The sequence below is a fragment of the Microcoleus sp. AT3-D2 genome (genome assembly GCF_036705715.1).
Classification (GTDB): domain Bacteria; phylum Cyanobacteriota; class Cyanobacteriia; order Cyanobacteriales; family Microcoleaceae; genus Microcoleus.
The window spans coordinates 57,672-115,342 of record NZ_JAUBVE010000013.1 but is presented as its reverse complement, the minus strand read 5'-3'; the positions used below and the strand labels follow the sequence as shown (position 1 = coordinate 115,342).

Genomic DNA, 57,671 nt, shown 5'->3' with positions numbered 1-57,671 from the left:
TGTTAAATCTGCAATCAAAAGTGCAGAAAGTTCCCCAGCCTTCAAGCCCGAAGCAGCAGCAAGAAGATGCTTTGCAAGATCGGTTTGTAAAGCTCAAAATTAACGATCGATTCTATAACGGTTACGTCAACCTTGTGGACGAGACTTTCTATGCCAAATACCCGGAATTGGGGGGACGATTGTTAAAAGAAGGCGAGGAAGATCGCCAGTGGCGCGAAAGGTGGCAGAAAATCGGCGACGAGTTGCTCGACAAGCTGGAAAATATCAGCAGCGGCGCTAGAGCGCGGTTGGGCACTTACGACACCACTGATATCGATCGCTGGAAAACTGAGGTTAACAAGCTAAATTTGAGCAGTCGGGCTTTGTACGATTTGGCTGATGCTAGGTTCTTTTATTGGTTTCCACAACAGCCGCGCGATCGCAATATCATCGGTTTGCCGATCGGACAAATTTGGCAAGCAATTACCGCCGACGAACTCGAAGCCTTACAAGCTGGAGCAACTGTCGAAAGCGTTGAATTTGACCGCCTATCGAAGAGCAAAAGCCTCACAGGCAATCTCAAACCCGGAGAAGGGAAAGCTTACATTGCCAGGTTGGCTCAAAATCAAACTTTGCGCGTGAATTTGCAAGCACCGCGCAAATCTACTCTACTGTCAATTTATACTCCGGGGGGGACAAAGGGCGCGCGAGCTTTGCTGGAAGATGCAGAGGGACTTAGTTGGTCAGGATTGCTGGATGATGCTGGTTTTTATGAATTCGTGGTAGTTTCTCAGGCATCCGAGCCGATCGCTTACGAGTTGAACCTGACGGCCGAATAACTGCTATTGACAATCAAGCATCCAGGATACAAGCCCCCGGATTCATCGATCCAGAAATAAAAAACCTGTATCCGATGAAACTTGCCCCCCGAATTTATCCGTGGGGTCGCCTCTAAAATCTAAAATCTAAAATCTAAAATCTAAAATCGATTGACGCTCTCTATCCACCCGCGTAATAATAAGGTAATACCGATCAGGTAAATTTTCCTGTTCAAACAAAGAATATGCTGAGATTCGCGATCGTAGCTTTAGTGACTTTTGGATTAGTATTGGTGACTGGACTAGGTTTACATCCTGCCAATGCGACAGTCAGCACTCCCGAATTTTATGCTTGGAACTTTGCCTCTGTAGGCAGTAGCGAGCTGGTTTGTAAAAAGACCCTGGTAGTTCCGCAGAACCTGATAATTCCGTCATCATCAATGCACGCTGTCAGTATTACTTCTGCAATTGTAGATAAAAAGTTTTGCGCGAATTCCACTAAGCCTGTGAATTAAGGCAGTGCATAATAGGATTTCCGGTTATAGAACCATAATTAAGTTCTCCGTTAGTCGATTTGAGATTTGAGATTTGAGATTTACTTCACAGATAAATCTGGCAGGTTGAACCTTAATCTAAAATTTTTATTTCTCCACGGCTGTTGTCTGAAAGCAAGTATCCTTTTTTCGATGAATCAGGACGCAGCGTCCTGATTCATCCCTTGAGAGAAAACTCTAGTTGTCAGTACAAACACGGACTAATTATGAACAATTAACCGGACATCCTATAAGTGATAGCCTGAGTAATTCCCGCCATCCGCGCACTGAAACAGTTGGCTGATTTTTTTTATGAAAAACGCCGGGATTTTTGTAATAAAAGTTTATCAAACGAGTCGGGCGCAGCAGTTTTCTGCTCTTGAAAGAGAGCGAAATCTTCCCAATTTAGGCAGTTCTTTGATTGTGACTTAAGAACCGAGGGAAAATATTCAGCCATTTGGCTAATCATTTATTGGCTAATTGGCCCAATTACTAATTCCCTAGTTTGAGTATGCTAGAGTTAGTCAGGTTCAGATATATAGTGCCATCTGTTATCTAAGTATCATGCTCAAAATTTTGGTGATTGAAGACGACGAATTAATCCGGGAAACTCTTCTGCAACTCCTGGAATCTCACAGCTACCGGGTCATTGCGGCTGAAAACGGTCGAGCTGGGGTGCAGATGGCACTTTCGGAGATACCGGATTTAATTTTGTGCGATGTGCAGATGCCGGAACTCGACGGTTATGACGTGTTGCGGACTCTGCGGCAAAACTCGCTAGCTGGAACAATTCCATTTATTTTCCTCACGGCTCAAAGTGACAAAACCGATTTTCGTCGGGGGATGGAATTGGGGGCAGACGATTACTTGACAAAGCCGTTTACCAAGGCTGAATTGCTGGGAGCCATTGCTTCTCGCGTCTTGAAACGGCAAACTATTACTCAACCGCTGACAGTCGCGCTTCACCAAGCAGAAGCCAGACTTAAAGATTTAGTTAACGACTCCACCAAGGTTACGACTCTCTCTCCTGAAAAGTTTGCTCTCGAAGCTTTGCTGCGCCACGCTTTGGAACAAGGTGAGTTTCAGGTATACTATCAGCCACAAGTGAATATTGCTACCGGGCAAGTTATCGGCGCCGAAGCTTTAGTGCGCTGGCAAAATCCCGATCGAGGTATAATTTCTCCCTGCGAATTTATTCCCTTAGCAGAAGAAACAGGTTTAATTATTCAGATTGGCGAGTGGGTACTGCTTTCAGCTTGCGCTCAAGCCGCTAGTTGGCTGGCGGCGGGGTTTTCGCCCTTTACAATATCAGTAAACTTGTCGGCCCGGCAGTTGTCTGACCCGGAACTCAAGGCGCGAATCGTCCAAATATTGGAAACTACAGGTTTAGAGCCTGCTAATTTAGAATTAGAAATGACCGAAAGCGCTTTGGTAGAAAATGCGACAGTAGCAGGCGCTACTTTAAACCAACTAAAAGCTCTAGGAATTCGGATTGCTATTGATGACTTCGGCACCGGTTACGCTACTTTAGGATATCTTAAGCAATTTGCTTTTGACAGTTTAAAGATCGATAGAATTTTCGTCCGTAATGCCAACGAAGATACTCAAAATGCTGCTATTACTACAGCAGTAATTTTACTGGGTCACAGTTTGAATATGACTGTAATTGCTGAGGGAGTGGAAACAGAAGCAGAACTAGATTTTTTGAAACAAAATCAGTGCGATATCATGCAGGGGTATCTGTTCAGTCGCCCCGAACCAGCAGCGATAATTGAAAGTATGTTGGTTGCCGACCCGAGTTTGTTCGCGCCGCCCCCAGCAGTAGCACCTGCTCGCGTTGTTCCTTTTGTACCTGTGTCCGAACCCGAAAAATCTAAAAACCTTTCAATGTCGGGTCTAGGAATAGTGTAAGTGTTACCAAAATTTCTGTTTTATAGGATAAAATTCTTTCTTTTACCTTCTATTTTCTGCAGAAAAGTTGACGCTTCCTCATAAAAAGTTGTAGCTTTTGATGATAGGCGAATCAAAGAAGGAGATTGTTCCCCATATTGCTCTACTGCTTCCCCTTTTATGCGCTAGGCGCCCCTAATTGGACTATTTGAGAAAGTGTGGCGTCTTGAAATTGCGAGCTTTTATCAAGTTGCAGGAGGTAAACTCAATTAAGTTCCTACTTTGGGACTGGCAGTTTCAAGAACTGTCCAACTGGAATTGGTGCAAGCCTGTCATGGAAAGAATATTAGTGGTGGACGACGAAGCAGACTGTCAAACAGTCTTAGCAATGTACCTGGAAAGTCAAGGATATCGGGTGGAATGCGCTAATTCAGGGGTTGAGGCGCTCTCGATTTTTGAAAATGCCCCCCCAGATTTGGTAATTTCAGATGTCATGATGCCGGAAATGGACGGGTTTGAGTTTTGTCGCCGTTTGCGAACTACCCGTTTGGGACAGTTAGTCCCCTTTATATTTTTGTCGGGTCAAGGCGAGTTGGAGTCAAAAGTTGAAGGTCATTCGATCGGCGGTGACGATTATCTGGTAAAACCTTTTCAGTCTGAAGAAATCTTAGCCAAGGTAAAGGCGCAGTTAGAGCGCTCTCACCGCATTCACGCCGAGATTGTCCGACTGCTGCAAACTTCTAGCGGTAGGGCGGTGGAACCACAATTTGTGGCAGTATTGCCAGCACCTGCACCTTTGCCTTTAACACCAGCCGAGGAAAGAGTTTTTTGGGAGGTTATCCAGGGTTATACTAACAAACAAATTAGCGATCGGCTGTTTATTAGCCCCCGGACTGTGCAAGCTCATTTAGGCAGCATTTTCAGCAAATTACAGTTAGAAAATCGTGCCCAGCTTGTGAGATTTGCCCTCGAAAGAGGATACAAACCACCTCAAACTTAGCTCGGAGTTCAACCTAGGGTGCGCCAGCCAGTGGATTTTAGATTTTAGATTTTAGATTTACTCCACAGATTCATCTGGGAGCTAAAACTTTAGTCTAAAAATTTGAGCTTTCCACTACTTAAGTCGTGGGATTATATCCGTTTTTGGGTCGGGTCAGTGGATTTTAGATTTTAGATTTTAGATTTTAGATTTACTCTACAGATTCATCTGGGAGTTAAAACTTTAGTCTAAAAATTTGAGCTTTCCACTACTTACAGCGGAAACCGCTGTAAGTCGCGGGATTCTATCCGTTTTTGGGCGGGATCAAAAACTCCCGTAGCTGCAAAAAAAATGGAGGCTGACGCACTCAGCAAGCAGATTATTCCACATTCAAAACACAATAAGGAAAATTAGTGATCACGCAAACCCCTGGCCCCAAATTCGTACCCCGTAAGTTTGCCCGTTCCAAATCAGCCTGCCGCACGTTATTAGCAGCATCAATATTTGTCCCGGTCAATAAAGCCCAAGGAAGCCTGGTATTTGACAAAATAGCAGCCTGCAAATTACTCTCGCGCACATCCGCGAAAGACAAATCTGCTCCGCTTAAATTCGCACGATTCAAATTCACTCTAAACACCAGCGAACGCCTCAAATCGGCATTCGACAAATTAGCTTCCAGCAGATAAGCTTCGGCCAGATTCGCATTAAAAAGTTTAGCACCGCGCAAATCAGCACTCGTCAGATTAGCTCGCCCCAAAAAAGCATTAGACAAATCCGCATTCCGCAGATTAGCACCATTCAATTCAGCCCCGTACATCTCGGCATTAACTAAGTTAGCATTTGCCAAATTAGCATCACTTAAATCCGCTTCTAGCAAATTAGCTTCATAGAGATTTGCTCCGCTTAAATCGGCTCCTCTTAAATTAGCTCTGTACAAGCTAGCCTTGAACAAATCAGCATTTCTCAAGTCACAGCCTTCGCACTCTTTAGTTTCCAGCAATTGCCTAACATGATCTGGATTTTGAGCTTTAACGGGAGCTGCCAGCCCAAACAAAGCTAAACTTGCCGTTACAGTTGCCAAGAGTTTAAGTTTCACAAACAAACCTCACTGCTACTTCAAAAAAATTATACTAGCAAACTATAGACTTTAAACCGATATCCTTCTCTCTTTTCTCTTGCTATGCCTTCTCTGCGCCCTCTGCGGTAAATCTTCAAAAAAATGATTTGCAGCCAAGGATTTAGACCTGCTTCCAGCAAGGCGGGCAAAGCCCGCCCTACTTAATTTAATTAAGCTTCATCTAAAGCAGCAACACCAGGCAATTCCTTACCTTCGAGCAGCTCCAAACTAGCACCGCCACCAGTAGAAATGTGGCTCATTTGTTCGCCTAAATTCAACTGTTCCACAGCCGCCACCGAGTCACCACCACCGATAATTGTGGTAGTACCAGTTTTAGTAAGTCCAGCCAAAGAATGAGCGATACCTTCAGTTCCCACAGCAAACTTCTCCATCTCAAACACGCCCATGGGCCCGTTCCAGATGACAGTTTTGCAATCGGCCAAAGCATCTTGGAAAGTTTTTACTGAATCCGGGCCGATATCCAAACCCATCCAACCGTCAGGGATGCTTTCAACAGGAACAGTTTGAGTGTTAGCATCAGCAGCAAACTTGTCAGCAACTACCACATCAGTAGGTAACAGAAAAGCAACTCCCCGTTCCTTCGCCTTAGCTTCCAAAGACTTAGCCAGTTCCAGCTTGTCATCTTCCACCAAAGACTTGCCCACGTTCAAGCCGCGAGCTTTGTAGAACGTGAAAACCATGCCACCGCCCAACAGCAGTTTGTCGCACTTTTCGAGCAGTTTTTCAATGACTCCAATCTTGCTGGAGACCTTAGAACCGCCGATTATAGCAGCTAAAGGACGCTGAGGATTGTCGATCGCACTGCCGAGATATTGCAGTTCTTTCTCCATCAAAAACCCAGCCACAGAAGGACTCAGATACTTAGTAACGCCCTCAGTAGAAGCGTGAGCCCGGTGAGCCGTACCAAAAGCATCATTGACATACAAATCGGCCACAGAAGCTAACTTCTTAGCAAATTCTGGGTCGTTTGCCTCCTCCTCTGGGTAGAAGCGGACATTTTCCAGCAAAACCACATCGCCATCAGCCATCGCGGCGACTGTAGCAGCGACTTCATCACCGATGCAGTCGTCAGTCTTTTTGACCTCTTTGCCCAACAATTCCGACAGGCGTTTCGCAACCGGCGTCAAGCGCAACTTCTCCGTCACACCCTTGGGACGGCCGAAGTGGCTGCACAAAATCACCTTAGCGCCCTTGGACGCTAAATCTTGAATTGTCGGCAGAGCCGCCCGGATGCGAGTATCATCGGTGATATTGCCGTTGTCGAGCGGCACGTTAAAGTCCGCCCGCACCAATACCCGTTTGCCCGATAAGTCCGATGCCGATAAATTTGCTACAGTTTTTTTTGTCACAGGATTAACCTCCTAATATGTGTGTTTTTGTCGAATTCCGTTGAAATGGCGGCACTGGTCACTTGCACTTGGGCCTCGGACGCATTCAACCGCGTCCGTACAAAAAACGGAAGATGAAACAAACGGCACTGATTGGCTCAACGTAAACATTTTATCGGAGTCCGCGTCCCGGAGATGCGCAGTATGTTCAAGACTGTCTTATTTCCTGTAGATCAAAGCCGAGAAGCCCGCGAAGCTGCCGAAAAGGTGGTCAATATCGTGAAAACCTACGCCTCTCGCTTAGTTATTCTCTCGGTAGTCGAGCCCCCAGCCGAGGAGGCCGACGCCCCCGCGCGAGAGGTTATGACTTCCCCCGAAGCAGTCGCCAAACTTCTTTCTGAGGCCCAATCGATGTTTTCCCAGCAGGGAATTGAAGCTGAAATCATCGAACGGGAAGGCAAACCTGCTTTCACGATTTGCGATGTGGCTGACGAAATTGGGGCCGATTTGATTGTGATGGGCTGTCGGGGGATGGGTTTAACCGATGAGGGGGCGTCTGACAGCGTTACCAATCGGGTGATCAATCTGTCTCCTTGTGCAGTTTTGATTGTGCCTTAGTCAGTTGACAGTTGTCAGTTGACAGTTGTCAGTTGACAGTTGTCAGTTGACAGTTGTCAGTTGACAGTTGTCAGTTGACAGTTGACAGTTGGCAGTTGACGGTTGTCATTAAATCACTGATTATTAACAACTGACAACTGACCACTAACCCATAACAACTAACCCATAACAACTAACCCATAACAACTAACCCATAACAACAGTCAACAGTCAACAGTCAACAGTCAACAGTCAACAGTCAACAGTCAACTAACTAATGAAAATTCAATGGTATCCCGGTCACATTGCCAAAGCTGAACGGGCATTAAAAGAACAGCTAAAACGGGTAGATGTGGTTCTCGAAGTCCGAGATGCCCGCATTCCATTGGCCACTTATCACCCCCAAATGCCGAATTGGGTGGGCGGCAAGGCACGAGTATTGGTCGTCAACCGCATGGACATGATTACGCCTCGATCGCGCGAGGCGTGGGAAACATGGTTTGAGTCCCAGGGGGAAACTGCATATTTTACTAATGCCGAGCACGGTCACGGAGTACATGATGTGGCGGATGCGGTGCAGAATGCTGGGGTGCAGCTAAATCAAAGAAGGTTCGATCGAGGTATGCTGCCACGTCCAGTCAGGGCAGTGGTAATGGGATTTCCCAATGTCGGAAAATCGGCTTTAATTAATCGGTTGTTAGGGAAGAGAGTGGTAGACAGTGCCCGCAGAGCTGGAGTAACTAAATCGCTGCGATGGATTCGCATTTCTGACGAAATTGAATTATTAGACGCCCCCGGAGTGATCCCAACCCGAATTAACAATCAAGAAAATGCCCTAAAATTAGCTATTTGCGAAGATATTGGCGAAGCAGCTTACGACAATCAAGTAGTAGCAGCAGCTATGGTAGATTTGCTCCAAGGGCTGGAGGCGACTGATGACACGTTGATATCACTATCAGGTTTCAAATCCAGGTATAAATTAGATGCAGCCTCTAGTAATGGTGAAGATTATTTGCACGAGGTAGCAAAAGACAGGTACAAAGGAGATGTCGAACGAACGGCGCGGCAGATGTTAAACGATTTTAGAACTGGTGTTTTAGGTCAACTTACTTTGGAGTTGCCGCCGGCCTGATCAGACTCGTAACCTACAACTAATCAGAAATGGTATTCAATAGAGAGTTGCTGACCCTGATAATGTGAACTTCGTCTCCTATGTGTAATATTTTTTCTGCTGATTGAGGTGCGAGTCGCGTGTTGACTATCAGCCGAGTAAAGTGATTTAAATGCCCTTTTTTTAGCAGGTCAGGCATAATTTCCTTCTGCTTTGCTGTTAGTATATTTTTAAAATTTAGATCGCTTGCTTGCGCCGCATAATTTCGCGTAGATAGGAGACATGGCTGACCTGGATTAATAGCTTCAAATATTACAGTCCCTATTTTAAACCTCACAATTTCATCGGCTTGTGGTAAAAGTTGGTCTTCCCAAAAAGCCGGGACATCTCCTATTTCAATATTAGCTCGCAAGCGATGGCGCATCTCGTTAACGCAAACTCTCGGAAACCAAGATGCAACTTCGGCAATTGTTTCGGTACTGATAATGCTTGGCCCTGGTGCAGCGGTATTGTCTGGAAAACCTGTCAGCAAGTTTTCAATTAACTTGACGGGGAAACCGAAGTAGCTGCTCAACCAAGATTCTATTCCCAAGCGTTCTCTATCTACATGAAAAAATATTTCTTGTTCAGTGCCTTGAATTTTCAGACCGGCAATTCTCTTTTTGATGTCAAAGGATAAGCGTAGAAAACGGACTCCGCTGTTGTGCTTAGTGTTAACCAATTCTCCTGCTGCATCGCAGATTGCAAAAGAACGATCGCCTTCTAGAGCTCCGCTGGTTAGAATATTTGCTTGACTGACTGCTATGCCGTCAAGGGACTTCACCGGATAGATATGAATGCTGGCGACGTAGGACATTTCGAGCCATTGATAAATAATAGTCGTTTTAGATACATTCTAGCATCCCTGTCCGCAGAAGGATGACTGCTGTTGACTTTACTAAATAAAATAGGAATGAAATAAAAATGGGCTACTTTTTTGAATTTTACATTGTGCCGGAGCAGCTTGTAAAGAAAAATCAAAGAAGTCTGACCGAAAGCATCCAGGATACAAGCCTCCGGATTCATTCCGAAAGCAGACTCAGGACCCAGAAATAAAAAACCTGTATCCGATGAAACTTGCGTCCCGAATTTATCCGTGGGGTCAATTCTAAAATCTAAAATCTAAAATCTAAAATCGATTGACTGAGCTTGTGGTATATATTATGCTAACAAATACAAACAATTGAACTGAGTTGCAAGCAATGACTAAAAGCGAAAGAGCAGGTATGATTTCGCGACGGAATTTAATGCTGAGGGCTGGTGCAGGGATGCTGGCGGCAAGCTTGGCACCTACGTTTTTACAAGCCGAAGCAGCAAAGGCAGAGGCAATCTCTGACATTACTCCTACTGACATTACTCCTAACAGTGCTCTTAAGAAATTGATGGAGGGGAATCAACGCTACATTGAGCAAAAACGGACATTTCCCGACCAAGCTCGATCGCGAGTTGTAGAAGTAGCACAGGGTCAACACCCGTTTGCAACCATCCTGGCTTGTTCTGATTCGCGCGTGGCTCCCGAAATTATTTTCGACCAAGGATTAGGGGACTTATTTGATATTCGAGTAGCTGGAAATTTTCTCGACGATGTGGTTCTCGGAAATATAGAATATGCGGCCTTAGAATTAGGCGTGCCACTATTAGTAATTCTGGGTCACGAACGCTGCGGTGCTGTCAAAGCAGCTTTAGATGGCAAAGCTGTGCCTGGTCACATTAGCACTTTGGTGGCGGCGATTAAACCCGCAGTTGATTCGACCAAAGGTCAAACAGGCGATGCGTGGGATAACGCAGTCAGAGCTAATGTGAAAATGAATGTAAATAAGTTACAATCCTCGTCGCCTATTTTAGCTGAAGCAGTCAAAGCGGGCAAGCTTAAAGTTGTTGGGGGCCGCTACGATTTGGATAGCGGCAAAGTAGAGATAATTGCTTGATTTGGCTGGTTGCATCTCATATCTTGCACCGCTGTCAATAAAAAATTCGAGCGCGGGGTGGGGGCGGGTTTTTTAGTCTTTGGGTATGCTTTAAAGCTATTGGTGAACCCGCCCTTACAGGTTTTTGACGGAGGATGCAAGATGTCATATCATGTCCGGTCGATCGACCGCGATTTTCGTAGGGGCGGGTTCACCAACAATACCTGCCAATAATTGACCATCTCAAAAACCCGCCCCGACCGGGATATTATGGTTAATCGATCGGACATAATCTCAGTTACATTAAACCCATTTCTTGTAGTCCCCGGCGCAGGCGTTCTGCTTCAAAAGGGCGGCGCTGTTCGTGAAGGGCGATCGCTCTTTTGAATTCTGCTAAACTTTCTGGCATTTTGCCAATTTTGAGCAAGGCTACTGCCAAGTTTTGATGAGCTTCCGCGTGTTCGGGATCGATTTTTATCGCTTGTCGGTAATAGGCGATCGCATCTGCTAAATTTCCGGCTGCCTTCAGCGTCAATCCCAAATTGTAGTGACCTACTCCAAAATTAGGGTCAATTTTTAAAGCTGCTTTGTAAGCTTTTTCAGCAGATTTCAAATCTCCTTCATCTTTGAGTAAATTGCCCAAATTATTGTAAGCACCCAACTTGAGTGGCGGGAACACATTGGTATTAATTGCCACTTGATAGTGTTCTTTGGCTTTTACAAATTGCTGCTGCTGGCGATATGCAATTCCCAAATGATAGTTTAGTTCGTAAAGAATAGAATCATTAATGCTCTCCGCAGTCAAGCCTTTGGTTAATAAATTAATTCCCCGCCCGATTTGCCCGCTTTCTACATACAAAGCGCCTAATTTGCTACAAGCATAAGCATCGTTTGGATAATAGGCGATATAGCGTTCCATTGCTGCTTGAGCTTTTTGGAATTTACTTTTTGCGGCGATCGCATCTTTTTGATAACCAGAGTGCCAAATCGCCACATCGGGGAGAGAAGCTATTTTCCAATTTGGTTCCCTCTGCAAAATCTCAGCCACGCTGTCGTCTACCATTGCGTGGTAAGGGCGAGAAAAGCGGATATCGAGGCGATTGCGAAACAAGCGCGACACTAGGGAATAGGGAGATTGAGAGGCACCGATTTCTTGGCGGATGAGATTGATTAGCAGCAGCCGATCGCTCTGAATGCCCTGCTTAATCTGAGGTACAATCTCCGGTACCAAAACCTCATCGGCATCCAACACCAAAATCCAGTCGCCCTGGGCGTGCTTCAGACACTCGTTGCGCGCCGCTGCGAAGTCGTCGCACCATTCAAAGTCATAGACCCTCGCCCCGAATTCTCGGGCAATTTCACGAGTGCGATCGCCCGAACCCGTATCCACCACCACCATTTCGTCAACAACACCCTTAACGCTGTCCAAAGTCCGCGACAGTGTTGCCTCTTCATTCTTCACAATCATGCACAGAGTCAGATTCATCGGGCGCAAACTTTCCTCATTTCACAGAAATATTGTAATTTTTTTAACCACCAAAACACAAACAGTCCCAGAAAAAATTCTCCTATTTCCTTGTGGTTTGAGCATAAGTACCTTTGTTCCCTAGAAAAAGCGGGTTAACTCTTTTGAGATATTAAAAAGCCTCAAACTCGGACGATTGATGAGAAATCCTACCACTTTCGGTTCCTCCCTACGGTAGAGGTAAAGGCTCGATAGCGGTTGTTATTCTAAGAACATAAGACAAGGCACTAAGAAAGTTAAGTATTCAGGAGAAAAAGACATGGGCGAAATTATTGCTTGGATCGTTTTAGGACTGATTGCCGGTGCGATCGCCAAAGCCATTTATCCGGGAACTCAAGGTGGCGGTTTTCTGGCCACAACAGGCTTAGGAATTGTGGGCGCCGTAGTGGGAGGTTATCTAGCTCAAGTCTTGCGGATAGGGGGAGCTACCGCCGCAGGAGGATTTAGTTTATGGAGCATAGCTTTAGCCGTCGTAGGTGCGCTCGTGGTACTTTTCATCTGGGGATTGTTAACTCAGCGTGCAGCATAATAAATATTGCCAATTCCCAGTCGAGCGACTTTTAGGGTATTCATAAACCCGGTTTTTTGAAGAAACCGGGTTTTTCAGTTGTTTGTAGGTGCGTCAGCCTACTTTTACCAAATCCGCGTTAAAAACCCCTATCAGACTCAGCGCTGGCAACAGTTCAAGAGCAAAACATTTGTCAGAGTCAAGTGGGACTGAAGAATAAATAGGTAAAAATCCCGGATTTGGTATCAATTAATCAATCCGCAAATTGAAAGGCAAGCGAACATAAACCCCCTGCGGGTCGTTCATCGACTTGATAACAGCCAATTCATCTTGCATTTTCTTAAATTCGGCCGTTAGCGGGTCAAGTTTGGCGGCGGGTTTCAAAACGTGAACGCCTGAAATTCTTTCCAAAATTCGCTCCTCCAAACTGCGGCGTTTGGGATATTCTTCCACCTTCCAATCGTCGCCGAGTTTAGCTTGCTTAGCAGCCTCTCTCACAGCATCTTCAAGCCCGCCAATTTCATCGACTAAACCCAACTGTTTCGCAGCCGTACCAGACCACACCCTGCCTTGAGCAATTTCTTGTACCTTGTTTTTCGGCAGTTTGCGGGAGGTGGCGACTTTAGTAATAAATCGATCGTAAATGCGATCGACTATCCTCTGAATATTCGCCAATTCTTGAGGATTTTTCGGGCGGGAAACCGTGTTAGTATCCGCAAAGCGGCCGGTTTTCACCACGTCCCAAGTTAGGCCGTTGTTAGCAGCCAACTTTTCGGCGTTGAACAGCATTCCAAAAACGCCGATCGAACCGGTAATCGTATTGGGTTCGGCAAAAATGCGGCTGGAACCCATCGAAATCCAATAGCCGCCGGAAGCTGCTAAATTTCCCATCGAAACGATCACTGGTTTCTTTTTGCCCGTCAACATAACTTCGCGTGCAATTACTTCGGCCGCCGTCGCACTGCCTCCGGGACTGTTGACGCGCAAAACTACCGCTTTTACGTCGTCATCTTCTCGGATTTTCCGCATTGCTTGAGCGATGCGATCGCCTCCTACTTCAGTCGGGCCCCCTTCGCCGTCTACAATCTCTCCTTCAGCGTAAAGTATAGCAATTTGGTTTTTATTGTTAGCGCTAGTTGAGTTTTTATTCTCAGCAATTTTCGCGTAGTTTTTCAAACTAATTTGCTTGAAAGATTTGTTTTCGCGATCGGTTCCTGTGAGTTTTTTGAGTTCGGTCGATATTTGGTCAAAGTATACAACTTTATCAACTAACTTGTTTTTGAGAGCTTCGTCAGCCATCAAAATTCCGCCATTATCTGCAAGCGCTTGCAGTTGCGGAACAGTCACTTTGCGACTCGGGGCGACAGTTTTCAGGTATTCTCCCCACATATCTCCGAGCAACTTTTGAGTTTGCTGGCGATTTTCGGAACTCATTTTTGTGAGCAAAAACGGCTCAACGGCTGACTTGTATTTGCCGACGCGAGTCACTTGCACCCCCACGCCGTATTTTTCCAAAGCACCAGTGAAAAACATTGCCTGACTGCTAAAACCGTTGATTTCCAAAGCGCCGTAAGGATTGACGGCAATTGTATTAGCAACGGAACCGAGGTAATAATCTCGCTCATTCCAGTCCATCTGGTAAGCAAAAATGGGTTTTTTGGCATCTCGGAAACGCTGCAAGGCCGATCGAACTTCTTTGAGATTGGCAAACCCGCTGCTGCTCGAGTTTGAGCTGCCTTCAAGATAAAGGCCAACGATTTTCGGGTCTTTTTTCGCATATTCGATCGTATCTAAAACAGTCCGCAGCGTCACAGCATCGCCGGAATCGTCCGAAAGCACATCTTGAATCGCTGCGCTAGTGCTGCGGATCGGTTTGCTGTCAGTGATATTTAAAGAAAGGTCTAATACCAATACAGACTTATCTTTAACTTGCGGGCCTGAATCTTTAGACGACGATGCAGCCATAGCAATTAGTAGTACCAGTCCCCCCAATCCGATGCTGCCCAGCAGCAACAGTCCTAGGAAGGTTCCCAGTAAACTTGCACAGGTATATTTTAGGAAATCTTTCATTAGATAATTGGTAATTAGTTATTAGTCAATAGTCAATAGTCATTAGTCATTAGTTAGAGCACATCCGGTGAGAGTGGAATCATACCGAGGTGAGCGGGACGATCGCACTGCAATCGGAATGATATTTTTCCGATGCCAGCGGAAACGATATTATGGGTAATTCCTGCAACTAGGATTTAGCAATTATCCTCTGTCGTAGTTATTAGTTAATGACTTTTGACTGCTGACTAATGACTTTTGACTGCTGACTCACTTTTATCTTAACCTTTCCAAAACCCCAGATTGTTTTAGCTCATCCAAATTACCGCAGCCCGTACAGAACATCACGGTGGCAATTTCTGCAATTAACACCTCAGCTAGAAGGGCTGCGGCTGATTCCGATTCCGCTGCAGCTTGTAGAAACGGCCGCGCCAGTCCCGCAATATCCGCGCCAAGAGCGATAGCCTTCGCTGCATCCAACCCATTTTGCAAGCCTCCAGAGGCAATCAGAGGAACATCCGGCGCTACGGCGCGGGTGTTGACAATGCACTCGGCTGTTGGTATTCCCCAGTCGGCAAAGGTTGCGCCCAGCCTGCGCTGCTTGCTATCTTTAGCTCGCTCTCCTTCTATTTTCGCCCAAGAAGTGCCTCCTGCCCCGGCAATGTCGATCGCACCTACCCCCGCAGCGAGCAATTTCTTTGCCATTTTTCCTGAAATACCGTTGCCGACTTCTTTAGCAATAACTGGTACTGGTAATTTAGCGCACAATTTGGCAATTTTATCTAGCAGTCCTTTAAAGTTAGTATCGCCTTCGGTTTGAACGCACTCTTGCAGCGGATTTAGGTGCAAAATTAGGGCATCTGCTTCGAGAAGATCGATAATTTTTTTGCACTCTTCCAAACCGTAATTGTAGTTTAATTGAACTGCTCCGATATTGGCAAATAACAGAATATCTGGAGCGCGGCGACGGACGGCAAATGTAGGAGCTAATTGAGGATTTTCTACAACAATTCGCTGGGAACCGACTCCCATTGCTAGTTTGTATTCTTGAGCGACATCGGCGAGGCGATAATTGATTGTCTGGGCTAATTCTGTGCCGCCGGTCATTGAGGAAATTAGCAGGGGAACTGCTAGTTTTTTGCCGAGAAATGTGGAGGTTAAATCGATTTCGGTGCGATCGAGTTCTGGCAAACAGCAGTGTTCAAAACGGTAGCGTTCGAGGCCGCTGGTAGTTTCGCGAAATTGTACGTCTTCTTCGAGGCAAATCCGCAGGTGGTCTGCTTTGCGGGTTTCGGTTTGCGAGGGCGGGGTTAACGGTAAGTTGACAGGCGAGTTCACAGTGGCTATTTGGGGAAAGAGTTTTGAGTTGGGAATATAGCAATTTTATTTCATTTTTGAATTTTTTTTAATGAACCGCAGAGAGCGCAGATGGCGCAGAGGAGAAGAAAAGAGAGGTGTTTGCAAATCCTGCAAGGGTTGCTATATTAAGCTGTGCCGCATAGAAGTTGTATTTTTCGGGCGGGCGCGACACCCACCCCACAAGAATTTCATCAAAATTGGCTATAAAATTTAGATGCGCCTCAGTTTATCCAGGAACACTCACCGGCATTCCGTTATCTGAAGGTTTCAACTTCAATAAAAAAGGAACTGCTTTTTGCACCCATGCTTTGGCTGATGTGTAATTTGCCGCATCTTCGCCGAAACAAATGTCCAGCATATCGGTGTGAATTATCCCCGGATTCAAAGGAACTGCTGCCATACCTGCGGGCAATTCTTGAGCGAGCGATCGCGTAAGTCCTTCTATTGCCCACTTGGAAGCGCAATAGGGAGCCACTTCCGGCGAAGTTGACCTTCCCCAACCAGAACTAAAGTTGACAATTATGCCACTTTTTCGAGCAATCATTGCCGGGACAAAGTGGCGAATTACATTAGCTGTACCTTTAATATTAACATCAATTACCTGCGAAAATTCTTCGTGGCTGATCTTCCAAAGAGGCGCGAGATGATTAGCTACGCCTGCATTATTAATTAACAAATCAGGCGGCTCTTTTTTGGCCAGCATTTCTGTTGCCCAAGCTTTTACTCGATCGTCGGTGGTGACATCCAAACAAGTAAAATGGTGGGGCGCACTATATTTTGTGTTGAGTTTTTCCACCGCTTCTGAAGAACGGGCGCATCCCAAAACTGTATGTCCCAATTCCATAAACTTTTCGGTCATGGCAAGACCAAGACCGCGACTGACTCCGGTAATTACAATTAATTTTGTCATAGATTTGCTGAATTTTGACATTAAGTAATACAATACATATTGACTGGTGAATTGACAAATAGATCGCAGGGAGAAAGCATGAAAGTAAAAGCAGCAGTTGCTCGCAGTGCCGGCCAACCTTTGAGCATTGAAACGGTTGACCTGGAAGGGCCGCGCGCTGGAGAGGTGTTGGTGGAAATTAAAGCCACCGGTGTTTGTCACACTGATGCTTACACTCTTTCCGGTGCCGATCCTGAAGGCTTGTTTCCTGCTATCTTAGGCCACGAGGGAGCCGGGATTGTCGCAGAAGTTGGGCCGGGAGTCACGAGTGTCAAAGTGGGCGATCGGGTAATTCCTCTCTACATTCCCGAATGCCGCAACTGCGAATATTGTTTGAGCCGCAAAACTAATCTCTGTCAAGCAATTCGCCTGACTCAAGGCCAGGGAGTGATGCCCGACGGCACGAGCAGGTTTTCCATAGATGGGCAGAAACTTTACCATTACATGGGAACTTCTACCTTCGCTAATTATACCGTATTGCCGGAAATTGCAGTAGCAAAAATTCGCGAAGATGCTCCTTTTGATAAAGTTTGTTTAATCGGCTGTGGCGTCACAACTGGCATCGGTGCTGTCATAAATACTGCGAAAGTAGAGCCTGGTTCTAATGTGGTAGTTTTTGGTTTGGGCGGCGTGGGTTTGAATGTAATTCAAGCCGCTCGCATGGTGGGAGCTAACATGATTGTCGGCGTAGACTTGAATCCCGACAAGCGAGAGATGGCGGAAAAATTTGGCATGACTCACTTTGTCAATCCTCGCGAAGTGGAAGGTGATTTAGTGCCTTATTTGGTAGATTTAACCAAAGGCGGAGCTGATTACAGTTTTGAATGTATCGGCAACATTAATGTGATGCGCCAAGCTTTAGAATGCTGCCACAAAGGTTGGGGCGTGAGCGTAATTGTCGGGGTAGCGGGAGCCGGTCAAGAAATTAGCACCCGCCCGTTTCAGCTAGTAACTGGCAGGGTTTGGAAAGGGACGGCTTTTGGGGGGGCTAAAGGCAGAACTGATGTTCCTAAGATTGTTGATTGGTACATGGACGGTAAAATTGATATTGACAGTCTGGTAACTCAGGTAATGCCGATCGACAAAATCAATGAAGCCTTTGATTTGATGCACAAAGGCGAAGTAATTCGCACAGTTTTGACATTTTGAACAAAAATCTTTCTCTCTTCTCTCTTCCTCTGCGCCCTCTGCGTCCTCTGCGGTTAAAAAAAATCTAATTCAAAAATGAAATAGAATTAACATGATATCAGACTCCCTAAAACTGCACAAAGAACAGAAAAGTTTCTGTGGCAAACTCGGCTTTTACAGCCATCAATCCTCAACCTGCAACAGCGAGATGAAATTCGCTGTTTATCAGCCGCCACAAGCTTTATCTCAACCCGTACCAGTTTTGTATTTTCTATCAGGTTTAGCCTGCACAGAAGAGAACTTTATGGCAAAAGCAGGGGCGCAACAATTTGCGGCAAAATACGGGTTAATGCTGGTTGCGCCCGACACAAGCCCGCGCAATACTGGCATTTCTGGGGAAGATGACGATTGGGATTTAGGAAGTGGTGCGGGTTTTTATGTGGATGCCACAGCCGCACCTTGGAATTCTCACTATCGAATGTACAGTTATGTGGTTGATGAATTGCCCAATTTAATCGCCGAAAATTTTCCAGCGATACCAGAAAAACAGGGAATTTTCGGTCATTCGATGGGCGGACACGGGGCGTTAATTTGCGCTTTGAAAAATGGATCTCGCTATCTTTCAGTTTCCGCTTTTGCGCCTATTTCCGCGCCAATGCGCTGCCCTTGGGGAGAAAAAGCTTTTGCAAACTACCTCGGCAACGACAAAGAGATTTGGAGGGCTTGGGATGCTAGCGAATTGGTAGTTGCAGCGCGATACAACCGTCCGATTCTGATTGACTGCGGCACGGCTGATTCGTATCTTGCTGATGGGCAGTTGTTGCCGGAAGTGTTCGCGGAGGCTTGTGCAAAAGCGGGACAGCCACTAACTTTAAGGATGCAGGAAGGTTACGATCATAGCTATTATTTTATAGCTAGTTTTATGGAGGATCATATTCAATTTCACGCGGCTGCTTTGTGTGAGTGAACTTTAGTTTGTAGTAAGGACTTTAGTCCTTAAACCTAATTTCATTGTGCAACGCACTCCAGGGGACTAAAAGCATATCAGCTATTTGCGATTGTCCTCTAGCCCTGTAGATATCCATAGCTTTCTCAAAATCTTCAATTCCCCCCTGTAAATCTCCTGTTCCACTTCGAGCAGTAGCACGAATCATGTAAGCTTCTACAAAGTCAGGATTGAGATTTATTGCTTGAGTAAAAGCTGCAACTGCTTCCTCGTACAGCCCCCTGCGACCGAGGTCGAATCCTTGTTCGTAAAATTCTCGAGCTTCCATCGCATTTCTTAATTATCGATATTATCGATCTAGTTAATTCTGGAGCGTTGATATAGAAGTTTTTAACCCGATGAAATACAGCAGACGGGTGTAAGGACACGGCAGTCCAGTTGATGATTTGTAGTGAGGAATTTAGTCCTTAAAAGAACGACTGAACTCCTCACTACAAACGGTTAATTTAGGTCGATGGGAAATACCCAGTCTTGGTAGTTACTATCGCGATTTTCGATAATCTCCGTCAGTTTGTGCAATAGTTTTTCTGTGATGGGTCGGTTTTTGGGCAAGTGATAGTTTTCTACTCGCTTAATTGGCGTAATCTTCGCGGCGGTTCCGCAGAGGAAAATCTCGTCTGCAATCAATAATTCTGATCTATCAACTGGTCTTTCTATGACTTCAATTCCTAAGTCTCTGGCGATTGTGATTACGCTGTCTCTGGTAATTCCTTCGAGAATATCTTGCTCGAAACCGGGAGTAACTAATTTACCGTTTCTGGCGACAAATATGTTCATTCCTGAAGCTTCGCTAACTTTTCCCTGAGTGTTCATCATAATTGCTTCGTCGAAGCCGGATTCTACTGCTTCGGTTTTGGCTAAAGCTGAGGTGATGTAGGCGCCGCTAATTTTACCTCTTAAGGGCAAACTGCGGTCTTCTTGGCGGTACCAAGAGCTAATTCTACAGTTGACTCCTTCTTTGGGCAAATAGTCTGAAAGTTCTAATCCGTAGACAAAAAAGTCTGTGTTTACGTTGTGCAGTCGGGGGGCAATTCCTAAACTGGATGTGTAGATAAAAGGGCGGATATAAAATGATTTTGTTGGTTGGTTTTTCTGGACAAAATCAATAATTATTTGTTGGATTTTGCTGGCTGGTAAATCGCAGTGCAGGAAGCTGGCACTTTGACTTAATCTTTGACAGTGGCGGTCTAATCTAAATAGCAAGATTCGATCGGCATTTTGGGGGTCGGGAATTCCCCGCAACCCGCCTAAAACTCCGGTTCCGTAGTGCAGTGCGTGGGTTGCTATGGAAATTTTGGCGTCGGTAAAGGGGAGAAATTGGTTTTGAAAGTAGGCAATTGGTAGAAAACTATCCATGATTCAAGCTGGCGATGAGTTTTGCAGTCCGCTAGGAAAGCTGAATTGGATAATATTACCATAAATTATACCATTTTAAGTTTAAGATTTTAGACTTTAGATTTACAATGACTGATTTGATATAAGTTTGGAGGTGGTATAAAGTTATCTTTTTTATTAAATGAGATGATTATTGTGTTATTTGATGGAGCGATAAAATAATATAAAATGCGGTCATTTGGGTTGATAATTGTTTGGGGAAAGAGTGCGATCCTCTTCGAGGGCTTCGCTAACGACTACAAACAAAAATCAACCAAAGGGCAACTATGGCACGTAAATGTTTCATCATTGAAATGGGGATGGGTATAGATCAGCACGGGCAGGAACCGACTGTAGCCTGTGCAAGGGCTGTACGAAATGCGATCGCCCATAATGCTCTCCTAGGCGTCTGGGAAGTGGCGGGTTTAACTGACCCGAATCAGATGATTGTTGAGGTAAAGGTGGCCGTTCCTTACCCGGAACAAGTGCGGGAACAGGAGGTGTTGGCGGTACTCCCTTTTGGCAGCAAAACTCTGATTGTGGAGCAAGGAGGGATGATTGTGCCAGGAAGGGCGATCGCCTCTCTGAATGATAAAAATGATGAAATGCTAATCGCTGTGGCGGCTGTGAGTGTTTTTGTGGACACTGAGGACTAATTAATTTTGTGTTGTTTGAATAAATCGCCCGATCGCACTTGCTTGTTTCCGCGATCGGGCGAACGCCTGTCTGTTAAAAAATGATTAATTTAGACTAAATTGTAGGGTGTTCCGGAGAGATCGCATGAAATACCCTAGAAAATCTGAGGTTCTGAGACACGCTATAACTTAGTCTGTTCAACGGTGAGGTTTATTTGCGCCTACCTACTTAATTTTGAATTTTTAATGGATAATTTTTAATTGTTCAGGCGGCCGGGTATGTAAGCAAGCCAGCAAAACCCTACGATTAACAACAGCCACGTCACGGTAATATTGCTGCCCAACAAGTTGCGGAGAAAATCTTCCATTGTTCTCAAAAATTATAGTGTTTAAAAGAATTTATTGCTGTTCCCTCTCGGATCAGCAAAGGTAGAGTGCGATCGCATAAAACCCGATCGGACTCTACCTCGTCTATCTTCTATTGGGGCTGGCTGGTATCTGCCAACATTTGGTTAACCATTTGCAAGTGCGCCTGAAGGTTCGGCAACTTCTGGGTGGCCCAAGCCTTCAACTCGGGATCTTGTCCCTGTTGAGATTGAGCCTGAAACAGAGCAATAGCCTGATTGTGGCTCTCGATCATAGCCTGCTTGTAAGCAGTGTCAAAACTTCTACCGGAGAGTCCCGAAAGTCGCTCCATCAAAGCTGTGTTCTGGGTAGTCATCTCGGTTGGCAGTTCTACATCCTTTTGCCTTACTAACTGCATCAGTTCTTGATTGGCCCGAGTGTGTTCCTCAACCATTTCTTGCCCGTATTGTTTCACACCAGCACTAGAACCGCGCTGCACTGCCAATCTGCCGAGCTCCACTTCCAGCATACCAATTTGACCTGCTTGCATGACAAAGTTTCTGTCTTGGCTGCTGAGAGAATTAGGCGAAGTTTCGCTACCTCTTGGAGTGTTGGGAGTACGGCCGGGATTGTTGTTGCTGGGAGTAGTTGGAGTGTTGGGAGTACGGCCGGGATTGTTGTTGCTGGGAAGATTTGGAGAGGCAGGATTAGTAGGATCGTCGGCTTGGTTATCAGCAAGCTCAAAAACCCGATCGCCCGACTGGTTTAAGCCGTGAGTGTGGCGGTTTAATTCTGCCAATCCCGGCACAGCTATCAAGGAACTAACGCCGGCAATTCCGGCAACTGTTACCAATTTGTGGAACAAACTTTTGCGATTGAGTGAAGTCATGAAATTCTAAGCCTCTAAGTTGTTTTCAAAAGTATGTGAAGCAAAGCTACCCCGTAGGGAATCGTCCGAAACTACCGATGGGAGGGTGTACTACCTTTCCTAAACAAGTTGATCAAACCAAACGCGCCCAAGGCACCCAGCCACCCGAAATTGTTGGGGCTATCGCGCCGAGCACTCAAAACTCCAGAATTAGTATCAGCCGGCGTCGATGTCGTACCGTCTGTGGTACCCGTTGTACCCGTTGTACCCGTGCCGGTTGTACCGGTTGTATCCGTGCCGGTTGTACCCGTTGTACCCGTTGTACCCGTTGTACCCGTGCCGGTTGTACCCGTTGTACCCGTTGTACCCGTTGTACCCGTTGTACCCGTACCCGTTGTACCGGTGCCGGTTGTATCGGTTGTGCCAGTGCCGGTTGTACCCGTACCCGTCGTATCGGTTGTACCGGTTGTACCCGTGCCGGTTGTATCGGTTGTACCAGTGCCGGTTGTACCAATACCGGTTGTACCCGTGCCGGTTGTATCGGTTGTGCCAGTGCCGGTTGTACCAGTGCCTGTTGTATTGGTTGTACCAGTGCCGGTTGTATCGATTGTACCCGTGTCGGTTGTACCCGTGCCGGTTGTACCCGTGTCGGTTGTACCCGTGCCGGTTGTGCCAGTGCCGGTTGTACCAGTGCCGGTTGTACCAGTGCCGGTTGTGCCAGTGCCGGTTGTGCCAGTGCCGGTTGTACCAGTGCCGGTTGTATCGGTTGTACCAGTGCTCGTCGCGCCGTCTGTTGTACCGGTTGTGCCGGTGCCAGTCGTATTGGTTGTACCAGTGCCAGTCGTGCCGTCTGTCGTACCAGTAGTGCCGGTGCCTGTACCAGTTGTGCCTGCACCGCTTCCAGCACCGCCTGACTGGGCAGAAGCTGGTACTGCGAAGGAAACCGTTGCTAAACCTAAAGTACAAGCGCTTGCTAAAACTACTTTCAACAATTTAGAAGATTTCATGGTAATGCTTGCTTTTACGTAGATACCTGCGATCGCTTGTGATGCCAAAATCCCAGGGTCAAATTGACAGCGTAACGTGCAACTTTTCTAACCTTTGCTGCGGAATAATGAAGGTAAAGGAGCATATTTAGTCCCGTTTCCTCGATTATTTCCCCCGGATAAATTAGACCGCCGCGTTAACAGTTTATAAGCTATTACGTATGCTTCAAGCTCGCCATTCATCTTTAGGAATATTTGACAAAATGGCTTTTTATTTCAGGTGGTGGATGAAATTTGATAGAGCGACCGACTAGCTCTATCCAAATTTGTGTACGGGGGATAAAAACCGGGCTGATATGAAAAATTTGGGGTTGAGTAACGAGACATATACGCATCAACCGGGTTTCTGAGACAGGCGCGCGGTTCTTCCTATGAATTTTACCCGGATGCAGGTGCTTTGATGCAGAAATTATTGATTTTCTCACCGTCAATTTTGGCTTAGCGCTCCGCCAGATGAGTTAGTTTAAAAATTTTTTGCTCGCTATTTTTCCTTAACTTGCTACTGGCAATTTGGGCAATGGCAGAATACCGCTCAAACTTTCCCAGAAACTAAATTATCTCAAAATACCCGATCGACCTCTCATGGTCTCAGAGCGGCTGCAATCTTGCAACAGCAAGGCTTCTGACTGGGATTTGAGTTCCGTAAAACAGGCAGGCGAACTGAGGGCTATCCGAGTCCGGCCCGCGCGAGATTAAATTAACCAGCGGCGGCAAAGTCGTCAGAATTGCTTGTGAGTGCGATCGGCTAAACTCTGATATAGTAAAGCCAAAACTATGCCAAATAGCGCTTATTTTCTAACATATTGTACAAGCCGATATCAAGTAGACTGTATCGAATTATTGCCATAATTCGCTATCTAATGTTCATCGCTTTTTCTAAATTTGCAAGTGAAAAAGCCGAAATCAGATTAATGGCTGTTTCAGAAAATAAATTACCCAAATACGGCTGAACCAGGAACGGCAAGTAAATTGCCTTCCTGGGTCAGAATAAATTTAATATTACATCTGTCTTCGGAATGATAAAAATGCGGTTTAAAACTTGCTTTTAGAGAGAGGAGAGGAGGGGCTTATAGTATATAAGATTTAATTTGTGTTTAATAATTAGAGGTCATTATGCCAGAACAACAATTTGATACCTTACCTTCGGAAGCACAAGAACTCCCCCAAGGAGCTCAACAAATTTTTCAGGCTGCTTTTAAGAGCGCTAGCGAAGATGGAATGAGCGCCGATGGTGCTACTAGCGTTGCTTGGAACAGTGTAAAAGCTGAATATGTTAAAGGCGAAGGTGGCACGTGGCATCACAAGGGCGACGATACTAACCAAACCCGCAAATCTGTACAGTCTGGTGGCAATTAGTTATCAGCCATCAGTAATATCGTGTCCGCTAACATAATCCCTATCCGCTGTGTAGTGAGGGCTTCCTTCCTCAACTTTTGATGAGAACGAAGAATCCTCACTACCAACCAATTGCAGTGAGCTTATTCTAGCGGGCATGATATCATCAGTCATTAGCAATGTACTCATCACTTGTGGTTAATGCTTTACGTTGATAGCTGTTGGAATCGCGGTGGTACAGAAGTTAATGCAGCGTGTTAATCGGCTGGCGCATATCCCATTGCAATTCGGCTAAAACCAGCAAGCTAAATACCATTACGGTTCCCGTAAATAGGAAATACCAACCGCCCGTGTAAGGCAAAATCAAAATCCCCAACAGGTGAAATAAACTTGCTGCTAAAAGCGCGCGCGATCGCACTGCAAATCCAGTCCCCAAATACCCTATTCCGCTCATTCCCAACCAGAGGGGACAGAGATTCGCCAACACTTTTCCCCAACTACAAAAAATTGCTAAATCGGTCAGCAGCAATCCTAATAACATTAGTATTACCCAACCGTAAAGCACCCAAATCAGGCGTTCTATTTTGACCCAAGAGTATGTCATGCTTACCATTGCTGCTGTACCTACGAGGCTGAGCGCTGACCACAAACCTGCTTGCAGCATCCAACTCACAGAAAAAAATTGTGCTGTGCCGAAGATGGGTATTAACAGCAAGCTCCACAGCAAGCAAGTTCGATCGAGACAAGTATAAAATTGTGAATAAAATCGATCTTTGCCCAGGGGAAACTGAACCTGCCAAAGCCCTTCTAACTCCTGAACCTCGATGTTAAGCTGTTTCCGGCGCAGAAGAGGAACTGAATAATTAAAAAAGGTCATATCTGACACTATTAAAATTTACAATTATTTGCTTAGGTACTATCTCACCAGCAATCGCTATAATTGCAATCTGTCAATCGGATTAATCTAGTTAATTGGATAATCTGCCGGCAGTAATAGTTATTTGCTCGCACCAGATAAAACAGGAATAGATAGATTGCACAACTTGATAAAATAGCTCTTGCGACAGATGGCTGGAATATTAATTATTCGATACTTTGAAAATAGTCAACTTTGTTACAGAATTTATGCTCACTTCATCCCATCCTCTGAAACAGGTATTCCACTGCCCGGAAGAATCGGATTTTTACGCGCACTGCTTGGAAAGTTTAGTGTTAAATGCTAGTGACAATTCTCGACTTATCGTAGAGTTTGGTTCAGGAGAGGGAAGTCCAGTTATTAAGTCTTTGCTGAGAAGCGATTTTGATGGGGAAATACAGGGATTTGAGCTAAATAATGTAGCTTGGAAAATTGCTCAGTCTCAAATTAAGGAATATCAACTGAGCGAAAAATACACCGTCAACAATTGCTCTTTTTTTGATTCGCCTTTATACGAGTCGGCGGATTGTGTAATCTCAAATCCGCCTTACTTGCCTGCGGTGGATGATAAGATTTACCAGCCGCTGTTGCACGGCGGGAGTGATGGTTCGACAATTGCTAAGAAACTTTTATGTTTGGGCAGCGATGAAGTTTTGCTGATGGTTTCTAGCTATTCTAATCCTGTGGGTTTGATCGATTACGCCTTGGATAGAGGCTACTCGGTTGCAAATTTTGAAATTGCACCTTTAACTTTTGGCTATTATAGTTCGGAACCCAAGGTGAAAAGCGCGATCGCCACTCTCAGAGAACAGGGAATGGCTTTTTATTCGGAAAACATCTATCTGCTGGCTGGAGTTTTGTTTAAGAAGCACCAAAAGTCGCAAAGAGATTTGTCGATCGAGCTAATTCAGTTAATGACAGCATTTTAAGCTAATTCCTGGTAGGGTGCATCAGTCTTTGATACACCCTAGGATATAGCTGTTAATTCCGTTCTGTGGCTTGGATCGATCGCACTACAGCAGCCGCAGCCCGATCACCGATCGACTTCTCCTGATCGTACCCCAACACCAGTTCCCACGCCTCCTGTGGGTATCTATCAACCAGCGGGATCGCCACTTCATCCAACATCCAGCGGCCGTGACGCTCGTCTTCTTTGATATGCAGTTCCCAATAACCCATTGCAGCCTGCGAGAGGCCCAGACGCTGGGCGGCGGCTAGATAATTGCGGTAAGCGACGGGCCCCGCCACCTCAAAATAAGTTAATCCGCCGTTGTAGCGCAGAAAATGGCGCTTGCGTTCCGTTAGCAGAAAGTTGTGATTAATGCTTGCGAGCACTTGCCAAGGCACTAAATCGAAGTAGGCTTCTGGTTCTGTACTCATGTCGAATTCGGCCAGCATTTGAGCAAAAAAGGTCGAGTGCTTGCGGGGGAGGCGACCGCCGCCGTATTCTTCAATCAGCACTCGGGTAAGGGTGCACTGAATTTCGTTGCCGGCGCCGCCGAGGATGCGAGAAAGGCGGCTGGCTTCCACTAAACCGTCGAAAGAGGCGATCGCCAGCAGATGTCTGTATCCGGCTGCTGTCATCTGTTCCCGCAAATAGCGATCGCTCTCGTTCAAAGGAGGATCGACATCGGCGGCGGCGCGATCGCGCAGGGCTTGCTTAACATCCGGCAATTTTTGCAGCGCTGCAACGTCGATTTGCGCGATTTCCCACTGCTGCCAAGGTTCCTCAATGCGATCGCGCACAGAACGCAAATAGTGCGATCGTTCGTTATTGTAGCGGCGCAAATCGTCGTACCAAAACAAGTTGAGGCGGTTGATGCGGTAAAGTATGCGCTGCAAGAAGCGGTGAGCGGCCTCATCGCCCGGTTCCTGTTGGTAAGCTGCTTGAAGTGCATAGGCGATCGCGCTTTCAAAATCGCTGACAAGCAACGGTTTTGCCGCCACCGTCTTGTCTAAATCCTCGACTTCTAGCAAATTGACAAATTGGCGATCGGCTGCTTCGTAATTTGGGGGTTCTGGTTGCTTTTTGGGAAGACTCGGCGAGTCTATTTTGGGGAGTAAATCTGCCGTGTTTTGCATGGAATCAACTTATGTTATGACTTTGATTATTGTGCTGCCTGCCCAAACAGCCAACCGTTGCAGATTGCTGAGGATTCTGGCTAATTACTTTCAACATAGCGAATCTGTCAGCCGCATACACCCTTCCATTGATAGAGATTTGATAGAAATCAATTTGGTCACAACGGCCCCGATTCATTCCGAAAGCAGGGTGACTGACGGAGACTTTATCAAACTCCCCAAAGTAATTGGATCTAATATCTGGGCATCTTTTGGAGCCGGCACTGCTTGCCGCCACGCTTTGATACCTCCTGAAAGGACAACAACATTCAGGCTAATATCCTTAATCTTATTAGTCTCATTTCCCGCAGATTGTTGGGAATACTGAGCGACTTTTTCCAACTGTTTGTATGCTTTAACCGATCGCCCTCCTCTTGCACAATAAAGTACAATTACGGGCTGATGTTGATCGGATTTAACCCTAGCTTTTACAATGGATTGAATCTGCTTGACACCGAACCCCATCTCAATATCAATTATGGGAACAAGGGGACTTTCACCGATGCGATCTTCCGCGTATTCTTCGGGCGATCGCACATCTATCAAAATCACTGGTTTCAACTTACCCTGCTGCAATTCGGCAACAGTTACTTGTTTCGTATTTAAACTGGCGATAAAAGTTAGGATATCCATGTGATGAAATAGGGCAACTGCACCCACAGAAGCAACACTCGTCAAGCCAAAACCCATAATTGCCAGGAAAAGGCGAGAATAGCGCTTAATACCTGGTTTTGCATTTTCATCTAGCATTTTTAATCATCCTTGAAAATGGATAGAACATTTGTCCGACATATCCAGCAGGTATAGAATCAGAGATTCCATATTGATCAGGCATTTTTTTGGTTGGCATATAGATAGTGCCAAATAGCAAATCTAACAATGGCAACTGAACAGCAAAGTTTTTGTTGTGGATTTGGGGAATTTTACTGTGATGCCAGTGATGAAATTGTGGGGTTGCTAAGAACCATTTTAGGATGCCAAATTTTAATTTAATATTAGAATGAATCAAAAAAGCGATCGCCGCCGAATAAAGAGCATAAACCACCAAACTCTCCTTAGTAAATCCCAACCAGTAAAGAGGCATAATTTTGCAAATCTGAGTAAAGATTTGCTCGCAGGGATGCACCCGCACTGCTGCTAACCAATCCATGTGTTCAATGGTGTGATGGATTGCATGAAATTGCCAAAGCCAGGGTACTTCATGCAGTAGTCTGTGAGCGATATAATATGCCATATCTGAAACGATAACTGCTTCTGCCAACTGCAACCACAAAGGTTGAGAAGCTACTTTCCTTTGCAATTCCTGGTTTAGTAAATTAGTCATCAGCGACAAAATTACAGTCACAACAATAGCGCCGGATCTACCAATAAAGTGACCTGTAAAAAAATAAGTGGCATCGGTTGCCCATCCGAGACGGAATATCTTTTGCTTGTGCAAGGATAAAATTCTTTCGAGGGGAATGAAGATGCAAGCTAAGATGATGAAGCCTTTGACAATTTCTGGCATAATTTTGGTCGCGATTTACTTACTCACTTCTACTGTCCCATCACCGCAAGCTAATTTACCGTTAATATTTCTTGGCTTAGCGGGTGGAGTTGGACTATCAGATTTTGCGATACATAATATAGTTAGCATCGTACTTGTATCGGCAGCTTTCTTAGCCTTGGCAAGAGGAGTAGGTACTAAAAAAACAGCTCCGATAAAGCTCTTGGTATCCTTTTGTAACGTGCGGGATACTCCATAACTAAATGCAGCTTTTTTACCAGCAATTACTGAATAATTGTAGTGGGTTGTTTGAGATTTAATGCCAAGTCCTAAAGCATCAAACGAAGTAGCAAAAACACCTTTTTCGGCAAAATAAGCTTGTTGAGCACGGTTCATTGAGCCAACATATTGTTTAGCTTCTCGCTTCCCCGTCCCGTCACCACAACTACTGTTGAGAAAATAAGGGAGGGCGATCGCACCAACTATTATGCTTCCCAGAGGAAAATAAATAAAAGTGATTTTCAGAAAAGTTCCTACCCATGATTTACGTTTTTTGTCAGGGAGAATCTTTTTTTCTGAAGATTCCACTTTTTTATCGAGTGCATCGAGTTGAGGATTTTTCTTAAGCTGCATGATTGTTCTTCAAATGTGTTAGCCGATTAGTTGTCCAGCGAGTAATTATTGGAGGAGAGGCGCGACAATATTCAGGTTTCAGGTAAATGCCTCATTGAGGTTAAACTGAATATATCACTGAGTGCGGCGGGGTATGCAAACCTCGCATATTGTGCCTTGCTTCTACTCTATCTCTATTAAATCACCAGGCTATTTGAGAACTCGACTGACTTTTCATCGACTTCTCATCGACTTTAGACATCACTGGCATTTGGCATTTAATAGGGCGTGTGACTATAATCGAAGAAATAATTAGAGGAAGGGTAAGTTATGGCAGTGCAGTTTCTCAAAAGACTTTTCACCGTAGAAGAATACCATCTGATGGGTAAAGCTGGTATTCTTTCAGAGGGCGATCGCGTAGAATTAATAGAAGGAGAACTTGTTCAAATGGCCGCAATTGGAACTCGTCACGCTTCGTCTGTGAGGCGCTTAGCCAGACTGTGCAGCCAAATTCCAGAAAATTTGGTTATTTTCGACGTGCAGAACCCCGTGCTGTTGAGCGATCGCACGGAACCGCAACCCGATTTAGTATTGCTGCAACCTCGCGCCGATTACTATTCAACTGCCCATCCCCTACCATCCGAAGTTTTACTATTAATATAGCAATCCTAAGTGATTTTCTATATCTGTAAAATCTGAAAGTCTTGCTATACAAGAAGTCTAGGAAGACAAGAGGGCGTTGTGTTGTGAGGCTCAAATCGGATTGCTATAGAAGTAGCTGACACTTCAATAGATTATGACAGAGACGTGAAACTTCCTATTTACGCTAGATCAGGAATTCAGGAAGTCTGGATAGTAAATTTACAGGAAAACTGCTTGGAAGTTTACCGCCAGCCAACGGTTAACGGTTACAGTTTAATGCTGAGGTTTTGGCGTGGCGATCGAGTTTCGCCGCTGGCATTTCCAGAATTTGAAGTTAGTGTTGATTTGGCGATCGGGTAAATAGGGATTATTTGCAGTCAAGCCGATCGCCAAAATACTCCTGATACAACCGACATCTCGGAATGCAATGATTTCCCTCCAATTTCACCAACCCCATACTATTTAACTTAAACCCCAATTCTGACCTCAATCTAACTGGCTGGGAAACACTCACAATCTCTCTCATCGCCTCCATTAATTCCGAATATTTCTCTAAATTCCATAAATGTCGCCGCAAATGATCGCTGTAAATTCCCGCTTCAGTTGCAGATTCTTTCACTAACCGATCTAAAGTCACATCTTGACGCAAAATATGATACATCCCTAGCCGTACTAAATAAGGATTTCCGCCCACTAACCCCATCAATTCTGCAACTTCATTCCCACTCCAATTCAATCCGTGTCGCTTTGCCAAATCTTGAACTTGCTGGGAATTAAACTCTGGCAATTCAATCGGTAAACCCACATTAAACGGCGATTTATTCACATCCAGCGGGATATAAACTTCTGTAGAATGCACCACAATCAAACGAAACTTTTTCCAAATATCTCGCCGTTTTGCTTCTTCGTGTAAAGCTCGCAATAACCCAAAGAAGTCGTCGGCAATTTCCGGCGATTCAAACAGGCGATCGCTCTCATCCAAGCCTAACGTCAGGGGTTTTGAGGATTCTGAAAGCAAATACTGTTCAAAATAAGCCTTGCAGCACTGATTGCTGCCAATCAAATCGGCTAATTCCCAACACTTGGGCAACTGCTCCAGCATTCCTAACTCTTGACCGATGCTAGCACAAAACCACTGCAAAAATGTATCTGAGTTAGCGAATATTTTCCGATTTGCTAGCTGAAAACTCAGCGCTACCGTGCGAGAACCTTGCTGTTCTGCGTGATGCAAAATCCTCGCCATCAAGGAAGTTTTGCCCATTTGTCTGGGTGCTTTGATGCGGATCAGCGCTCCCGGTTGGGCGATCGTCTCGTAACAGCGGGATTCGATCGGAGGGCGATCGATATAAAAACAAGAAGTGAGTTCAACTTGTCCTCCCGGCAATTCTGGCGGCGCTGCTGGCAGGGGTTGAATTATTGACTGTTTGGTGCTAGTAATTACTTTCCATTCTACAGCCAATTCATGGTCGGCAGTTAACGATGTGCGACCTTCTTTGATAATGGTTAAAATTTGTGATAATAACTTAAATGAGTCGCCAATACCGCCCCACAGCCAGGGCTGAGTTCCTGCTAAATAGCTCAGTAAATCAAAAGAAAGCGGTGTATTTAATTCAACTAAAATCGGTAAAATTGCGGGTTTATGAGCAGTTAGATTGTGCAATTCCTTGGCTAGCTGCACTTGTTCCAATATCATTTCGCTAGCGGCCGATTCTTCGGAAATCAGCAACAGCAAATAATCGCAACGCTTTAAATATGAGGCTGAGTCGCTGCTGTTGTTAATAAAAAAGACTTCGTGGCCTCCCGCACTCAAAGCTTGGTGTAACTGCTGGGGAAGGGTTTTGTGTGAGGTCGATCCTCTTCGAGGGCTTCGCCAACGGACGATCGCCACTTTTGCCTTCACCAGCACTACCTCCTCTGGCTCTGAATTAGCCTCAAAATCGGCTATATCCCGCCATTCCTGCCCTAATCCGCGACAAATTTCGATGAAATTGGCATAATCCACAGGTTTGCCATTCAGAAAATGGCTGACAGTAGATTGGGCCATCCCTAAATCCTCAGCCAGGATTTTCTGACTGGGAAAGCCATTTCTCAGGAGACAGGATTTAACTGCGCGAATGCACTCTTCGCGCACCCTTAGCGATCGTGGCATTGCTTATCACAATCAAAACACTGAAACCATCATAAATGCCAACCGTCCCTAAAGTCGATGAAAAGTCGATGAAAAGTCGATGAATTTTCAAATAACTCAGTCGCAAACTCAAATAGCCACCTGATTAGATTAGAAATAACAAGGTTGAATCCCATCAAAACGAGGTAAAAGCATTGTGTATTCTATCCTAATTTGGTCGCTGGCGTCAGCCACTAATCAACCAGGTTTTGCCTTCACCCCGCCCCTATTCTGGCTGCTGCTCGGAGTTGTGCTTAGTGCGATGGAGCTATTAATCATCAAAACTCAGCCCCAAAAATACAGATTTTACCTGCTAATGATGGGAGCTTCGGCTTTAATTGAATCCTTTATTCTGTGGAGAGGATCTGTAGCATTTCAATTTAGTTGGGCGAACATAATGTATGAAGATTTTGACTGGCAAATCTTCTACTGGATGGGGATAGCCCTCGCGCTGAGCATCTGGATTCGACCGATTTTCATTGTTCGCAAAAAGTTTGTCATTCCTGAAGCAACCGAAGCGACAACAATCTCCGAAATTTTCCCCGGAGAAACCGGAATGGTGATTTATGAAGGGGCTTCGTGGAAAGCTCGCAATGAAGATTCCCAAGGGGCGATCGCACCCAGACAAAAAGTTTACGTTTTGCGCCGCGAGGGAAACATGTTGATTGTTGTACCTGACAAATTAATTCACATCAACGGCTAAATCTGAGTTGGCTCTTTTATGACTCGGAGATTGAAATCGCTTCTTGCCAAACAAAGTCCCTCTCTAAGAGACTAAGAAATCACTATCAACTGTCAACTGTCAACTATTTACCAGGAGATTCACTATGTATCAGTATTTTTTGATGGTATTATTTGCAATCACCGGAGTATCCTTAGCCAACAGCGTTAAAATCGTCCGTCAAGGAGATGAGGCTTTAGTTGAAATTTTCGGAAAGTACGATCGCAAGAAACTCGAACCTGGTTTGACTTTTTTGATTCCCTTTGTCGAAACAGTGGCTTATAAACAAACTCTGCGCGAGCAAATTTTAAGGCTGTCACCGCAAGAATGCACAACGCGCGATCGCGTTGCCGTCACCGTTGAATTTATTGTGTACTGGCGGATAATTGACTTAGAAAAAGCGTCCTACAAGGTGCAGAATCTCAAGGAAGCGATGTTAAATATGTTAATTCTTTCAATTCGGACTCACATTGCGACATTAGCTCTGGAGGAACTTTACACGGCTCGCAATGAAATCAATAATGCTTTAGTCGAGGAGTTGGATACAACGACAGATCCTTGGGGTGTGAAGTTTACGAGAGTGGAATTGCGCGATTTTGCGATCGGCAGTAAAGTGATTCAGCCCACATCCATTGACCGGAAAGAAGTACAAAAGCTGCGAGCTTAGGGATTAGTATTTCCTCGTTTTTATCGTTACCAGGCTCTTCCTGGTAACGCAGATCCAAAGGCTCTGCCTCACTGAATTTAATTCGCATTGTATATACCTTTTAATGAGACAAAACATGACTAAATATCAAGAATCAGTAGTTAGCAATGCAGCTTATAACGGTTGCGGATGCTTATTGCTTTTAATGGGCATTGGAGTAATGGGCGCGATCGCTCTGCCATCATTTCTGAATCAGGGTGGGAAGGCAAAGCAATCCGAAAACAAACAGTATGTTGGCTCAATGAACCGCGCACAGCAAGCCGTATTTATAGAAACAAGTGCTTTTGCTACTTCTTTTGATGCTTTAGGACTTGGCATTAAAACAGAGACAACAAATTTCAAGTATTCAATTCGTGTCACTAAGAAAGCAGCATTTAATTATGGAGTATCCAAGAAAAACGACTTAAAAACTTATGTGGGCGGTGTCTTTCTAGTTCCGGCTAAAAACTTTGAGCCAAATGCTGCTAAAGAGGAAAGAACTACAACGTCCATATTCTGCCAAGCTGATTCTCCCGGTACAATTAAACCAGCGGAACCCACCTATGAAAATGGTAAAATTGCTTGTGGTAAAGGCACAAAACCAGTGACCAGATAATCTAACTATACATAATATAATGACAGTCGATTACCAATATCAAATCGGCGGCAGTCTCCCGCAAAATGCACCTACTTATGTAGTGCGACAAGCTGACTCAGAACTTTATCAAGCCCTCAAAGCGGGAGAGTTTTGTTACGTACTCAATTCCCGACAAATGGGCAAATCCAGTTTGCTGGTGCGAACTGTACAAAAACTCTCGGCTGATGGCATTGCCTGTGCTACGATCGACCTTTCGGACATTGGCAACCAGCAAGTCTCTCTAGATAAGTGGTACGGCGGCGTCGCTTACAAGCTATTGTGCAGCTTCAACCTGTTTAACCCAGTCGAGTTTATGACTTGGTGGCGGGAGAGAGAGTTGATGTCGCCGGTGCAGCGCTTAGGAGAGTTAATTGAAGAATTGCTGCTGGTCAAAATTTCTCAAAACCTGGTTATTTTTATTGATGAAATTGATAGCGTTCTGAGTTTCCAAGAACCGCTAGACGATTTCTTTGCATTAATTAGATGTTGCTACAATAAACGCGCTCACAATTCAGAATACCAGCGCATTACATTTGCTTTGCTGGGAGTAGCTACGCCATCGGATTTAATTAGCGATGCAACTCGCACGCCTTTTAATATCGGTTTAGCTATTGAATTGCACGGTTTTAACTTACAAGAAGCTCTGCCTTTAGCAAAGGGTTTTGAGGGAAAAGTAGAGAATCCTCAAGAGGTTTTAAAAGAGATTTTGGACTGGACGAGAGGGCAGCCCTTTCTGACTCAAAAGCTTTGCAAGCTGATTCTACACCATTTAAAAAGCTTAGCGTCGGCTTCTATTATATCAGATTCAACGGATGAAAGCCAAACTGAAATCTTTACTACAAATCAATTATTAATTAGCGAGATAGTGCAATCTCATATTATTGATAATTGGGAATCATCCGATGAACCAGTACACATCAAAACAATTCGCGATCGCCTTCTCAGAAGTCCGCACCGCGCCAGTAGGTTATTAGGACTATATCAAAAAATATTGCCACTTTCAGAACCCCCCTTGTTAAGGGGGGCAGGGGGTATCTGCGCCGATGATACTCCCGAACAAACTGAATTGCGGCTGAGCGGATTAGTAGTAAAACGAGCCGGAAAATTAACCGTATCCAACCGCATTTACGCAGCTATATTCAACCAAAACTGGGTAGAAAAAGCACTCGGCGACTTGCGCCCCTATGCTGAATCCCTAACAGCATGGATAGCTACAAATTGTCAAGACGAATCTCGCTTGTTGCGGGGTCAAGCGCTGGAAGATGCCCGACTGTGGGCGGCAAATAAAAGCTTAAACACCCAAGATTATCAATTTTTAGGTGCGAGTCAAGAAGCGGAATTTGCCAAATTGCGCGATCGCGAAAAACAAACTCAAGTTGAAATGGAACAACTGCGCCGCGAAAAAAAGTTATTAGAGGAACTAAGCGAAGCACAAAAGCAGAAAAAAGTGATTGCAGTTAAACTTTGGCGCGAGCAACAACTGAGAGTGCAAACAGTTACAGGAGCCGCAGTCATATTAATATCAATCCTGATAGTAACTTTTTGGGTAAAACCGTCAATCGAAGAAAGAAACCACAAAATTCTCACTCTCAGTTTGCTATCAGAAACGCTATTTGCAGCCGATAAAAAAGAAGAAGCTTTGCTAGAAAGCATTAGAGCTGTTACAGAAATGAAACGATCGCTCGGAGTCAGCTCAGATATTCAGATGCGAGTGGCGATCGCTCTCGAACAGGCAGTTTACAACTTTCGGGAACGCCGCCGCTTGCAGACTCAAGCCAGTACCCTTGCTTTCGCGAGTTTCAGTCCCGACAGTCAAACAATTGTGACTGCTACCGATGATAATTATATCAAACTTTGGCAGACTAATGGAACTTTGCAAGCAATATTGACAGGGCATACTGATAAAATTAGAATGGCAATTTTCAGTCCTAGCGGTCAGATGATTGTCTCTGCAAGCAACGACCAAACTCTCAAAATTTGGCAAAAAGATGGCAAGTTAATTCATGATATAAAAGGACACAGCGCTCAAATAACAAGCGTCTCTTTTAGTCCAGATGGTAAAATTATTGCTTCAGCAAGTGCCGATGGAACAGTTAAACTCTGGAAAATAAACGGTGATAAATTGTTAACTTTCAAAGTCGAGCGAGGTTGGATAACCAGCGCAAATTTTAGCCCAGACGGTCAGATAATTGCTGCGGCTGGTACTGATGGCACTGTTAAAGTTTGGAGTTTGAGAAAGGTTGTGGAGAAGTTGCAAAAGCAGCAGTCAATCGAAGCAAGCATTGATATCAAATTGCTCCGAACTTTACAAGGGGAAAGTGATAAAATTATGAGTGTTACTTTCAGTCCAGACGGATCAATGCTGGCGGCTGCAAGTGCTGGAGGTACTGCGAGAATTTGGAGCAAAGACGGCACACCGCTAAGTATTTTAAAGCATACAAGTGGAGTGACAAATATCAGCTTTAGTCCCGACAGTCAAATTTTGCTATCTGCAAGCACAGACAAAATGCTGAGGTTGTGGAACATTGACGGTACATTGCTCAAAACTTTAAAAGGTAACAAGGATGCTGTTTGGAGTGCGAGTTTTAGTCCAGACGGCAAGGCTATCGCTAGTGCTAGTGCTGACGGTACGGTGATGCTGTGGAATCTTAATCTTGACGATTTGCTGGTGCAGGGTTGCGATGGAGCCCGCAATTATTTTCAGACAAATCCGATCGCAAATCAAAACAATCGCCACCTCTGCGACGGGATTGGAACTGGGTCGGAACTCACGAGAAAAAAACCGGGTTAAGATTCAAAATCTTGAGTTTGGCAGCAAAGTATTTGGGCAAAAACTGGCTTTTTGATTAAGAATTTCTTGATAGTACCCGCCACGTGATTTATCCGTGGAGTCAATCGAAAATCGAAAATCCTCAAGCCCCCGCATTTATCCGTAGGGTCGCCTCTAAAATCTAAAATCTAAAATCTAAAATCGATTGACCGCCCCTGAGTCTACGGCTGATATCGTTACAATTGGTAGCAGGTAATAGGTAATAGGTCAGCCCGATCGGTGTATTCAACTCTAGAACAAAAGTACCAGCGCCTGCAAAAAGACTTAAGAAGCGGAGTCATCGCCCTTGGCGGCATTTTATGCACCGGTACTCTCTGGTATTGTCTGGTGGAAAAATGGTCTTTGCTCGATGCCGCTTACATGACAGTCTTTACCCTAGCAACTGTGGGCTACGGTGAACTTCAGCCCCTCGGCAAACGCGGGCGACTGTTTACCATATGCCTAATTTTGATGGGCGTGATTGTGATTGGTTTCATCGTCAACCGCTTTACAGAAGCGCTGATTGAAGGATATTTTCAAGAAGGAGCAAGAATTAGGCAGCAGCGACGATTGGTAGATTCTTTGATCGGGCATTACATTCTCTGCGGTTTTGGGCGCACGGGCCGCCAAATTGCCTTGGAATTTCAGGCCGAAAACATCTCTTTTGTGGTGATAGATTCGGCTGTACAGTCGGTTGAGGCAGCTTTGACGCTGGGCTACATGGCTGTCCAAGGAGACGCGACTTTGGACGAAATTTTGCTGAGTGTGGGGATCGATCGCGCAATTTGCATAGTAGCAGCTTTGCCTTCGGATGCCGAGAATTTATACACTGTCATGTCAGCGAAAACTCTGAATCCGAAGGTACGGGCGATCGCCCGCGCCACCACAGAAGAAGCCGTAAAGAAGTTGCAGCGGGGCGGGGCCGATGCCGTTGTATCCCCCTACATTACCGGGGGAAAGCGCATGGCGGCGGCGGCTTTGCGGCCTCAAGTTATGGATTTTTTAGACGGTGTTTTGACGGGTACCGACAGTTCTTTTTACATGGAAGAATTTTTGGTCGATCCCAATAGTTGTGTCTACGTTGGGGAAACTTTGAGAAATGCCAAGTTGCGATCGCAATCGGGGGCCTTGGTTTTAGCGGTGCGGCGCGCTGGCGGGACTTTGATTGTCGGGCCTACTGGAGAAACTGCGATCGAAGGAGGAGATATGCTGATTTGTTTGGGTACCGCAGAACAACTGCGAACTCTCAATCAAATCCTCAGTCCCCTGAGTTTTCGCCTCCCCCGGCCCCCAAAGTAATACGATGTCAGGTTTGTAGTCAGGAATGTAAGTCCTCTGTTGACTGTTGACTGTTGACTGTTGACTGTTGAAAGAGTGGTCGAAAAACTGAATTGTTGAGTGTTAAATGTTGACTCGATTTTATTATTCCAATGCAACCGGAAACGATAGGATATCAAATCCGTTGGCATCGGAATTATTCATCTCTCTCTTCCCTTTCTCTGTATCCTCTGTGTCCTCTGCTGTTTCATCATATACAACCGGAATTGATATGAAAACTGACTGTTTGGACATTTGAACAATACCGAACCGATGCAACCGGAAACGATATGATTAAAAAAATTCATAATCTCCACCACACAAGGATTTAGGGAAAATAAAAATGCTCTCGGCTACTTTGCCGAGAGCATTTTTGAGCAGTTAAACTGCGTTTTGCTACAAATTTGCTACATTCTCACAAATCCTAAAATCAAAAATCGCTGAAACCCAAAGCCGATGGTGGGATTTGAACCCACGACCGTTCGATTACGAATCGAATACTCTACCCCTGAGCTACATCGGCACAGACAATTTTGAATTATAGCACAACCTAAGCGATAAAAGCAACGAGTTGTAGAATTTAATTCAAAACTCCACAACTCGTAGCTCACCAACAGTTAAACGGTGACTTCCGCGTCAGTTGAGCCGCCTCTGGCCCCGGAATAAACTAAACCCCGCTGCATATCCAGCGTCAGCATAGTTCCGTCGCGAATTACGCGCGTGGCATTCTTTACGCCCACCATCACCGGCACGCCCAAGCGCAAACCGATAATCGCGGCGTGAGAAGTCAAACTGTCCTCTTCCGTCACTACACCTGCGGCTTTCCGAATCATCTCGACAAAAGCAACACTGGTGCGTTCCACTACCAAAATTTCTCCAGCGTGGAAATTGCCTACATCCGCAGCAGTGCGAGCAACCCTGGCCATGCCACTTACCGATCCCAAACCGACACCGGTGCCTTTGCCTAAAACTGCTGTCACTACTTCAACTTTGATCAAATCCGTTGATCCGGCAACGCCTTGCAGAGTACCGGCGGTCATCACCACTAAATCTCCGTCGCACACTAACTCTTTTTCCTGGGCGACTGTCATGGCAGAGTGAAATGTCTGGCCGGTGGAGGGCAAATCCAGCACCAGCAAGGGTTTTACTCCCCATACTAATTGCAGTTGTCGGGCTACGTCTACGTGAGGAGTAACTGCCAAAATCGGAGTTTTGGGCCGGAACTTCGAGACATTTCGGGCTGTGGCGCCGGTTTTGGTCAGCGTCATGATGGCAGCGGCGTTCAATTGTTCAGAGATTTGGCTGACTGCTTGGCTGATGCCGTTGGGGATCGATCGACCAATATCTTCTACATTCCTAATATTCCGCTTTATTCCTTCCCTCTCCATCCGCACCGCAATTCTCGCCATCGTCGCCACCGCTTCGACGGGGAACTTGCCGACAGCGGTTTCATTCGAGAGCATCACTGCATCAGTTCCGTCAAGAATCGCGTTTGCCACGTCGGAAATCTCGGCGCGGGTGGGACGGGGATTGTTGACCATGCTGTCGAGCATCTGGGTAGCGGTAATTACCGGAATACCCAGGCGGTTGGAGGTAGCAATCAGCCGCTTTTGCAAAATCGGCACATCTTCGGCGGGTAGTTCCACTCCCAAATCGCCACGGGCGACCATCACGCCGTTGCAAAGGGTGAGAATTTCCTCCATTTGTTCGATCGCCTCGTGCTTTTCGATCTTAGCAATCACCGGTACTTGCTTGCCCGCACTGGCAATCAGCTCTTTAATTTCGAGCACATCTTGGGGATTCCGCACAAAGCTCAGGGCTACCCAATCGACACCTTGGTCGAGGCCGAACATTAAATCTTTGCGGTCTTTATCAGTCAGCGCTTTAATTGACAGGTAAACTCCCGGAAAATTCACGCCTTTGTTGTTGGAAAGCGGCCCGCCGACGACGACGCGGCAGTACAATTCCCGCGCCGCGCGGTCTACTTTTTCGACCAGCATTTCCACTTTGCCGTCGTCAAGCAGAATTACTGCTCCCTCTGGAACTTCGTCTGCTAGGGGGTCGTAGGTAACGGAAGAAATGAGTTCGGTGCCGGGAACTTGGCGACTGGTGAGAATGAAAGGATCGCCGTTTTTGACAACTATAGAGCCTGTCTCAAAACGCCCTAAACGAATTTTCGGGCCTTGGAGGTCTTGGAGGATGGCTACCGGCTGGTTGAGTTCAAAGGATGTTTGCCGGATTAAGCGAATGCTGCGCTGGTGGTCTTCTTCTGTTCCGTGGGAAAAGTTGAGTCGCAAAGTTGTGGCACCGGCTTCTATGAGCTGGCGCAGCACTTGTGGATCCGAAGTTGCTGGGCCAATGGTGGCGACGATTTTAGTCCGGCGTAGGGCTTTTGGCAATTGCATCAGCGGTGTTCTGGGGAGGCAGGTGGATTTAGTGTTTAAATTTCGGCTAACGTTTCATCAGAAAAATGGGCGGAGCGTAGCGGAGGGCTGAAACCCCGTCCTTCTAGGACGGCTTTACATTGGATTGGGGTGGAGGGGTATGGTTGCCCCTCCGTGGAGATGTGGTCTTCTCCAAAACTCCCTTACGGGTAAAGTTAGCTTCGCCAATGTTTTGAGAGCTTGTTAAACTTGCAGCACTGTTTCAGTGACCTTAAAACTGTTTAACTGCAAATGACAGGGCAGGGGACTAGCTTCGCATCCCAGGGTGTCGTGACTCAAAAAACGTAGACCTCGAAAGTCTTAGGCTGGTCAGGACGGCTCGCAAGAATCTCTTACAAGCCTCATGCCTGATAGCTGAGGTTCCTGACTACAAGCAATGACGCTACTCTCAAGTCTTAAAAATTTTGATAGTCGTCAAGAAAGCAGGTATTGAACAATATATAGAATATCTGACTTTTTACCCATCGGTAATTTTTTCTTGGGGAGCGCTCTTTTTTGCAAATTTTTCCGATCTCAGGCTTGACATAAATACAGACATACCCATTTATTTTATTTGGTCTGCTGAACTCTTTTGGCTAATTTAGGACTGGTATCCTTGTACAACAGCAATACTTTGCTGCTTGTACAGACGCTAGTTTCTGGCGATCGAACTCAGTTCTTTCATAAAACTTTACTATTGTCCGGCTTGTATCTTATACTACGCAAGTGTGAAATATTAAGGAGTCTTAACAAAGATGTCGGAGGCAGGACGGCCGCTGACAGTGCCGAAAGAGTTTCTGAGTCCTCCCGGTGACTTTAATCCGACACTGCTGCTGTTTTTGAGTGCAGTAGCGATTATCGTGATTTCTTACTTGGGTTTCTGGTATTGGGAATGGCCCCAATGGTGCTGTTTTTTATTGAACGTGTTGGCTTTGCACATGGCTGGAACTGTGATTCACGATGCGTCTCATCATGCAGCCCATCGCGATCGCACAGTTAATGCTATTTTGGGACACGGTAGCGCCTTGATGTTGGGTTTTGCTTTCCCGGTGTTTACGCGGGTACATATGCAGCATCACGCCCACGTCAATGACCCAGATAACGATCCAGACCATTATGTTTCGACCGGCGGGCCTTTGTGGTTGATTGCTGCGAGGTTTTTTTACCACGAGATTTTCTTTTTTAAGCGCAAACTGTGGCGGAAATACGAATTATTGGAATGGTTTCTCAGCCGTTTGTTTGTGATTGCGATCGTGTATATCTCGATTCAATACGACCATTTAGATTACGTCCTGAATTTTTGGTTTTCTCCGGCTTTGGTGGTGGGGTTGGCGTTGGGGTTATTTTTTGATTATTTACCGCACCGTCCTTTTCACGAGCGCGATCGTTGGAAAAATGCCAGAGTATATCCTAGTCCTATTCTAAATATCTTGATTTTGGGGCAGAATTATCATCTGATTCATCACTTGTGGCCTTCTATTCCTTGGTACAATTACAAGCCTGCTTACGAAGCTGTGAAGCCGCTGTTGGATGAAAAGGGTTCCCCTCAAAGTTTGGGAATATTGGAAGGGAAAAAGGACTTTTGGAGTTTTATATATGACATCTTTTTAGGGATTAGGCTGCATCACAAGAAAGCGTCTGATTGACAAAAAACCCGGTTTCTTTGAGAAACCGGGTTTTTTTTATAACAAAAGCTTTTAACCATATATCCCCAGGGCAGGTTTTGTACTGTATCAAGTCCCGTAAAAAATAAACCCACCTGTAATGGTGAGTTAACTTTTAAATCAAGCCCAAAGTGAATCTATTATTTTTCCCCAGCCACCGCCACCGCTAAATTCCTATCGGGGCGCAAATTTTGAGCTCCCCGCAAATAAGGATGATAAATTTCAGTATGTGCCTGCCAGTTAACGTGAATTAAAAACCGGATGCAGCGTTCCAAAGCACCCTCAACGTGCATTTGCTGTACGTCCAACAAAGGAACATTACACCAGTGAGGACGTTCGCGGGCGATCGCGGCCGGAAACACAGCATCTAAATCACGAGTTGCAGAAAACGTAGCACTAATAATTAAATCGGGATTTATATCATTTTTTGCTTCTAATTCATCTAATAATTCTCTCACCGCTTCTCGAATTGCTGCCACCGAATTCTCGCTAGCAGTTGTTGCCCCACGAATCCCCCGCACTTGCCACTCCACGCAAATTTCCTCCATATTTTTGTTATTAGTCATTAGTCATTAGTCATTAGTTATTAGTCATTAGTCATACTAAATTAGGCTTAAATACCCACTTTATTTCTTAGTCCCCGCTTGAGTGGACTTCGTTTGTGTAGTTTTACCTCGAACTCGTAGGCGAAGCCAGCGCAAAGCGCTTATGATGGGCGAAGCGCCACATTTGAGTTTGAGGTCAACAGATTTCAATCGCCCAATCATCCAGGGAATAACGAATGACTACTGACTCCTGACTAATGACTAATTTATTTAATCACGGGCGATACATCCACAGCGGCAAACCGCTAGTAGAAAGCTCGAATTCCAGCACATTATTGTAAGCTGAAAGCCCAGATATATCCAGACTACTCCCCAAGACGCGATTTAGGAAAGGTTTTTGTTTTTCTAGGGTGCAAGACTCGGTTTTTTCCGGGTCGAGGCCAGCGAGTTCGGCGGCAAGGCGGCGAGCGTCCTCTTCTGTTCCCAGTCGATCGACCAAACCCAATTCTAAGGCTTGCTGACCAGTAAAAACGCGACCATCGGCAAAACTTTTCACTTTCTCAACACCCAAGTTCCGGGCTTCGGCAACGGTTTCCACGAATTGCTGGTAGCTGGTGTCGATCAAGTCTTGCAGAATTTGCTGTTCAGGATCGGTCAATTCGCGATCGAATGCCAAGATATCTTTATACGGCCCCGATTTAATCACCTGAAAAGAAACGCCTACTTTTTCTAACAGCCGTTCTAGATTGTTGCCCCGGATAATCACGCCAATGCTGCCGGTAATTGTACCGGGATTAGCAACGATATGCTCGGCTCCCATGCCGATGTAAACTCCGCCCGAAGCTGAAATATTGCCGAAACTGGCAACAATTTTGACTTTTTCGCGCAGACGCTTGAGTGCGCTGTAAATTTCCTGGGAATCGCCGACAGTGCCGCCGGGGCTGTCTATCCGCAGCAGCAAGGCGGGAAATTTGCGTTCTTCAACGGTTTTGAGAGCTTCTAGGACTCGTTTGCGGGTTTCTCCGGCAATGGCTCCGGTGATTTCGATACGGGCTATTTGTTTGCGGTAGCGGGGCTTGAATGGCCAAATCATGGGCAGTTTTCGGGCAATGTTACGGATTTTGGTAGCTAACTTCTAGTTTGACTCATCCGAGGGAAGAAGGCATTGGGATCTGGCAGAGGGAAGATTTTCCGCATCTGTGGTTCCCTCACTCTCGGACTCTTCCACTCTCTAAGTTTCGGGTTCCTCTGCCATAAGTGCGATCGAATTTAACTCAACAGCGATATATAATTGTAAAAATTGCTTAACAAATCTACATCATTCTCGTGAGAGCCAATCTCATCAATTATTTGGAGTCTCCGCCATGCAGCTAAAGCTTACCGATTCAAAACTGCCTTTTGCCCCGCTGTTGCTAATTGCGCCGTTTTTCCTGTGGGGAACCGCGATGGTAGCCATGAAGGGGGTGATGCCGCACACAACGCCGCTGTTTGTGGCATTCGTGCGTTTAGTACCTGCGGGCGTGTTGGTGCTGCTGGCGGCGGCATTCATGGGAAAACCGCAGCCGCAGGGTTGGAAAGCTTGGCTGTGGATTTCGCTGTTTGCTTTGGTTGACGCTACTTTGTTTCAAGGCTTTTTAGCCGAAGGTTTGGCGAGAACCGGTGCGGGTTTGGGTTCGGTGATGATTGATTCTCAACCGCTAGCTGTGGCGATTTTGTGTTTGTGGCTGTTTCAAGAAAAAATAGGTTTTTGGGGCTGGTTGGGATTAGTTATTGGCGTTGCGGGCATCAGTTTGATCGGGTTGCCCGATGGCTGGATTTTGGGGCTTTTTCATCCTGAAAACAGGCAGGTTTCTGCGGGTATCGAACAGTTGTTTCAGGGTGGAGAATGGTTGATGCTGTTGGCTGCTTTGTCGATGGCTGTGGGTACGGTTTTGGTGCGCTGGGTTTGCCGTTATGTTGACCCGGTGGTGGCGACTGGTTGGCACATGATTTTGGGCGGTTTGCCGCTGTTGGCAATTTCGGCTGCAACTGAGTCTGAACAGTTTGTGAATATCGATTTTTCCGGCTGGATGGCGTTAGGTTATTCTACTGTGTTCGGAAGTGCGATCGCCTACGGTTTATTCTTTTATTTTGCTTCAAGTGGCAGTCTAACAAGTTTAAGTTCTCTTACCTTTCTTACGCCTGTATTTGCTTTGCTGTTCGGCAATTTGTTCTTGGGCGAAGTGCTCAATCCGTTGCAATCGATGGGAGTTGGGCTGACTTTGGTTAGTATTTATTTGATTAACCAGCGGGATACTTTGGGTGAGAAATTGAAGAAAGTGCGATCGGGTGAAGCGAGTGCAGAAGTTGAAGCAACAGGATTATTAGAATCGTCTGAGTTGAATTCTGTAGAATTACCCGTGCAGTTGCGGGTTAGCGAATTTGAATCAGAAGTTTAGCAGGTGGAAAAGTTTAGGGAGAATTGGTTAATTCTTGAATTAACTGATTTGGAGTTAAAATCCTAGGAGTAGTAACTGGAAAATCTCGCGGGTTGCGGGTGACAATGGCATCAATTCGATTGATTACAGCAGTGCTGTACTGAATCGCATCTTCAAAATCCTTGAAGTTGCAAGTTAATGCCATTGAAATCACAGAGTTATCTACGGTTGCTACTTGACAAAATGTGGCTAGCTGCCGCAAAAAATCCAGCGTCCAATCGCGACCTCTGTTTCTGCGGATAATATAGTAAAGGTCGCTAAAAGTTGAGGCTGAAATATAGCCTTGAATTTGTGCTTCTTCAACAAAAGTTAAAATGCGATCGCTCTCAGAAAAGAAAGGTTCTCGTTCGAGCGCAACATCTACTATTATATTGGTGTCTATCAGGATTTTCACAAGTTATGTTTTTCCTTTAAATATTCCCATTTTGCTTGTTTGTCTGGATCGTCAAAATCCAGCGGTTCCGGTACAGCATCTCGATCGAATAAACCTTGAAATGCCTTCACGTTAGTTTTAAACTTTTTTTGAGGTGCTTCAGGTGCGATCGCATTTTCTGACGCGCTGGCTTGTTTAACCGTATCAGCTAGCTGCAAGACGATGATTTCTACATCTCCCGGCGGCATATTCACGGGTTCCACAACTACCAAGTTGCCAGTTGCATCGATTTTACCTCTCAGTTTGTATGCTTGCATGGTAATCTCCGATAACTATGTTTCTATTATATGACATAATAACTTGCTTCATTACCAATCCTCTTCATCACCAATCTTAATGTCTCTGCTTTGAATCTCTTCTATAAAAATTTTAAAACTGGGATTTTCTGCGTAATGCTTGATCAAAACTTTAGGCTTGCTATATTGTTCTGAAATTACTCGATAATATTTAGGATTTTTAGCATCGATCCTAAACTTGTGTTTTTTCTCAACTTGCAGATTTAAAGTATCGAGACAGTTTTTAACTTTAGATTTTTTCTTTTTGTCCGTATAATACAGTGGAAGCAACCAACACTCAATAGAATGTACGGAGATTGCAAATATAATTTTTTGTTGATATTTGCTGTAAAAATCATCGCCGCTTGCACCCCTAAACTTTTCAATAACTTTTTCAATTAACTGCTGAGGAGTAAATTCACCGTTTTCATCTTGCTTGGGGATATTATAATCTTCTGAAACATCCGTATCTATTTGGATAATGATATAGTCAATAAATTGCAATGCTTCTTGAAAATCTCTTGACTTACAATAATTAAAAACTAGAGTCCAGCCGCCGTATGTGGATTTATTGTCATTGTCTTTATCTCTTTCTGGTTGAAGTTGTGTGATAACTAAATCTGGACTATTGAAATATCCTGCTAAAATATTTTCAATCACAATCTGGTCAGTCAATCCCTCAGTAATTAATCCAAAACTAATCATATTAAAAATTCTTAGGAAGTCCTCCGATATAGCCCCTCAAAAAAGCCTCGGATAATTTTACAGGTTCCTGTCCTTCGAGAGGTTCAGGTTTGAGAATGCGTCTAGCTTTAGTATGCCCTAATTGGTTGCGGTAGATCACAAACAGCCGCTGTTCATCATCATCTAAATCTAAACCGTCCAAAACTGCCGGGTTGTGGGTTGTGAATATAACTTGTTTGTCCTGTTTTTTTGCTAATTCGACTAATTCTTGCATTAATCGGCGACACAATCTGGGGTTGAGGGAAGCATCAATGTTATCTATTGCAAAAAATTTAGGAGTGAGATCGCTAATAAATAAAGCAAAGTAAAAAAGCAAAAACAAAAACCCTTCATTAGAACTTCTTTGATCGAAGTAAGCTAAATCGGGATCTAAGTATCTATCTTTAATTTGGAGAGAGTTTTGAATACTTGATAAATTTGGAGGAGCTTCAAAATCTTGAAACCAATCTATCAATTGCAGTTTTTTCTTGATTTCATAAAGCTGCTCCTGGTTATCTGAATTCAAAACTTTTAATAGTTTAAACAAGCCTTCTCCATTAATGCCTAATGGTTGAATTTGCCCTTCTTTTTCAAAAGTTCGTAAGGCTAGATTTTCAGGAGAGTAAATGGTAAATTTAATTAATGATGAGAATAATTTAGAAGAATCATAAAATTTTCTAAAAGATAAGTTAATAGAACGTAATAAAATTTCTGGTGGTATTGCCTTTAACATTGCTTTTAAAGTTTCTTGTTGTTTTATTTTTAATGGTTCTTCTTTGGGATTTTTCGATGCTTCTTGTTGTGAATTATCTATCGACATAACATCTTCTGTGGTTCCCAATTTTGAAAAAACATTATCTATAGAACTGTTAGTAACTATATCCTTCTTTTTACTAACCCACTGAGAATATGGAGAGTTATCATTATGTAAAATACAACTAAATTTTTCTTCATCATTTCCTTTGATATCGATTTCAATATCTTTAACCAAATTTTTGATTTCAAAAGCCGATCGCATAAATTGAGGTTCTGTAACTCTGATGCCCCGAGAAGCTAAAAACTCGTTATCCAGCTTATCATCTGCCGCCGCAGAAGCCAGGGCGATCGCCTCTAGGATATTACTCTTGCCGCAGCCATTTTCACCGATCAATACAGTTACTCGTCCTAACTCTAGCTTCAGCTTTTGAATGGACTTATAATTTTCGATTCTGACTTCTCCAATCATAATTCAATCCCATATAATCTTAATGTACTCATTGTATCTCCGATCGCATGAATCTCAAAGAACGCTTGCACAGCCATCTGATTCAAATTGTACGCGATCGCAATCCATACCTCGCATCCGAAGGGCATTTTTATGTTCAGCAATACATCCGCGAACAGTTGGCACAGTGGGGAACTGTAGAAATTGACGATTTTTCGGTGCGCGGCCGAATTCATCACAATTTTATCTTGGATTTACCCCCCTTAGATCGGGCGAGTAAGAAGCGGTTGCCGCCGATCGTAATTGGTGCTCATTACGATACTGCACCCGGATCACCTGGGGCGGATGATAATGCTACTGGTGTTGCTGTTTTCCTGGAACTCGCAAGGGAGATCGCATCTGCGCCGCTCAAATATCCAGTGCAATTAGTCGCCTTCGATATGGAAGAATACGGTTATTTGGGAAGCAGTCATCATGCAGCTAAATACAAGCAACAGCAAAAGTCAATCCGGTTAATGATTTCTTTGGAAATGTTGGGTTATTGCAACCATAATCCTAATTCTCAAAGCTATCCCGCTGGCTTGAAATATTTTTATCCAAATAGTGGCAATTTTATTGCTTTAATTGGCACTTTGCGGACGGTTCCCGATTTGATTAATTTGAGTGGCAAAATTCGCAAATCTGGTCAGCCCTGCGAGTGGCTGCCGGTGCCGAATCGAGGTTTAATTGTGCCGGATACTCGCCGCAGCGATCATGTTCCTTTTTGGGATAATGGTTATCCGGCTATTATGGTGACTGATACTGCTAATATGCGAAATCCGCATTATCATCGAGAAAGCGATAGGATTGAGACTTTGGATTTGGATTTTCTGGCTGGTGTTTGTCAGGGGTTAGTCAAGGGCATTCGACATCTATAATTAACACGATCGATCGCCTGCTAGTTTGAGCGGTCAGAAATTATGACTTTTATGACGAGAAGTTATGAATTTTATGAATTGACTCGAACAGAATTTTGTTGAATACTTGTAAATTAATCAAGCAAAAATTTCAAAAAAAAGAGATATGAATCCTACTTATCCCGATCGCACTCGCTGGCAATTTTGGATCGATCGCGGCGGTACTTTTACCGATATTGTCGCCAACAGCCCCGACGGTAAATTAGTCATTCACAAGCTGCTGTCGGAAAACCCAGAACGCTACACCGACGCCGCTGTTCAAGGAATTCGCGATATTTTGAGAATTCCCGCAGATGTTCCCATACCCGCCACCGAAATTGAAGCGATTAAAATGGGGACGACGGTGGCGACAAATGCTTTGCTGGAACGAAAGGGCGATCGCACAATTCTGTTAATTACTAAAGGTTTCGGCGATGCGCTGAGAATTGGCTATCAAAACCGCCCGAATATTTTCGCGCGTCACATTGTTTTGCCCCAGATGCTGTACGATCGAGTTATTGAAGTTGCAGAACGCTACAGCGCTCAAGGTGAGGAGTTAACTGCTGTCAATCCCGAATTTATCCCGTCTTTGCAGCAAGCATACGATGAGGGAATTCGCAGTTGTGCGATCGTATTCATGCACGGCTACCGCTACTCGGAACACGAAAAACAAGTTGCTAAAATAGCGAAAGAAATTGGCTTTACTCAAATTTCAGTATCTCACGAAGTTAGCCCGCTGATGAAACTGATTTCGCGGGGAGATACTGCGGTTGTCGATGCTTATTTATCTCCGATTTTACGGCGTTATGTCGAACAAGTAATCAGTCAGTTAATAGAGGCAGATTCCGGGAACGAGGGATTATTAATGCCCAATGCCCAATCCCCAATGCCCAATTCCCAATTCCCCAAATTAATGTTTATGCAATCGAATGGCGGCTTAGTGGACGCCGCACAATTTCAAGGAAAAAACAGTATTTTATCCGGGCCTGCTGGGGGAATTGTCGGTGCTGTTCAAACCAGCAAAAAGGCAGGTTTTGATAAAATTATTACCTTTGATATGGGCGGAACTTCCACAGATGTTGCCCATTTTAACGGCGAATACGAACGCGAATTTGAGACGGAAATTGCTGGGGTGAGATTGCGATCGCCCGTGATGGCAATTCACACTGTAGCAGCCGGCGGCGGTTCAATTGTCTTTTTTGACGGGGCTCGCTACCGCGTCGGGCCGGAGTCTGCAGGGGCCAATCCTGGGCCTGCTTGCTATCGCAAAGGCGGCCCCTTGACGGTGACTGATTGCAATGTGATGTTGGGGAAAATTCAACCGGATTTTTTCCCGAAAGTATTTGGATTGAATGGAGATTTGCCGATCGCCCCTGACGTAGTAAAGCAAAAATTTGGACAATTAGCGGGGGAAATTGGGGGCGAGAGGACGGCCGAAGAGGTGGCGGAGGGTTTTTTGGCGATCGCAGTGGAAAAGATGGCAAATGCTGTCAAAAAAATCTCGCTTCAGCGCGGTTACGATGTTTCGGAGTATACATTGTGCTGTTTCGGCGGTGCGGGCGGCCAACACGCTTGTGCGATCGCTGATGCTTTGGGGATGAAACGGGTATTTATTCACCCTTATGCGGGTGTGTTGTCCGCTTACGGTATGGGTTTGGCTGATGTGCGGGCTATTCGCGAAAGGGCGATCGAGGAACAATTAAATCCAGAATTATTACCTGATTTACATTATATTTTAACCCTACTGGAGGCTGAGGGAAAGAGGGAATTGAACCGCAGAGGCGCAGAGAACACAGAGAATGAGTCTGAGGTTTTAGTTGTTAGCAAGTTGCGCTTAAAATATCAGGGAAGTGACTCGGTTTTGGCGGTAAATTTTGCTGACAATATTGAGGTCATGCAGGCTGAATTTGAAGCATCCCACCGACAGCGTTACAGTTTTATTATGCCAGAAAAACCGCTGATTGTGGAAGCGGTTTCGGTGGAAGTTGTAGAAAGAATGGATGTGCCGGAAGCATCCACAATTTCCCCCTCTGGTGGGACGCGCATCTTGCCTGTGCAACCAATTTCAACCGTGCAAACCTATGTTGCTGGCGGGTGGCGGGAAACGCCTGTTTATCAGAGAGACGATTTGCGATCGGGCGACTGCATAGAAGGCCCTGCTATGATTGTTGAAGCTACGGGAACTAATATCATAGAACCGGGCTGGGAAGCGGTATTAACAGAAAGAAACGATATAATTTTGAACCGCAAATGCACGCAGATGGACGCAGATAATATCCGCGTTCATTCGCGTTTATCTGCGGTTAAATCAGATCCGGTTTTGCTGGAAATCTTTAATAATTTGTTTCGGGCGATCGCGGAACAAATGGGCGTCACATTGCAAAACACAAGTTCCTCAGTCAACATCAAAGAACGTCTCGACTTTTCCTGTGCAATTTTCGACAAAAACGGGCAATTAGTTGCCAACGCGCCGCACATTCCCGTACATTTGGGTTCGATGAGCGAAAGCGTTGAAGCTTTAATTTTAACACAAGGCAATGCGATTCAACCCGGCAATGTTTATGTTTCTAACAATCCCTACAACGGCGGCACGCATTTACCAGATATCACCGTTATTACTCCAGTATTTGCTCGTGATTCCTCCCTTCCTTTGTTTTATGTTGCCTCGCGGGGACACCACGCCGACATCGGCGGCATTACTCCCGGTTCCATGCCTCCCAACAGTACAACAGTAACTGAAGAAGGTGTATTGCTTGACAATTTCCTGTTAGTAAGCGAGGGCAATTTTCGAGAAAAAGAATTACTAGAACTTCTGACAGCGGGGAATTTTCCTGTTCGCAATTACGCTCAAAATATAGCCGATTTGCAAGCACAAATTGCTGCTAACAAGCGCGGAGCCGAAGAACTTCTCAAGATGGTAGAGCATTATGGATTAGAGACTGTGCAAGCTTATATGGGCTTCGTACAAGACAATGCGGAAGAGTCGGTACGCAGGGTAATTGATGTTTTGCAAGATGGCGAATTTACTTATCCGATGGATAGCGGCGGACAAATTAAGGTAGCGATTACAATTGACAAATCTGCGCGCAGTGCAAAAATAGATTTTACTGGCACTTCCGGTCAACAAACCAACAATTTTAATGCTCCGGCTGCGGTGTGCAAAGCCGCTGTTTTGTATGTTTTCCGCACATTAGTAGATGACGATATTCCTCTAAATGCGGGCTGTTTGAAACCTCTCGAAATCATCAATCCCGAAGGCTGTATGCTGAATCCTCGCTATCCAGCGGCGGTAGTTGCCGGAAATGTGGAAACATCGCAGAATATTACCGATGCTTTGTATTGTGCTTTGGGAGTGATGGCTGCTTCTCAGGGAACTATGAATAATTTTACCTTTGGAAATCAGCGCTATCAATATTATGAAACTATTTGTGGCGGTTCGGGTGCGGGGGCAATTTTTGATGGTACTGATGCGGTACAAACTCACATGACTAATTCGCGTTTAACAGACCCAGAAGTATTAGAATGGCGCTTCCCGGTGTTGTTAGAAAGTTTTGCAATTCGGGCTAATAGTGGGGGGAATGGATCTCATAGTGGCGGTAATGGAGTTGTGCGGCGAGTGCGGTTTCGGGAGGCGATGACGGCGGGAATTTTATCGGGGCGGCGGGTGATTTCTCCTTGCGGTTTGAATCGGGGTGAAGCGGGGAAAGTTGGACGGAATTATGTTGAAACGGTTGATGGAAAAGTTGAGGAATTGGGGAGTACGGCGAGTGTGGAAATGCAGTCTGGGGATGTGTTTGTAATTGAAACTCCGGGGGGCGGAGGTTATGGTACTATTATGCAGTATCCGTAAAAGGAACTAGAGTGTAGAGGTAACAGTGATGGCTGACAGTTCTTTCTTTGATGAGTCCAGAGATAATTCTTTAGTGAAATCAGAAATAGTTGCTAAATACTTTTGGGCTTGGGCAAAGGTAATTATACCAAGAGCCAAGAAATGGAATAGTAACATTGCCTATATTGATTTGTTCTCTGGGCCCGGTCGCTATCAAGACGGTTCTAAGTCTACTCCACTACTTATATTGGAACGTGCTATTGCCGATCCAGATATGTCAGAAATGCTAGTAACACTGTTTAATGATAAAGACTCCAATAATACTCACTCTCTCCAACAGGCTATAGCAGCCATCCCCAACATAGGTAGATTACAACATGAACCAAAAGTTTTAAATAAGGAGGTTGGAGAAGAAATCGTCCAAGAAGTTCGGCAAATTAATAATGTTCCTACACTCTTTTTTATTGATCCTTGGGGTTACAAAGGCTTGTCACTTAGACTAATTGGTTCACTAATCATTAGTTGGGGATGCGATTGCATATTTTTCTTCAACTACAACCGGATTAATATGGGGTTGAATAATGCAGCAGTAGAGTCCCATATGAACGCCCTTTTTGGTAAAGAACGAGCAGATCATCTGAGAGAACACCTTGAGTCGAAGCAACCAGACGAGCGAGAGTTAATAATTGTGGAAGCTATCTGTCAGGCATTGAAAGAAATAGGTGGTTCATATGTACTACCCTTTGGGTTCAAAAATGAGAGCGGCAATAGGACTAGCCATCACCTGATTTTTGTATCAAAGAATGTATTGGGTTATTCAATTATGAAAGGTGTCATGGCTGGAGAAAGCTCTAGTTTTAAACAAGGTGTTCCGTCTTTAGAGTACAATCCAGCGCCACCCAAGTATCCTTTGTTATATGAACTTTACCGACCTCTTGATGAGCTTGAGAATATGCTTATGGATGAATTTGCAGCTCAGACATTAACTAGAGTAGACATTTATAATCGCCATCACGTTGGCAAGCGCTACATTGAGAAAAACTACAGGGAGGTTTTGCTTAAACTGGAGGCGGAGGGAAAAATTATCACCGATCCACCTGTTAATAAAAGAAGAAAAAATACACTGGCAGAGACGGTAAAAATCACATTTCCAGCAAAGCAGTAACACCTACGTTGTTGCTTTTTCGATTGGGTTCCAGTGCGTGCTGTTTGCACTTTGTTAAATGCCGCTCCAACACATCGGGCATCTCATCCCAAATTTTCCCATCCAACAGTCTCCCAGCAGCTTTAGGTGTTCTACCTCCCCATTGCTTAAAGAAAAACGCGACTCCAGCATCCTGACATTGATCCCGAATACTTTGTGCCCATTCGGCTTGCATCGGACGGTGTTTTTGCCCCGACTCTCCCCCAACTATTACCCAGTGAATTCCTGTTAAATCAAGCTGTAACGGCCCTAAAAGTGGTTCGCAGGATAAAAAGCGTACCTTTGCATTGACTTGTCGCAAATGATCCACCCGATGAACATAGTTTTGATTTTCAACAGACACCCCCATCCAAATATTATCCGACCACTCAAGTTGAGGAGCTAACTCTACTAAACGCTCATGTCGCTTCGTAAGAATTTGATAAATGTGGTGAGGAGTTTCACGCATTACATCAAAGACTTGTTTCAGAAATTCAAGAGAAACATCTTCATGGAACAAATCGCTCATTGAGTTAACAAAAATGCGACTCGGCTTTCGCCAACTCTTAGGTTCGTTCAAGCGCTTTGGGTATTCGGTTAAAGTAAATCCGTTAGGAAAATTAGTATGAAACCGTTTTGTTAATGCTTCGGCGTAACAATGTGTGCAGCCCGGACTAACTTTATCGCAGCCTGTTGTAGGATTCCATGTTCGATCGCACCATTCGATACCAGTATTAATGCTAGACATACAATAACCTTACCATTGAAACAACTAATTATCTTTTTAGGTGCGCTGGATACATAGAGTTTATATGTATTAATTTAAATTAATGCAGCATCACCAACAACTCTATTATATAATTAATTGACTTAAATATCAACAGTTTTTAAGTAGTTGCCTCAAATGTAGATCGTAGTGTAGAATCGGGCTGCACCAGCATTTATTCTCCAAGCTATTCCAGAACAATTGTGCAAACACCTAATTTTTCAGAACTCAACCATCCTGTAGTCAAATCCCTGTTCCATCACAGCGATCAGGAATTATTGACCCTGTTTCAAAACCATCCCGATCAGGGTCGCTTCTTCACGGCGATTTTTTGCCGCTATGCTCAAATTGTACACTCCCTGATTCGCCATTCCGTACGATCGCCCGTACAAGGCGATTACCTGTTTGCCCACACTTGGCTGCACATCTATCACGAACTGCGAGGCCTGGATTTGCGCCGCGAGATCCAAGAGTCTGATGGCGGAAATCTCAGTCTCCAAAACTGGCTGATTAATGTTACCGCAGTCTGCATAAATCAAGCTGAATTGCCCCCTGTTGAGTCGATTCACTACTCTTTGCAATCGGCTCCGCCTCCCCTGTGGTGTTACGTCAAACAAGCCTTGGAATTGTTGGCGCCGCTGCCTCGTTTAGTGGTATTGATGGCTCAGACTTTCCGCTGGAGCGAAACTCGAATTGCCGCTTATTTGCAAGCAGAAGGCGAAGCTATTTCCCCCGCTCAGGTAAAGGCTTTGCTGCAAAAAGGATATCAAAGTTTAGAATCAAATTTGCCGGAGGATATTCGGGCTATTTATCTAGGTGAAAATCTCGATTATCAAGAAGCACTTGTCTAGATATACACGATATAAATCCGCCCTTTCTAGTTGTAGGGGCGGGTTTTACCCGAAATATTTGGTAGGACTAACAGCATCGTAAACCCGCCCTTTCGCGAGGAAGAAGGAAAAAATGGCAGTTTATCAAGTTCGGTTGGTGAATGAGGCTCTCGCGCTCGATCGCACGATCGCAGTACCAGACGACCAGTATATCTTAGATATGGCAGAAGATGCCGGCATTCGCTTGCCGAATGGATGCAAGCAAGGAGAGTGTTCTGCTTGCGTTGTCAAACTGCTGAGCGGTGAAATCGACCAAAGCGAACAAAAGTTTTTGAAGCCGTCTGAATTGCAAGCGGGCTATGCTGTTACTTGTGTGGCTTACCCGCTTTCTGACTGCACTTTGTTAACCCATCAAGAACAAGTTTTATATCAAGCTGCTCTTTATTTTAAGTAATACGAAATCGGTTTTTTACCATCTTTTCTTCTAGCCTCGCTTGGCGCCGTATTGCTTTGTAGAAGAGCGAATTATATTCGCCGATCAAATCGTTATCCAAGCAGATTTGGTGTCATGTAAGGTGCGTGACTTTCCAGCATCTCGCTGTTAATTGAGGAACTAAAAAGTCACGCACCCTAACGAGTATAGATAAACCCGCCCTTATTAATTCAGCAATTGTAGAATCCGCTGAAGCGGAATTTCCGCCCAATCCAAGCGGTAATTCAGTTCGTAGGCTAGCTCGGCAACCGCTTTTTCCAAAATGTAAGCATCCAGCAAAACTTGTAGTTCCGGTATAGATTTGGGCAAGAAACTTGCATCGGCTGCTGTTACCAAATAGCTGTTAAGGAAAGTGAGGCTGACCCAGCGGTGCCAAACGTTCGCCCACTGCTGCATCTCCGGGAGATTTTCAGGGCGAATCATGCCGCTTTCTACTTCATTGCGGAGTGCCAAAGTAACAGCGTAACTCAAAGATTGCAGCATTCCCGCAACATCTCGCAGGGGCGACCTCTTCATCCGCCGCTCGCTTAAGGGTCGATCGCGTTCTCCTCCGAAATCAATAATTACGAAGTCTTTGCCTGTATAAAGAACTTGCCCAAAATGAAAGTCCCCGTGACAGCGAATTCTATCGGCGGTGATTCTCAAGTTCAAAATAGACTTGAAACGTTCCATGAGCAAATCTTCGCGGTTGAGGAGCGTTTGCGCCGATTTTTGTATTTCTGGCGGCAGTTTGGACAGCCGTTTTTTTAGCTCCAGCAAAGTTCTTCCGGCCAGATTTCTCATGTGTTGATAAATGGAACGCTGGTAAAAGGAGGTGAAGCTTTCAGGGGCAAAAGCGGGATTTTCTGTGTCAGAAGCTAAAGCGAGGTGAAGTTCGGCTGTCCGCTTACCTAAAAGTTCGGCTGATGCTAAGTAAGAGCCGATGAGTTCGCGAGCTAATGGCGGAATTTCTAGGGATAAATCCGCTACTAGCGAGTTTGGCTGCCGCTGCGTTTGTCCGGTCAAAGCGCTCGGTAAATAATTTTCGGGGGAAATAGATAAATTTTCGCCGGAATGCTTTGCTTCTACTGTCATTACTTGCTCGAAATAGTCACGCAGTGTGTCTAATGTATAAGACCAAGCATCTACGCTGTCGGGGATTAATTTTTGTAGGATTCCGACTGTAAGGACTTGTTGTGCTGGTGTGTGATATTCCAATGCTCCGGTAATTGGAGCGTAGTGTTGGATCGAGTTGCGCTCTGTTAAAAAGCGTCCGATTTCTAATTCAGGGTTAATTCCTTCCTCGACTTTTCGCAATATTTTTAGGACGAAGCGGTCGCCGTAACCTGCAGA

Annotated in this window: 51 protein-coding genes, 1 tRNA gene and 1 pseudogene (2 of these 53 cut by a window edge); 26 read left to right on the top strand and 27 right to left on the bottom strand. The window is 45.0% G+C overall.

Translation table 11 applies throughout. The features are described from left to right. The 4 genes from QUB44_RS08500 to QUB44_RS08485 form a co-directional block, all read left to right on the top strand. A protein-coding gene (locus QUB44_RS08500) for a serine/threonine-protein kinase (RefSeq protein ID WP_333365523.1) crosses the window boundary here: on the top strand, nucleotides 1-818 show its 3' portion. 1,087 nt of this gene lie to the left of the window's left edge; the window shows 818 of its 1,905 coding nt (coding positions 1,088-1,905); its start codon lies beyond the left edge, outside the window; the stop codon is at nucleotides 816-818. 224 nt (nucleotides 819-1,042) lie between these two features. After that, a complete protein-coding gene (locus tag QUB44_RS08495) occupies nucleotides 1,043-1,312 on the top strand; it encodes a hypothetical protein (RefSeq protein WP_333365520.1) in 270 nt (89 codons plus the stop codon). Between the two features lie 582 nt (nucleotides 1,313-1,894). Then, complete coding sequence (locus QUB44_RS08490; protein WP_333365517.1) at nucleotides 1,895-3,241, top strand: EAL domain-containing response regulator; 1,347 nt, start codon at nucleotides 1,895-1,897, stop codon at nucleotides 3,239-3,241. A gap of 205 nt (nucleotides 3,242-3,446) precedes the next feature. Next, complete coding sequence (locus tag QUB44_RS08485) at nucleotides 3,447-4,220, top strand: response regulator (protein ID WP_445299878.1); 774 nt, start codon at nucleotides 3,447-3,449, stop codon at nucleotides 4,218-4,220. Nucleotides 4,221-4,578: 358 nt separating this feature from the next. Here QUB44_RS08485 and QUB44_RS08480 read toward each other — a convergent pair whose 3' ends face one another. Continuing rightward, the gene (locus QUB44_RS08480; protein ID WP_333365514.1) at nucleotides 4,579-5,295 is read right to left on the bottom strand and encodes a pentapeptide repeat-containing protein; all 717 of its coding nucleotides are present in this window, start codon (nucleotides 5,293-5,295) and stop codon (nucleotides 4,579-4,581) included. 191 nt (nucleotides 5,296-5,486) lie between these two features. Then, entirely contained in the window at nucleotides 5,487-6,686 is a 1,200-nt protein-coding gene (locus QUB44_RS08475) for a phosphoglycerate kinase (protein WP_333365511.1), read from the bottom strand. 183 nt (nucleotides 6,687-6,869) lie between these two features. On the opposite strand from QUB44_RS08475, the gene QUB44_RS08470 reads away from it, so the two are divergent. Both QUB44_RS08470 and ylqF read left to right on the top strand, forming a co-directional pair. Then, a complete protein-coding gene (locus tag QUB44_RS08470) occupies nucleotides 6,870-7,283 on the top strand; it encodes a universal stress protein (protein WP_006633514.1) in 414 nt (137 codons plus the stop codon). Nucleotides 7,284-7,539: 256 nt separating this feature from the next. Further along, nucleotides 7,540-8,394, top strand: a complete 855-nt coding sequence (gene ylqF / locus QUB44_RS08465) for a ribosome biogenesis GTPase YlqF (protein WP_333365507.1) — start codon at nucleotides 7,540-7,542, stop codon at nucleotides 8,392-8,394. A gap of 19 nt (nucleotides 8,395-8,413) precedes the next feature. On the opposite strand, the gene QUB44_RS08460 is transcribed toward ylqF, so the two are convergent. Next, nucleotides 8,414-9,229, bottom strand: a complete 816-nt coding sequence (locus tag QUB44_RS08460; RefSeq protein ID WP_333365504.1) for an MOSC N-terminal beta barrel domain-containing protein — start codon at nucleotides 9,227-9,229, stop codon at nucleotides 8,414-8,416. A gap of 385 nt (nucleotides 9,230-9,614) precedes the next feature. Here QUB44_RS08460 and QUB44_RS08455 point away from each other — a divergent pair, with 385 nt between their 5' ends. Next, a complete protein-coding gene (locus QUB44_RS08455) occupies nucleotides 9,615-10,340 on the top strand; it encodes a carbonic anhydrase (protein ID WP_333365501.1) in 726 nt (241 codons plus the stop codon). Between the two features lie 277 nt (nucleotides 10,341-10,617). On the opposite strand, the gene QUB44_RS08450 is transcribed toward QUB44_RS08455, so the two are convergent. Then, nucleotides 10,618-11,805 carry a tetratricopeptide repeat protein gene (locus tag QUB44_RS08450; protein WP_333365498.1) on the bottom strand — a complete coding sequence of 396 codons (1,188 nt, stop codon included), beginning with the start codon at nucleotides 11,803-11,805 and terminating at the stop codon, nucleotides 10,618-10,620. Between the two features lie 298 nt (nucleotides 11,806-12,103). Here QUB44_RS08450 and QUB44_RS08445 point away from each other — a divergent pair, with 298 nt between their 5' ends. Next, nucleotides 12,104-12,373, top strand: a complete 270-nt coding sequence (locus QUB44_RS08445; RefSeq protein WP_333365495.1) for a GlsB/YeaQ/YmgE family stress response membrane protein — start codon at nucleotides 12,104-12,106, stop codon at nucleotides 12,371-12,373. A 228-nt stretch (nucleotides 12,374-12,601) separates the two neighbouring features. Here QUB44_RS08445 and sppA (QUB44_RS08440) read toward each other — a convergent pair whose 3' ends face one another. The 3 genes from sppA (QUB44_RS08440) to QUB44_RS08430 form a co-directional block, all read right to left on the bottom strand. Further along, nucleotides 12,602-14,422: a signal peptide peptidase SppA gene (gene sppA, locus QUB44_RS08440; protein ID WP_333365492.1), complete on the bottom strand. Its 1,821-nt coding sequence runs from the start codon at nucleotides 14,420-14,422 to the stop codon at nucleotides 12,602-12,604. Between the two features lie 255 nt (nucleotides 14,423-14,677). Continuing rightward, entirely contained in the window at nucleotides 14,678-15,739 is a 1,062-nt protein-coding gene (fni, locus tag QUB44_RS08435) for a type 2 isopentenyl-diphosphate Delta-isomerase (RefSeq protein WP_333365489.1), read from the bottom strand. Between the two features lie 247 nt (nucleotides 15,740-15,986). Further along, entirely contained in the window at nucleotides 15,987-16,670 is a 684-nt protein-coding gene (locus QUB44_RS08430; RefSeq protein ID WP_333365486.1) for an SDR family NAD(P)-dependent oxidoreductase, read from the bottom strand. A gap of 78 nt (nucleotides 16,671-16,748) precedes the next feature. On the opposite strand from QUB44_RS08430, the gene QUB44_RS08425 reads away from it, so the two are divergent. Beyond that, nucleotides 16,749-17,858, top strand: a complete 1,110-nt coding sequence (locus QUB44_RS08425; protein ID WP_333107304.1) for an S-(hydroxymethyl)glutathione dehydrogenase/class III alcohol dehydrogenase — start codon at nucleotides 16,749-16,751, stop codon at nucleotides 17,856-17,858. A gap of 91 nt (nucleotides 17,859-17,949) precedes the next feature. After that, complete coding sequence (fghA, locus tag QUB44_RS08420; RefSeq protein WP_333365483.1) at nucleotides 17,950-18,804, top strand: S-formylglutathione hydrolase; 855 nt, start codon at nucleotides 17,950-17,952, stop codon at nucleotides 18,802-18,804. Between the two features lie 22 nt (nucleotides 18,805-18,826). Here fghA and QUB44_RS08415 read toward each other — a convergent pair whose 3' ends face one another. Further along, entirely contained in the window at nucleotides 18,827-19,111 is a 285-nt protein-coding gene (locus QUB44_RS08415) for a tetratricopeptide repeat protein (RefSeq protein ID WP_332984688.1), read from the bottom strand. 173 nt (nucleotides 19,112-19,284) lie between these two features. Beyond that, nucleotides 19,285-20,199: a branched-chain amino acid transaminase gene (locus tag QUB44_RS08410; RefSeq protein ID WP_333365480.1), complete on the bottom strand. Its 915-nt coding sequence runs from the start codon at nucleotides 20,197-20,199 to the stop codon at nucleotides 19,285-19,287. A 305-nt stretch (nucleotides 20,200-20,504) separates the two neighbouring features. Between QUB44_RS08410 and QUB44_RS08405 the strand changes: the two genes are divergently transcribed. After that, nucleotides 20,505-20,873: a Lin0512 family protein gene (locus QUB44_RS08405; RefSeq protein ID WP_333168719.1), complete on the top strand. Its 369-nt coding sequence runs from the start codon at nucleotides 20,505-20,507 to the stop codon at nucleotides 20,871-20,873. A 457-nt stretch (nucleotides 20,874-21,330) separates the two neighbouring features. Here the strand turns inward: QUB44_RS08405 and QUB44_RS08400 are convergent, their stop codons facing one another. After that, the gene (locus QUB44_RS08400) at nucleotides 21,331-22,086 is read right to left on the bottom strand and encodes a DUF4142 domain-containing protein (RefSeq protein ID WP_333365476.1); all 756 of its coding nucleotides are present in this window, start codon (nucleotides 22,084-22,086) and stop codon (nucleotides 21,331-21,333) included. Nucleotides 22,087-22,157: 71 nt separating this feature from the next. Continuing rightward, nucleotides 22,158-23,072 carry a hypothetical protein gene (locus QUB44_RS08395; RefSeq protein WP_333365473.1) on the bottom strand — a complete coding sequence of 305 codons (915 nt, stop codon included), beginning with the start codon at nucleotides 23,070-23,072 and terminating at the stop codon, nucleotides 22,158-22,160. A 1,152-nt stretch (nucleotides 23,073-24,224) separates the two neighbouring features. On the opposite strand from QUB44_RS08395, the gene QUB44_RS08390 reads away from it, so the two are divergent. Next, nucleotides 24,225-24,467, top strand: a complete 243-nt coding sequence (locus tag QUB44_RS08390) for a ChaB family protein (protein ID WP_333365470.1) — start codon at nucleotides 24,225-24,227, stop codon at nucleotides 24,465-24,467. 223 nt (nucleotides 24,468-24,690) lie between these two features. On the opposite strand, the gene QUB44_RS08385 is transcribed toward QUB44_RS08390, so the two are convergent. Continuing rightward, nucleotides 24,691-25,323, bottom strand: coding sequence for a hypothetical protein (locus tag QUB44_RS08385; protein WP_333365469.1), 633 nt, complete (start codon nucleotides 25,321-25,323; stop codon nucleotides 24,691-24,693). Between the two features lie 248 nt (nucleotides 25,324-25,571). Here QUB44_RS08385 and QUB44_RS08380 point away from each other — a divergent pair, with 248 nt between their 5' ends. Next, nucleotides 25,572-26,291 carry an SAM-dependent methyltransferase gene (locus QUB44_RS08380; RefSeq protein WP_333365466.1) on the top strand — a complete coding sequence of 240 codons (720 nt, stop codon included), beginning with the start codon at nucleotides 25,572-25,574 and terminating at the stop codon, nucleotides 26,289-26,291. 52 nt (nucleotides 26,292-26,343) lie between these two features. On the opposite strand, the gene QUB44_RS08375 is transcribed toward QUB44_RS08380, so the two are convergent. The 4 genes from QUB44_RS08375 to QUB44_RS08360 form a co-directional block, all read right to left on the bottom strand. Then, complete coding sequence (locus tag QUB44_RS08375; RefSeq protein WP_333365463.1) at nucleotides 26,344-27,444, bottom strand: iron-containing redox enzyme family protein; 1,101 nt, start codon at nucleotides 27,442-27,444, stop codon at nucleotides 26,344-26,346. A gap of 174 nt (nucleotides 27,445-27,618) precedes the next feature. Next, a complete protein-coding gene (locus QUB44_RS08370; protein ID WP_333365460.1) occupies nucleotides 27,619-28,233 on the bottom strand; it encodes a rhodanese-like domain-containing protein in 615 nt (204 codons plus the stop codon). After that, nucleotides 28,223-28,990, bottom strand: coding sequence for a sterol desaturase family protein (locus QUB44_RS08365; protein WP_333365457.1), 768 nt, complete (start codon nucleotides 28,988-28,990; stop codon nucleotides 28,223-28,225). Before QUB44_RS08365 ends, QUB44_RS08370 begins: the two co-directional genes overlap by 11 nt. 15 nt (nucleotides 28,991-29,005) lie before the next feature. Further along, the gene (locus tag QUB44_RS08360; RefSeq protein WP_333365453.1) at nucleotides 29,006-29,602 is read right to left on the bottom strand and encodes a type IV pilin-like G/H family protein; all 597 of its coding nucleotides are present in this window, start codon (nucleotides 29,600-29,602) and stop codon (nucleotides 29,006-29,008) included. A 309-nt stretch (nucleotides 29,603-29,911) separates the two neighbouring features. Here QUB44_RS08360 and QUB44_RS31105 point away from each other — a divergent pair. Then, a pseudogene (locus tag QUB44_RS31105) lies at nucleotides 29,912-30,583 on the top strand (Uma2 family endonuclease). A 7-nt stretch (nucleotides 30,584-30,590) separates the two neighbouring features. Here QUB44_RS31105 and QUB44_RS08345 read toward each other — a convergent pair. Further along, a complete protein-coding gene (locus QUB44_RS08345) occupies nucleotides 30,591-32,372 on the bottom strand; it encodes an AAA-like domain-containing protein (protein WP_333365447.1) in 1,782 nt (593 codons plus the stop codon). Between the two features lie 175 nt (nucleotides 32,373-32,547). On the opposite strand from QUB44_RS08345, the gene QUB44_RS08340 reads away from it, so the two are divergent. The 5 genes from QUB44_RS08340 to QUB44_RS08320 all read left to right on the top strand — a co-directional run bounded on the left by QUB44_RS08340 (nucleotide 32,548) and on the right by QUB44_RS08320 (nucleotide 38,541). Then, nucleotides 32,548-33,093, top strand: a complete 546-nt coding sequence (locus tag QUB44_RS08340; protein WP_333365444.1) for an NfeD family protein — start codon at nucleotides 32,548-32,550, stop codon at nucleotides 33,091-33,093. A 124-nt stretch (nucleotides 33,094-33,217) separates the two neighbouring features. Then, on the top strand, nucleotides 33,218-33,778 hold the full coding sequence (locus QUB44_RS08335) for an SPFH domain-containing protein (RefSeq protein ID WP_333159105.1): 561 nt from the start codon (nucleotides 33,218-33,220) through the stop codon (nucleotides 33,776-33,778). A 115-nt stretch (nucleotides 33,779-33,893) separates the two neighbouring features. Continuing rightward, the gene (locus tag QUB44_RS08330; protein ID WP_333365440.1) at nucleotides 33,894-34,412 is read left to right on the top strand and encodes a type IV pilin-like G/H family protein; all 519 of its coding nucleotides are present in this window, start codon (nucleotides 33,894-33,896) and stop codon (nucleotides 34,410-34,412) included. A 19-nt stretch (nucleotides 34,413-34,431) separates the two neighbouring features. After that, the gene (locus QUB44_RS08325) at nucleotides 34,432-37,224 is read left to right on the top strand and encodes an AAA-like domain-containing protein (RefSeq protein ID WP_333365437.1); all 2,793 of its coding nucleotides are present in this window, start codon (nucleotides 34,432-34,434) and stop codon (nucleotides 37,222-37,224) included. Nucleotides 37,225-37,482: 258 nt separating this feature from the next. Then, entirely contained in the window at nucleotides 37,483-38,541 is a 1,059-nt protein-coding gene (locus tag QUB44_RS08320) for a potassium channel protein (RefSeq protein WP_333365433.1), read from the top strand. A 469-nt stretch (nucleotides 38,542-39,010) separates the two neighbouring features. Here the strand turns inward: QUB44_RS08320 and QUB44_RS08315 are convergent. Then, nucleotides 39,011-39,082 (bottom strand) — tRNA-Thr (locus tag QUB44_RS08315). Between the two features lie 94 nt (nucleotides 39,083-39,176). Beyond that, nucleotides 39,177-40,964: a pyruvate kinase gene (gene pyk / locus QUB44_RS08310; RefSeq protein WP_333227193.1), complete on the bottom strand. Its 1,788-nt coding sequence runs from the start codon at nucleotides 40,962-40,964 to the stop codon at nucleotides 39,177-39,179. Nucleotides 40,965-41,737: 773 nt separating this feature from the next. Here pyk and crtR point away from each other — a divergent pair. Continuing rightward, a complete protein-coding gene (crtR, locus tag QUB44_RS08305; protein WP_333365429.1) occupies nucleotides 41,738-42,628 on the top strand; it encodes a beta-carotene hydroxylase in 891 nt (296 codons plus the stop codon). 158 nt (nucleotides 42,629-42,786) lie between these two features. Here the strand turns inward: crtR and aroH are convergent, their stop codons facing one another. Both aroH and sppA (QUB44_RS08295) read right to left on the bottom strand, forming a co-directional pair. Next, nucleotides 42,787-43,212 (bottom strand): chorismate mutase, encoded by a 426-nt coding sequence (gene aroH / locus QUB44_RS08300; protein ID WP_333159192.1) that lies wholly within the window; start codon nucleotides 43,210-43,212, stop codon nucleotides 42,787-42,789. A gap of 253 nt (nucleotides 43,213-43,465) precedes the next feature. Then, nucleotides 43,466-44,284 carry a signal peptide peptidase SppA gene (sppA, locus tag QUB44_RS08295; RefSeq protein ID WP_333135812.1) on the bottom strand — a complete coding sequence of 273 codons (819 nt, stop codon included), beginning with the start codon at nucleotides 44,282-44,284 and terminating at the stop codon, nucleotides 43,466-43,468. Between the two features lie 271 nt (nucleotides 44,285-44,555). Between sppA (QUB44_RS08295) and QUB44_RS08290 the strand changes: the two genes are divergently transcribed. Next, complete coding sequence (locus tag QUB44_RS08290) at nucleotides 44,556-45,629, top strand: DMT family transporter (protein ID WP_333365425.1); 1,074 nt, start codon at nucleotides 44,556-44,558, stop codon at nucleotides 45,627-45,629. Between the two features lie 13 nt (nucleotides 45,630-45,642). On the opposite strand, the gene QUB44_RS08285 is transcribed toward QUB44_RS08290, so the two are convergent. From QUB44_RS08285 to QUB44_RS08270, 4 genes are read right to left on the bottom strand one after another with little or no spacing between them, the layout of a single operon-like run. Next, complete coding sequence (locus tag QUB44_RS08285) at nucleotides 45,643-46,062, bottom strand: PIN domain-containing protein (protein ID WP_333365422.1); 420 nt, start codon at nucleotides 46,060-46,062, stop codon at nucleotides 45,643-45,645. Continuing rightward, on the bottom strand, nucleotides 46,059-46,358 hold the full coding sequence (locus tag QUB44_RS08280) for a hypothetical protein (RefSeq protein ID WP_333365419.1): 300 nt from the start codon (nucleotides 46,356-46,358) through the stop codon (nucleotides 46,059-46,061). The genes QUB44_RS08285 and QUB44_RS08280 overlap by 4 nt, the downstream gene beginning before the upstream one ends. Nucleotides 46,359-46,409: 51 nt before the next feature. Beyond that, nucleotides 46,410-47,081: a phage tail protein gene (locus QUB44_RS08275; protein WP_333365417.1), complete on the bottom strand. Its 672-nt coding sequence runs from the start codon at nucleotides 47,079-47,081 to the stop codon at nucleotides 46,410-46,412. 1 nt (nucleotide 47,082) lies between these two features. After that, nucleotides 47,083-48,324 (bottom strand): AAA family ATPase, encoded by a 1,242-nt coding sequence (locus tag QUB44_RS08270; RefSeq protein ID WP_333365415.1) that lies wholly within the window; start codon nucleotides 48,322-48,324, stop codon nucleotides 47,083-47,085. A gap of 47 nt (nucleotides 48,325-48,371) precedes the next feature. On the opposite strand from QUB44_RS08270, the gene QUB44_RS08265 reads away from it, so the two are divergent. The 3 genes from QUB44_RS08265 (at nucleotide 48,372) to QUB44_RS08255 (ending at nucleotide 54,232) form a co-directional block, all read left to right on the top strand. Beyond that, on the top strand, nucleotides 48,372-49,220 hold the full coding sequence (locus QUB44_RS08265; RefSeq protein WP_333365412.1) for a M28 family peptidase: 849 nt from the start codon (nucleotides 48,372-48,374) through the stop codon (nucleotides 49,218-49,220). 145 nt (nucleotides 49,221-49,365) lie between these two features. Continuing rightward, nucleotides 49,366-53,088: a hydantoinase B/oxoprolinase family protein gene (locus QUB44_RS08260; RefSeq protein WP_333365409.1), complete on the top strand. Its 3,723-nt coding sequence runs from the start codon at nucleotides 49,366-49,368 to the stop codon at nucleotides 53,086-53,088. Nucleotides 53,089-53,116: 28 nt separating this feature from the next. Further along, entirely contained in the window at nucleotides 53,117-54,232 is a 1,116-nt protein-coding gene (locus QUB44_RS08255) for a three-Cys-motif partner protein TcmP (RefSeq protein ID WP_333159176.1), read from the top strand. Here QUB44_RS08255 and QUB44_RS08250 read toward each other — a convergent pair. Next, nucleotides 54,210-54,998: a phage Gp37/Gp68 family protein gene (locus tag QUB44_RS08250; RefSeq protein ID WP_333159175.1), complete on the bottom strand. Its 789-nt coding sequence runs from the start codon at nucleotides 54,996-54,998 to the stop codon at nucleotides 54,210-54,212. The two genes, QUB44_RS08255 and QUB44_RS08250, sit on opposite strands and share 23 nt — an antisense overlap. 221 nt (nucleotides 54,999-55,219) lie before the next feature. Between QUB44_RS08250 and QUB44_RS08245 the strand changes: the two genes are divergently transcribed. After that, nucleotides 55,220-55,867, top strand: coding sequence for a sigma-70 family RNA polymerase sigma factor (locus tag QUB44_RS08245; RefSeq protein WP_333365406.1), 648 nt, complete (start codon nucleotides 55,220-55,222; stop codon nucleotides 55,865-55,867). 112 nt (nucleotides 55,868-55,979) lie between these two features. Next, nucleotides 55,980-56,300: a 2Fe-2S iron-sulfur cluster-binding protein gene (locus QUB44_RS08240; RefSeq protein WP_333046751.1), complete on the top strand. Its 321-nt coding sequence runs from the start codon at nucleotides 55,980-55,982 to the stop codon at nucleotides 56,298-56,300. Nucleotides 56,301-56,504: 204 nt separating this feature from the next. Here the strand turns inward: QUB44_RS08240 and treS are convergent, their stop codons facing one another. Further along, on the bottom strand, nucleotides 56,505-57,671 hold the 3' end of the coding sequence (treS, locus tag QUB44_RS08235) for a maltose alpha-D-glucosyltransferase (protein ID WP_333365403.1). It continues 2,214 nt past the right edge of the window; only the last 1,167 of its 3,381 coding nucleotides appear in the window; its start codon lies beyond the right edge, outside the window; it ends in the stop codon at nucleotides 56,505-56,507.

Bases quoted from the DNA above. Each gene is read 5' to 3' on its own strand.
- sppA (WP_333365492.1), bottom strand. From the start codon at position 14,422: ATGAAAGATTTCCTAAAATATACCTGTGCAAGTTTACTGGGAACCTTC.
- QUB44_RS08325 (WP_333365437.1), top strand. From the start codon at position 34,432: ATGACAGTCGATTACCAATATCAAATCGGCGGCAGTCTCCCGCAAAAT.
- QUB44_RS08490 (WP_333365517.1), top strand. From the start codon at position 1,895: ATGCTCAAAATTTTGGTGATTGAAGACGACGAATTAATCCGGGAAACT.
- sppA (WP_333135812.1), bottom strand. From the start codon at position 44,284: ATGATTTGGCCATTCAAGCCCCGCTACCGCAAACAAATAGCCCGTATC.
- QUB44_RS08365 (WP_333365457.1), bottom strand. From the start codon at position 28,990: ATGCCAGAAATTGTCAAAGGCTTCATCATCTTAGCTTGCATCTTCATT.
- aroH (WP_333159192.1), bottom strand. From the start codon at position 43,212: ATGACTAATAACAAAAATATGGAGGAAATTTGCGTGGAGTGGCAAGTG.
- QUB44_RS08415 (WP_332984688.1), bottom strand. From the start codon at position 19,111: ATGGAAGCTCGAGAATTTTACGAACAAGGATTCGACCTCGGTCGCAGG.
- QUB44_RS08330 (WP_333365440.1), top strand. From the start codon at position 33,894: ATGACTAAATATCAAGAATCAGTAGTTAGCAATGCAGCTTATAACGGT.
- QUB44_RS08460 (WP_333365504.1), bottom strand. From the start codon at position 9,229: ATGTCCTACGTCGCCAGCATTCATATCTATCCGGTGAAGTCCCTTGAC.
- QUB44_RS08395 (WP_333365473.1), bottom strand. From the start codon at position 23,072: ATGAAATCTTCTAAATTGTTGAAAGTAGTTTTAGCAAGCGCTTGTACT.
- QUB44_RS08345 (WP_333365447.1), bottom strand. From the start codon at position 32,372: ATGCCACGATCGCTAAGGGTGCGCGAAGAGTGCATTCGCGCAGTTAAA.
- QUB44_RS08270 (WP_333365415.1), bottom strand. From the start codon at position 48,324: ATGATTGGAGAAGTCAGAATCGAAAATTATAAGTCCATTCAAAAGCTG.
- QUB44_RS08470 (WP_006633514.1), top strand. From the start codon at position 6,870: ATGTTCAAGACTGTCTTATTTCCTGTAGATCAAAGCCGAGAAGCCCGC.
- QUB44_RS08390 (WP_333365470.1), top strand. From the start codon at position 24,225: ATGCCAGAACAACAATTTGATACCTTACCTTCGGAAGCACAAGAACTC.
- QUB44_RS08400 (WP_333365476.1), bottom strand. From the start codon at position 22,086: ATGACTTCACTCAATCGCAAAAGTTTGTTCCACAAATTGGTAACAGTT.
- QUB44_RS08265 (WP_333365412.1), top strand. From the start codon at position 48,372: ATGAATCTCAAAGAACGCTTGCACAGCCATCTGATTCAAATTGTACGC.
- QUB44_RS08280 (WP_333365419.1), bottom strand. From the start codon at position 46,358: ATGCAAGCATACAAACTGAGAGGTAAAATCGATGCAACTGGCAACTTG.
- QUB44_RS08360 (WP_333365453.1), bottom strand. From the start codon at position 29,602: ATGCAGCTTAAGAAAAATCCTCAACTCGATGCACTCGATAAAAAAGTG.
- QUB44_RS08405 (WP_333168719.1), top strand. From the start codon at position 20,505: ATGGCACGTAAATGTTTCATCATTGAAATGGGGATGGGTATAGATCAG.
- QUB44_RS08425 (WP_333107304.1), top strand. From the start codon at position 16,749: ATGAAAGTAAAAGCAGCAGTTGCTCGCAGTGCCGGCCAACCTTTGAGC.
- QUB44_RS08335 (WP_333159105.1), top strand. From the start codon at position 33,218: ATGTATCAGTATTTTTTGATGGTATTATTTGCAATCACCGGAGTATCC.
- QUB44_RS08255 (WP_333159176.1), top strand. From the start codon at position 53,117: ATGGCTGACAGTTCTTTCTTTGATGAGTCCAGAGATAATTCTTTAGTG.
- QUB44_RS08275 (WP_333365417.1), bottom strand. From the start codon at position 47,081: ATGATTAGTTTTGGATTAATTACTGAGGGATTGACTGACCAGATTGTG.
- QUB44_RS08495 (WP_333365520.1), top strand. From the start codon at position 1,043: ATGCTGAGATTCGCGATCGTAGCTTTAGTGACTTTTGGATTAGTATTG.
- ylqF (WP_333365507.1), top strand. From the start codon at position 7,540: ATGAAAATTCAATGGTATCCCGGTCACATTGCCAAAGCTGAACGGGCA.
- QUB44_RS08290 (WP_333365425.1), top strand. From the start codon at position 44,556: ATGCAGCTAAAGCTTACCGATTCAAAACTGCCTTTTGCCCCGCTGTTG.
- QUB44_RS08375 (WP_333365463.1), bottom strand. From the start codon at position 27,444: ATGCAAAACACGGCAGATTTACTCCCCAAAATAGACTCGCCGAGTCTT.
- crtR (WP_333365429.1), top strand. From the start codon at position 41,738: ATGTCGGAGGCAGGACGGCCGCTGACAGTGCCGAAAGAGTTTCTGAGT.
- QUB44_RS08445 (WP_333365495.1), top strand. From the start codon at position 12,104: ATGGGCGAAATTATTGCTTGGATCGTTTTAGGACTGATTGCCGGTGCG.
- QUB44_RS08430 (WP_333365486.1), bottom strand. From the start codon at position 16,670: ATGACAAAATTAATTGTAATTACCGGAGTCAGTCGCGGTCTTGGTCTT.
- QUB44_RS08385 (WP_333365469.1), bottom strand. From the start codon at position 25,323: ATGACCTTTTTTAATTATTCAGTTCCTCTTCTGCGCCGGAAACAGCTT.
- QUB44_RS08370 (WP_333365460.1), bottom strand. From the start codon at position 28,233: ATGCTAGATGAAAATGCAAAACCAGGTATTAAGCGCTATTCTCGCCTT.
- fghA (WP_333365483.1), top strand. From the start codon at position 17,950: ATGATATCAGACTCCCTAAAACTGCACAAAGAACAGAAAAGTTTCTGT.
- QUB44_RS08240 (WP_333046751.1), top strand. From the start codon at position 55,980: ATGGCAGTTTATCAAGTTCGGTTGGTGAATGAGGCTCTCGCGCTCGAT.
- QUB44_RS08260 (WP_333365409.1), top strand. From the start codon at position 49,366: ATGAATCCTACTTATCCCGATCGCACTCGCTGGCAATTTTGGATCGAT.
- QUB44_RS08410 (WP_333365480.1), bottom strand. From the start codon at position 20,199: ATGGATAGTTTTCTACCAATTGCCTACTTTCAAAACCAATTTCTCCCC.
- QUB44_RS08450 (WP_333365498.1), bottom strand. From the start codon at position 11,805: ATGAATCTGACTCTGTGCATGATTGTGAAGAATGAAGAGGCAACACTG.
- QUB44_RS08380 (WP_333365466.1), top strand. From the start codon at position 25,572: ATGCTCACTTCATCCCATCCTCTGAAACAGGTATTCCACTGCCCGGAA.
- pyk (WP_333227193.1), bottom strand. From the start codon at position 40,964: ATGCAATTGCCAAAAGCCCTACGCCGGACTAAAATCGTCGCCACCATT.
- QUB44_RS08455 (WP_333365501.1), top strand. From the start codon at position 9,615: ATGACTAAAAGCGAAAGAGCAGGTATGATTTCGCGACGGAATTTAATG.
- QUB44_RS08250 (WP_333159175.1), bottom strand. From the start codon at position 54,998: ATGTCTAGCATTAATACTGGTATCGAATGGTGCGATCGAACATGGAAT.